Origin of the sequence: Streptomyces lunaelactis (genome assembly GCF_003054555.1) — a bacterium.
In the GTDB taxonomy this organism is placed as follows: Bacteria; Actinomycetota; Actinomycetes; order Streptomycetales; family Streptomycetaceae; genus Streptomyces; species Streptomyces lunaelactis.
This window is the reverse complement of the sequence record NZ_CP026304.1, coordinates 2,964,003-3,021,673: the sequence shown is the minus strand read 5'-3', so window position 1 is coordinate 3,021,673 and position 57,671 is coordinate 2,964,003. Positions and strand designations below refer to the sequence as shown.

43 protein-coding genes and 3 pseudogenes (2 of these 46 cut by a window edge) are annotated in these 57,671 nt (G+C 71.0%); 15 read left to right on the top strand and 31 right to left on the bottom strand.

Annotated elements, in window-relative coordinates:
- On the bottom strand, positions 1–2,073 hold the 5' portion of the coding sequence (locus SLUN_RS13650) for an FtsX-like permease family protein (protein WP_108148750.1). 1,254 nt of this gene lie to the left of the window's left edge; the window shows 2,073 of its 3,327 coding nt (coding positions 1–2,073); its start codon is at positions 2,071–2,073; its stop codon lies beyond the left edge, outside the window.
- Positions 2,074–2,252: 179 nt separating this feature from the next.
- Complete coding sequence (locus SLUN_RS13645; RefSeq protein ID WP_108148749.1) at positions 2,253–2,657, bottom strand: globin; 405 nt, start codon at positions 2,655–2,657, stop codon at positions 2,253–2,255.
- Positions 2,658–2,756: 99 nt separating this feature from the next.
- On the opposite strand from SLUN_RS13645, the gene SLUN_RS13640 reads away from it, so the two are divergent.
- Positions 2,757–3,764: a methyltransferase domain-containing protein gene (locus SLUN_RS13640; protein WP_108148748.1), complete on the top strand. Its 1,008-nt coding sequence runs from the start codon at positions 2,757–2,759 to the stop codon at positions 3,762–3,764.
- Here the strand turns inward: SLUN_RS13640 and SLUN_RS13635 are convergent.
- From SLUN_RS13635 to SLUN_RS13620, 4 genes are all read right to left on the bottom strand, one after another.
- A complete protein-coding gene (locus tag SLUN_RS13635) occupies positions 3,761–5,080 on the bottom strand; it encodes an FHA domain-containing protein (RefSeq protein ID WP_108148747.1) in 1,320 nt (439 codons plus the stop codon). The genes SLUN_RS13640 and SLUN_RS13635 overlap by 4 nt on opposite strands.
- Positions 5,081–5,142: 62 nt before the next feature.
- On the bottom strand, positions 5,143–6,501 hold the full coding sequence (locus SLUN_RS13630; RefSeq protein WP_108148746.1) for a vWA domain-containing protein: 1,359 nt from the start codon (positions 6,499–6,501) through the stop codon (positions 5,143–5,145).
- 95 nt (positions 6,502–6,596) lie between these two features.
- Positions 6,597–8,006, bottom strand: coding sequence for a PP2C family protein-serine/threonine phosphatase (locus tag SLUN_RS13625; RefSeq protein ID WP_179955290.1), 1,410 nt, complete (start codon positions 8,004–8,006; stop codon positions 6,597–6,599).
- 3 nt (positions 8,007–8,009) lie between these two features.
- The gene (locus SLUN_RS13620) at positions 8,010–10,421 is read right to left on the bottom strand and encodes a tetratricopeptide repeat protein (RefSeq protein WP_442759034.1); all 2,412 of its coding nucleotides are present in this window, start codon (positions 10,419–10,421) and stop codon (positions 8,010–8,012) included.
- 22 nt (positions 10,422–10,443) lie between these two features.
- Here SLUN_RS13620 and SLUN_RS42585 point away from each other — a divergent pair, with 22 nt between their 5' ends.
- The gene (locus SLUN_RS42585; RefSeq protein ID WP_442759033.1) at positions 10,444–10,665 is read left to right on the top strand and encodes a hypothetical protein; all 222 of its coding nucleotides are present in this window, start codon (positions 10,444–10,446) and stop codon (positions 10,663–10,665) included.
- 40 nt (positions 10,666–10,705) lie between these two features.
- On the opposite strand, the gene SLUN_RS13615 is transcribed toward SLUN_RS42585, so the two are convergent.
- The 9 genes from SLUN_RS13615 to SLUN_RS13575 form a co-directional block, all read right to left on the bottom strand.
- Positions 10,706–11,992: a hypothetical protein gene (locus tag SLUN_RS13615; protein WP_108148743.1), complete on the bottom strand. Its 1,287-nt coding sequence runs from the start codon at positions 11,990–11,992 to the stop codon at positions 10,706–10,708.
- Between the two features lie 124 nt (positions 11,993–12,116).
- Complete coding sequence (locus tag SLUN_RS13610) at positions 12,117–13,127, bottom strand: glutamate ABC transporter substrate-binding protein (RefSeq protein WP_108148742.1); 1,011 nt, start codon at positions 13,125–13,127, stop codon at positions 12,117–12,119.
- 11 nt (positions 13,128–13,138) lie between these two features.
- Positions 13,139–14,530: a GlnX family signal transduction membrane protein gene (locus SLUN_RS13605; protein ID WP_371413826.1), complete on the bottom strand. Its 1,392-nt coding sequence runs from the start codon at positions 14,528–14,530 to the stop codon at positions 13,139–13,141.
- A gap of 278 nt (positions 14,531–14,808) precedes the next feature.
- The gene (locus SLUN_RS13600) at positions 14,809–15,789 is read right to left on the bottom strand and encodes an N-acetylglucosamine kinase (protein ID WP_108154719.1); all 981 of its coding nucleotides are present in this window, start codon (positions 15,787–15,789) and stop codon (positions 14,809–14,811) included.
- Positions 15,786–17,051 carry a 6-phospho-beta-glucosidase gene (locus tag SLUN_RS13595; RefSeq protein WP_108148741.1) on the bottom strand — a complete coding sequence of 422 codons (1,266 nt, stop codon included), beginning with the start codon at positions 17,049–17,051 and terminating at the stop codon, positions 15,786–15,788. Before SLUN_RS13595 ends, SLUN_RS13600 begins: the two co-directional genes overlap by 4 nt.
- A gap of 7 nt (positions 17,052–17,058) precedes the next feature.
- On the bottom strand, positions 17,059–17,955 hold the full coding sequence (locus SLUN_RS13590) for a carbohydrate ABC transporter permease (protein WP_108148740.1): 897 nt from the start codon (positions 17,953–17,955) through the stop codon (positions 17,059–17,061).
- A 4-nt stretch (positions 17,956–17,959) separates the two neighbouring features.
- Positions 17,960–18,946, bottom strand: coding sequence for a carbohydrate ABC transporter permease (locus SLUN_RS13585; protein ID WP_108148739.1), 987 nt, complete (start codon positions 18,944–18,946; stop codon positions 17,960–17,962).
- Positions 18,947–18,953: 7 nt separating this feature from the next.
- Entirely contained in the window at positions 18,954–20,291 is a 1,338-nt protein-coding gene (locus SLUN_RS13580; protein WP_108148738.1) for an ABC transporter substrate-binding protein, read from the bottom strand.
- A gap of 64 nt (positions 20,292–20,355) precedes the next feature.
- Positions 20,356–21,516, bottom strand: a complete 1,161-nt coding sequence (locus tag SLUN_RS13575) for an ROK family transcriptional regulator (RefSeq protein WP_217502437.1) — start codon at positions 21,514–21,516, stop codon at positions 20,356–20,358.
- 694 nt (positions 21,517–22,210) lie between these two features.
- Here SLUN_RS13575 and SLUN_RS13570 point away from each other — a divergent pair.
- Positions 22,211–22,414: pseudogene (locus SLUN_RS13570) on the top strand (Uma2 family endonuclease); the annotation flags it as partial.
- Positions 22,415–22,457: 43 nt separating this feature from the next.
- Here SLUN_RS13570 and SLUN_RS13565 read toward each other — a convergent pair.
- Positions 22,458–23,522 (bottom strand): mechanosensitive ion channel family protein, encoded by a 1,065-nt coding sequence (locus SLUN_RS13565; RefSeq protein ID WP_108148736.1) that lies wholly within the window; start codon positions 23,520–23,522, stop codon positions 22,458–22,460.
- 239 nt (positions 23,523–23,761) lie between these two features.
- Here SLUN_RS13565 and SLUN_RS13560 point away from each other — a divergent pair, with 239 nt between their 5' ends.
- Positions 23,762–24,298: an HNH endonuclease gene (locus tag SLUN_RS13560; protein ID WP_108148735.1), complete on the top strand. Its 537-nt coding sequence runs from the start codon at positions 23,762–23,764 to the stop codon at positions 24,296–24,298.
- A gap of 60 nt (positions 24,299–24,358) precedes the next feature.
- Here SLUN_RS13560 and SLUN_RS13555 read toward each other — a convergent pair whose 3' ends face one another.
- Complete coding sequence (locus tag SLUN_RS13555) at positions 24,359–27,298, bottom strand: glycoside hydrolase family 84 protein (RefSeq protein WP_108154718.1); 2,940 nt, start codon at positions 27,296–27,298, stop codon at positions 24,359–24,361.
- 253 nt (positions 27,299–27,551) lie between these two features.
- Here SLUN_RS13555 and SLUN_RS13550 point away from each other — a divergent pair, with 253 nt between their 5' ends.
- From SLUN_RS13550 to SLUN_RS13520, 7 genes and pseudogenes are all read left to right on the top strand, one after another.
- Positions 27,552–27,746 (top strand): hypothetical protein, encoded by a 195-nt coding sequence (locus SLUN_RS13550; RefSeq protein ID WP_108148734.1) that lies wholly within the window; start codon positions 27,552–27,554, stop codon positions 27,744–27,746.
- On the top strand, positions 27,747–30,041 hold the full coding sequence (malQ, locus tag SLUN_RS13545; protein ID WP_108148733.1) for a 4-alpha-glucanotransferase: 2,295 nt from the start codon (positions 27,747–27,749) through the stop codon (positions 30,039–30,041).
- A 20-nt stretch (positions 30,042–30,061) separates the two neighbouring features.
- A complete protein-coding gene (locus SLUN_RS13540) occupies positions 30,062–30,292 on the top strand; it encodes a hypothetical protein (protein WP_108148732.1) in 231 nt (76 codons plus the stop codon).
- A 209-nt stretch (positions 30,293–30,501) separates the two neighbouring features.
- On the top strand, positions 30,502–31,518 hold the full coding sequence (locus SLUN_RS13535) for a DMT family transporter (protein ID WP_108148731.1): 1,017 nt from the start codon (positions 30,502–30,504) through the stop codon (positions 31,516–31,518).
- A 5-nt stretch (positions 31,519–31,523) separates the two neighbouring features.
- Positions 31,524–32,439 (top strand): annotated as a pseudogene (locus SLUN_RS13530) (LysR family transcriptional regulator).
- Positions 32,440–32,614: 175 nt separating this feature from the next.
- A complete protein-coding gene (locus SLUN_RS13525; protein WP_108148730.1) occupies positions 32,615–33,505 on the top strand; it encodes an SAM-dependent methyltransferase in 891 nt (296 codons plus the stop codon).
- Positions 33,506–33,508: 3 nt separating this feature from the next.
- Positions 33,509–34,612 carry a terpene synthase family protein gene (locus SLUN_RS13520; RefSeq protein ID WP_108148729.1) on the top strand — a complete coding sequence of 368 codons (1,104 nt, stop codon included), beginning with the start codon at positions 33,509–33,511 and terminating at the stop codon, positions 34,610–34,612.
- A gap of 2 nt (positions 34,613–34,614) precedes the next feature.
- Here SLUN_RS13520 and SLUN_RS13515 read toward each other — a convergent pair whose 3' ends face one another.
- From SLUN_RS13515 to pepN (SLUN_RS13490), 6 genes are all read right to left on the bottom strand, one after another.
- A complete protein-coding gene (locus SLUN_RS13515) occupies positions 34,615–35,958 on the bottom strand; it encodes a cytochrome P450 (protein WP_217504043.1) in 1,344 nt (447 codons plus the stop codon).
- 56 nt (positions 35,959–36,014) lie between these two features.
- Entirely contained in the window at positions 36,015–36,635 is a 621-nt protein-coding gene (locus tag SLUN_RS13510) for a GTP-binding protein (protein WP_108148727.1), read from the bottom strand.
- Complete coding sequence (locus SLUN_RS13505; protein ID WP_108148726.1) at positions 36,616–36,975, bottom strand: DUF742 domain-containing protein; 360 nt, start codon at positions 36,973–36,975, stop codon at positions 36,616–36,618. Before SLUN_RS13505 ends, SLUN_RS13510 begins: the two co-directional genes overlap by 20 nt.
- Entirely contained in the window at positions 36,972–37,397 is a 426-nt protein-coding gene (locus SLUN_RS13500; protein ID WP_108148725.1) for a roadblock/LC7 domain-containing protein, read from the bottom strand. The genes SLUN_RS13505 and SLUN_RS13500 overlap by 4 nt, the downstream gene beginning before the upstream one ends.
- The gene (locus SLUN_RS13495) at positions 37,394–38,818 is read right to left on the bottom strand and encodes a sensor histidine kinase (RefSeq protein ID WP_108148724.1); all 1,425 of its coding nucleotides are present in this window, start codon (positions 38,816–38,818) and stop codon (positions 37,394–37,396) included. Before SLUN_RS13495 ends, SLUN_RS13500 begins: the two co-directional genes overlap by 4 nt.
- Before the next feature lie 180 nt (positions 38,819–38,998).
- The gene (pepN, locus tag SLUN_RS13490) at positions 38,999–41,584 is read right to left on the bottom strand and encodes an aminopeptidase N (RefSeq protein ID WP_108148723.1); all 2,586 of its coding nucleotides are present in this window, start codon (positions 41,582–41,584) and stop codon (positions 38,999–39,001) included.
- A 203-nt stretch (positions 41,585–41,787) separates the two neighbouring features.
- On the opposite strand from pepN (SLUN_RS13490), the pseudogene SLUN_RS13485 reads away from it, so the two are divergent.
- Positions 41,788–42,292: pseudogene (locus tag SLUN_RS13485) on the top strand (DUF1203 domain-containing protein).
- A 52-nt stretch (positions 42,293–42,344) separates the two neighbouring features.
- Here SLUN_RS13485 and SLUN_RS13480 read toward each other — a convergent pair.
- Complete coding sequence (locus SLUN_RS13480; protein WP_108154716.1) at positions 42,345–43,373, bottom strand: aspartate-semialdehyde dehydrogenase; 1,029 nt, start codon at positions 43,371–43,373, stop codon at positions 42,345–42,347.
- A 215-nt stretch (positions 43,374–43,588) separates the two neighbouring features.
- Entirely contained in the window at positions 43,589–46,915 is a 3,327-nt protein-coding gene (locus tag SLUN_RS13475) for a S8 family serine peptidase (protein WP_108148722.1), read from the bottom strand.
- Positions 46,916–47,272: 357 nt separating this feature from the next.
- Between SLUN_RS13475 and SLUN_RS13470 the strand changes: the two genes are divergently transcribed.
- On the top strand, positions 47,273–48,424 hold the full coding sequence (locus SLUN_RS13470) for a serine hydrolase domain-containing protein (protein ID WP_108148721.1): 1,152 nt from the start codon (positions 47,273–47,275) through the stop codon (positions 48,422–48,424).
- A 59-nt stretch (positions 48,425–48,483) separates the two neighbouring features.
- Here the strand turns inward: SLUN_RS13470 and SLUN_RS13465 are convergent, their stop codons facing one another.
- Entirely contained in the window at positions 48,484–49,539 is a 1,056-nt protein-coding gene (locus SLUN_RS13465) for a hypothetical protein (protein ID WP_108148720.1), read from the bottom strand.
- Between the two features lie 137 nt (positions 49,540–49,676).
- Positions 49,677–52,280: an aminopeptidase N gene (pepN, locus tag SLUN_RS13460; protein ID WP_108148719.1), complete on the bottom strand. Its 2,604-nt coding sequence runs from the start codon at positions 52,278–52,280 to the stop codon at positions 49,677–49,679.
- A 133-nt stretch (positions 52,281–52,413) separates the two neighbouring features.
- Between pepN (SLUN_RS13460) and SLUN_RS13455 the strand changes: the two genes are divergently transcribed.
- Positions 52,414–53,058: a mycothiol-dependent nitroreductase Rv2466c family protein gene (locus SLUN_RS13455; RefSeq protein WP_108148718.1), complete on the top strand. Its 645-nt coding sequence runs from the start codon at positions 52,414–52,416 to the stop codon at positions 53,056–53,058.
- A 155-nt stretch (positions 53,059–53,213) separates the two neighbouring features.
- Here SLUN_RS13455 and SLUN_RS13450 read toward each other — a convergent pair whose 3' ends face one another.
- The 3 genes from SLUN_RS13450 to SLUN_RS13440 form a co-directional block, all read right to left on the bottom strand.
- Positions 53,214–53,855 (bottom strand): superoxide dismutase, encoded by a 642-nt coding sequence (locus SLUN_RS13450; RefSeq protein ID WP_108148717.1) that lies wholly within the window; start codon positions 53,853–53,855, stop codon positions 53,214–53,216.
- An 85-nt stretch (positions 53,856–53,940) separates the two neighbouring features.
- A complete protein-coding gene (locus tag SLUN_RS13445) occupies positions 53,941–55,017 on the bottom strand; it encodes a glycerophosphodiester phosphodiesterase family protein (protein WP_108148716.1) in 1,077 nt (358 codons plus the stop codon).
- Between the two features lie 130 nt (positions 55,018–55,147).
- Positions 55,148–56,542, bottom strand: coding sequence for an amino acid permease (locus tag SLUN_RS13440; RefSeq protein ID WP_108154715.1), 1,395 nt, complete (start codon positions 56,540–56,542; stop codon positions 55,148–55,150).
- Positions 56,543–56,949: 407 nt separating this feature from the next.
- Here SLUN_RS13440 and SLUN_RS13435 point away from each other — a divergent pair, with 407 nt between their 5' ends.
- On the top strand, positions 56,950–57,534 hold the full coding sequence (locus SLUN_RS13435; RefSeq protein ID WP_108148715.1) for a biotin transporter BioY: 585 nt from the start codon (positions 56,950–56,952) through the stop codon (positions 57,532–57,534).
- Positions 57,535–57,627: 93 nt separating this feature from the next.
- Here the strand turns inward: SLUN_RS13435 and SLUN_RS13430 are convergent, their stop codons facing one another.
- Positions 57,628–57,671 carry the end of a hypothetical protein gene (locus tag SLUN_RS13430; RefSeq protein ID WP_257153719.1) on the bottom strand. 631 nt of this gene lie beyond the right edge of the window, so the window shows 44 of its 675 coding nt (coding positions 632–675); the start codon falls outside the window, past its right edge — the gene reads right to left on this strand; its stop codon occupies positions 57,628–57,630.

The window sequence follows — 57,671 nt, the reverse complement described above, 5'->3', positions numbered from 1 at the left end:
GTCCTCCAGCACCGCCGTGACCTTGGGTGCCGTGCCCGACGGGGACGTGCTGTCCGCCGTACCCTCGGCCCGCAGCCGCAGATCGAGCCCCAGCCGTCGGGCGGAGTCGGGCAACAGCAGCCCCGGCCGACCGGTCTTCGGCGGCGTGATGGCCCCGAGCACCTTGCGCGTCGGCTCGTCGCTCAGATCGTCGCGCAGCAGCAGCCGTTCGCCGGCATGGGCGGTGTCCACCGCGAGTACGGTCGCCGTCCGCCCGCCGGACAGTTCCATCGTGCCGCGGTGGACCGGGGCCGCGTCGCGTACGCCCGGCAGCGCCGCGAAGACCCCCGCCCGGCCGGGCTCGCTGATGTCGGTGCCGATCATGCGGACCGCGGCCCCGGTCCTGAAGTCCGCCTGGTCGTCCTGCGACCGTTCCCAGGACGCGCTCTGCCCGATGGCCAGCATGCCCATCGCCACGGCGAGTACGAGCAGCAGCACCGGGCCCGCGCCGCGCAGCGGCCGGCGGCTGAACTGCCAGCCCGCGAGGGCGGCGGACAGCCCGCGCCCGCCCGCAGCACGCCGTTCGGCGAGCCGCGCCGCGGGCGGCAGCAGCCGCAGCGTCAGTACCGTCCCGGCGAGCAGCGCCAGCGCCGGCGCCGCCACCAGCAGCGGATCGATGCCCAGATCCCCTTCGCGGTCCCCGCTGAGCGCACCGGCGCCGGACGCCCTGGTCTGCCGGTCCAGCTGCCAGTACGCCACCGCGGCGACCACCAGCAGCCCGACGTCGGCGCCCGCGCGCACCGGCGCGGGCAGTGCCGCGGCCCGGCCCCGGCGGAAGCGTGGGGCACCGGCCGAGGCGAGCGCGGGCGCCACGACAGCGGCGGCACAGGCGAGCGCGACCGCGGCGCCCACCAGCCACACCGAGCCGGTGGGCGAGCCGCCGAGACCGACACCGATGTCACCGAGTGAACTCCGGTCCGCCAGCAGCCCGGTGAGCGGACCGGACAGCAGCGGCGCGCACACGGCGGCGGGCACGGCCAGCAGCAAAGCCTCGATCGCGGCGAGGGAAGCGATCCGCCGGCGTGAACCGCCTCGGGCGCGCAGCAGATCGGTCTCCCCGGCCCGTTCCGTACTGAGCAGCCGGGACACCAGCAGCAGCGCGTACGCGGCGAGCAGCACCAGCTGTACGGCGACGATCATCAGCGTCGAACGGGAGACCAGCAGCGCCCGTTCGGTCCGGTCGAGCACGACGGGCAGTGCGGTGGTGGCCCTCGCGTCGCCCGCGAACACCGGGTCGGCGGCGAGCGTCTTGGGGCCGCTGCTCGCGGCGGTGCGCAGCGTGTCGATCCTGTCGGTGCCGACGCCGTGGAAGTCGGCGGTGGCCAGCCACGAGGTCTGGGACGTGGGGATCCGGCCGGAGGAGAGGACCGCGGGGTCGCAGAGCAGCGGACCGTAGGTGGTGAAGACGACCTTGCGTACGCCGCGTCCGTTCAGCGAGTCCAACTGCCAGTACGGATCGGTGGGTTCGGCCGCCCGGTACAGACCGCTGACCGTGACGGTGAGCGGATCGTCGGTGAGCCGGTCGGTGAGAGCGAGCCGGGCACCGGGCTTCAGTTTCAGCTGCTGGGCGGCCGTTTCGGGCAGCGCGACCTGCAGCGGTCCCGCGCCCCCGGCGGCGGGCCAGGTGCCCTGGGTGAGCCGTATCCGGGAACGGTCCAGCACGGCGATGTGGGTGAGATCCGGATAGCCCGCGCGCGCGGCGGGCGGCTGGAGTGTCCGGGGGAGGGCGTACGGACCCGAGCTCTCCAGCTTCCGTACGGTCACCGGCAGTCCGTCGAAGGTCCGGCGCGCGCCGCGTTCGGCCGCCCGGTCCGCCGACTCCCGCTTGTCCGAGGGGACGTGACCGGTGGTGACGGTGAGCGCGACGGAGGCGGCGTCACGGGTGCGCAGGGTGTGGCGCAGCGCCGCGTCCCCGATGGAGCCGGAGAAGGCGGCGAGGGCGGACAGCACGGAGGCGGTCAGCAGGACGGCGAGAAGAGCGGCGGCGAGCAGCAGTCGATGCGCTCCGACCCGCAGAAGTACGAACCTCGTCACCCGTCCCCCAGCGGTCTGTGCGCGCCCCCCGACGCCGTGACCTGATGCTTTCAGAGTGCACCGGTCTGTGGAAACCGCTTGCGGGGCGACCTTGACCCGATCGTGACCGGTATCCGGGGCCGCGTGTTCAGTTCGCGGTGCTCACGCAGTGGCGCTCAGTACTCGGTGTTCGGCGGCGCTCAGTCGGCGGCGTTCAGCATGGAGGCCGCGGCGTAGGTGAGGTACTTCCACAGGGTCTGCTCGTGCTCCTCGGACAGGCCCAGCTCGTCGACGGCCGTACGCATGTGCTTCAGCCAGGCGTCGTGCGCGGCCCGGTCGACGGTGAACGGCGCGTGGCGCATCCGCAGCCGGGGGTGGCCGCGGTGGTCGCTGTAGGTGCGGGGGCCGCCCCAGTACTGGATCAGGAAGAGAACGAGCCGCTCCTCGGCCGGACCCAGATCCTCCTCCGGGTACATCGGCCGCAGCACCGGGTCCTCGGCGACGCCCTGGTAGAAGCGGTGGACGAGGCGCCGGAAGGTCTTCTCGCCGCCGACCTGCTCGTAGAAGGTCTGCTCCTGAAGGGTGCCGCGCGGAATCTCATTCACCCGTCCATCGTCTCAGACCCGGTGGCCGAGGACCTCAGGCCTAGGACCATCCCCGTTCGGGTGCTCGCCTACAGGGCGGCGGCGCAGGACAGTGGAGGCATGGGAGTGCACGTGGACCGGTTCGCCGAGCCCGCGGCCGTGGCGCGGCGGTCGCTGGTGCGGGAGATCGTGGCGGGCGGCGGGCTGGCCGACCCGGCCTGGCGGACGGCCTTCGAAGAGGTGCCCCGGCATCTGTTCGTGCCGTACTACTTCGCGAGCAGGACGGGTGCGTACGAGCGCCTGTGGTGCGAGGATCCCGACCCCGTGCGGCGGGCGCGCTGGCTGCGCGGGGCGTACGTGGACGGGCCGCTCGCCACCCGCGTGCGCGATGGCGAGCTGGTCTCCTCCAGCAGCCAGCCCTCGCTCATGGCCTCGATGCTCGAGGAGCTGGAGGTACGGGAGGGGAACGCGGTACTCGAGATCGGCGCGGGCACCGGCTACAACGCCGCGCTGCTCGCGCACCGGCTCGGCGACGACCTGGTGACGACCGTCGATCTGGACACGGAGATCACCGAGTCGGCGCGGACGCATCTGGCGGCCGCCGGGTACCACCCCACGGTGGTCACCGGCGACGGCGCGCGCGGCTGCCCGGAGCGCGCGCCCTTCGACCGCATCATCGCGACCTGCACGCTGCCGTCGGTGCCGTTCGACTGGCTGCCGCAGTGCAGGCCGGGGGCGCGGATCCTGGCCCCGCTCTCCACCGGGCTGATCGCGCTGGGGGTACGCGAAGACAGCCACGGCAGAAGCGCGGAGGGCCGCTTTCTGCGCACGTCCGCGTACTTCGTACCGCTGCGCGGCGGCGAGCTGCCCCGGGAGGGGCATATCGGCGGGCTGCCGAGGCGCGCGATCGAGAACGAACTCTTCCGCTTCCTGCTGACGCTGACCGCGGGCAGCCTGGACCCGCACGAGGCCCTCTCGCTGTGGGAGCGCGAGCGGCGCCCGCTGCGGGACCGGTTCGGGGTCACCGTGAGCGGGGGCCACCAGTGGGCCTGGCTGGACGACCCCGAGGGGCCGTACGCCTGGCCGCTCGGGCGCTCGAACGGCTGGGCGTCCGCCGTGGGCGGCTAGCCCCGCCGGATAGTGATCGTGGTCCAGGCGCCGACATGGACTCGGTCGCCGTCGTTCAGCGGGATGGGCACATAGGGCTGGATCGGGTCCTCGGCGCCGTTGAGCGTGGTGCCGTTGGTGGAGTTCTGGTCGACCACGGCCCACGAGCCGTCGGGCTGCTGCACCAGCACCGCGTGCTGGTGCGAGACGCCCGGGTCCTCCGGCGGTACGGACAGATCGATCTCGGGGGACTCGCCGGTGGACTGCCGGCGGCGGCCGATGGCGATCTGGTTCCCGGTGAGCGGGAGGTGCTGCTCGGGGGAGTACGCGGGCAGATTGAGGCCGGTGGCCTCAGGGCCGCTGCGATGCATCATCGCCAGGAAGTACTCGCGGTCGGGCGCGATGACCGCGGTCCAGCCGGCGGGAGTCTGGTACTGCGGCGGCTGCTGCTGCCCAGGGTGCTGACCCGGCTGCTGGCCGGGCTGTTGGCCCTGCGGCTGACCGGGCTGCTGGGTGTACTGCGGTGGCACCGCCTGCTGTTGAGCCTGCTGCTGGAACGGATCCTGCTGCCGGAAGGGCTCCTGCTGCTGGAACGGATCCGGCTGCTGGAAGGGATCCTGCTGCTGGAACTGGTCCGGCCGCTGCGGCGCCTGGGGAGCCGGCGGCGCCTGCGGTGCCTGGGCCTGCGAGGGCGGGGGCAGCATCCAGTCGTCGTCGCCCGTCTGCTGGGGCTGCTGCGGTGCGGGCGGACCCGGCTGCTGGTACGCGGGCGGCGCCGGCGGACCCGGCTGCTGCTGGTACGCGGGCGGCGCCGGCGGACCCGGCTGCTGCTGGAAGGCGGGCGGCATCGGCGGACCCGGCGGCTGCGGGAACCCCTGCGGGGGCTGCTGCTGGGCCGAGGGATCGTTCATCAGCGGCTCGGCGGGCCGGTTCATCTGCGAGGGCCGCGAGCCCTGGTACTCGTACGGATCACGCTGCTGCTGCTGCGCGGGCGGCGGCGGCGCGGGCTGGGACTGGAAGCCCGGCGGGAGATTCAGCCCGGGGGGCTGCTGGGCCGGGGCCACGGGGGTGTACGACGTCGCCGTGTTCGTCAGGAAGTTGTACCGGCACTCCTCGCAGAACGGGGCCATGGCCTCGCGCGGGGTGCGGCACTGCGGGCAGAGCTCGGCCTGGGCGGTGGCGTTGGGATCGCCGGGCCCCGGGTATCCGTAGGCCGGTGGCGGGGGAGGCGGCGGCGGTACGGCACCCGCGGGAGCGCCAGGACCGGCCATGCGGTGGCCGCAGACCTCGCACCAGTCGTCGGAACCCGACTGGTGTCCGTTCGGGCAGGTCGGCATGTCGGCGCTTCCCCCTCTCCTCGTCCGGCCCGAGGGCCGTTTCACTTCGGTGTTTCTGCCTGCTACTTCTTCACACGGACCGTCTTCGTGGAGCGCGTTTCGAGGGTCATCTCGTCGGCCTCCGCGACCTTCGCCTTCAGTCGCACAGTACCTGTCGCCGCATCGACGACGTCGACCACCTTCGAAAGGAGTTTCGCAGTATCCCTGTTCCCCGAATCGGCCGCGAGCTGTACCGCACGGCCGAGTTTGGCGGTCGCACCGTCGAAGTCGCCGGACTTGCGGGCATCAAGCCCCTGTTGGATGACTTGTGCCAGTTCGGCCTGACCTGTGTAGTGCGCGACCTGCGGGTTGATCGACGTGGAGGCGACCATGTCGTCCGTCCACACCGCCTTGACCAGACCCTGTGAAAGCACCTCCGGAGCGCCGCCGTCCGCCGCCGGAATGATCAGCGAGACCCGGGCCGCGAGCATCTCCTGGCCGATCCCGGCCTGCGGCACCTGTACGCACACGTGGTAGTCACGGGACTCGTCGCCCCAGGAGCCGGTGGGATAGTCCCCGGCCCGCGGTCCCGCCTCCGTCCGCCGTCCGGTCAACTCCTCGACCGTGGGCGCGACTTGCTTGACGAACTTGATCTCCACCCCGACGGGCGTCCACAGCCGCAGCGCCACGTCCGCGATCTCCTTGCCCATCGCGTTCTCCATCATGCTGGTGAAGTCGGCGGCAAGACCGGTCGGGTCGGCGACGATGTCGGCCGTGCCGAGCAGCGCGGACGCGATACCGGTGACCTCCTTGACCTCCCAGTCGGTGCCGACCCCGCGGGCGTCGCAGGTGAAGCGGCCGGCGTTGGCCTCGAGCGCGGTCCGCAGATCCTCCGGCGCCTCGTGCTCGTTACGGCCGTCGGTGAGCAGGATCCCGTGCCGGATGGGTACATCGGAGCCGGAAAGGAGCCGGTCGGCCAGCCGCAGCCAGGTGCCGATCGCGGTGCCGCCACCCGCGCTGAGCCGTCGCAGGGCCTCCTTGGCCTGAGCGCGGGTCTGCGCATCGGCGACCGCGAGCCGGCCGTCTCCCGGGTAGACCTCGCTCGCGACATGCGTACCGGCGACCACCGCGAAGGCGACACCGTCGCGCAGGGTGTCGATGGCGGCGGCCGTGGCATCACGGGCATTGCGCATCTTGGTCGGCGGATAGTCCATCGAACCGGAACAGTCGACCATGATCACCACGGCGGCACCCGGCGCCTGTCCAGGTATGTACGAGGGGGAGGGCGATGCTCCGAGGAGCGGCGCCCCGCCGCTGGTGCCGCCGCCCGTGGAGGTCACCGTGACGATCGCGTTGACCTCGCGGCCGCCCTCCGGCAGATATTCGTTCTGGTACACCTCGACGGAGAACTGCGGCACCTGGGATTTGGAGAAAACGGCCATCTGAATCGGCTCCTAGAGGCTCCACTTGGGCAGAGAAAAAAGACACAGGGTCCCGCGGGCACGACGTGTCGGACACTCGCCGGACATATGGGGGCTCAAGCCCTGTTGTAGGCCGATCCTGCCCCTTGCTCAGGCACGGCGAACGGCAGGACGGCCACTGTTACGTTGTCGTGGCCCCCGCCGTCGAGCGCATGGCCGACCAGCACCTGCGCGCTGTGCAGCGGCCGGCCGGCGGCATCGGCCGGGACGGCCCGGGCCATCTCCTCTGCGCCCTCCGCGTAGTTCCACAGGCCGTCCGTGCAGACCACGACCACTCCGGGCCGGTCCGGCTTGAAGGAAGCGGTGTGCGGCTCCAGTTCGTACGCGTCGGCTCCCAGCCAGCCCGTGATGGCGTGGGCGCGCTCGTCGGCGTACGCCTCCGCCTCGTTCATCAGGCCGGCCGCCACCATCTGGGCCGCCCAGGAGTCGTCCTCGGTGAGCCGGGCGGGCGGGCCGCTGCGGTCGTCGGGCACCCAGTACGCACGGCTGTCGCCGACCCAGCCGACGACGAGCAGTCCGGCTGCGGCCACCGCGCCGACGATCGTGCACGCGGGCGCGTTCTGATGGCGGTGCGGGTCGTGCTCCATGGCCTGGCCCTGATCGGGCACGATGGCAAGGGAGTTGACCGCCTCGGAGGCGGCGATGATCGCCTCGTGCATGGCCTGCTGGGGGTGTGTGCCGCGTGGCAGGGACTCCAGCAGCATTTCGTTGGCCGCGTTCGCTGCGGCCTCCGAGGCCTCGTCGGGGCGGGTCGCCGACGAGACGCCGTCGCAGACGATCGCGACGATCGCCGGTGTGCCGTCGGGCAGCGCCGTGGAGGAGACCGCGAACGAGTCCTCGTTGCGGTGGTGGCGCAGTCCCCGGTCGCTGACCGCGGCGACCGAGCCCAGCTCCTGTTCCATGTGGTCGCGTTCGCGGGGCTGGGCGTGGCCGCAGTTCTCGCAGTAGCCGTCGGTGTCGACATGGCCGGCGCGGCAGGCCACGCAGAGCTTGGTGCCGGCCGGGGGTGGTGTGACGGGGGCCCCGGCGCGCGGGTCGGGGGCGGCGGCGCTGCGCGCCTCGGGCGCGGGCAGCGTGAAGTCACCGCCCGCGGGGGAGCTCGCTCCGGCCGGCGCGGCGTGTCCCGGCGGGCTGTCGTACCGCACGGCTGATGCGGGCAGTTGACCGCCGGCCGAGGCTGACAGCGGATCGTCGGCCGAGGCCGACAGCGGACCGCCGCCCGAGTCCGTGCCCGGCAGATCGCCGGGCAGATGGGCCGGCGCGGGCGTGCCCGCCGTATCCGTCCCGGTGGCCGTAGGCCACTCGACAGCCGTGCCGATGGCGATGGTGGGGCGGTCGGCCGGCGTTGCGGGCGCGGCCGACAGGTCGTACCCGCACGCGCCGCAGAACAAGTCACCCGTCTCCAGGGGCTCCTCGCAACTGGGGCAGGTCGACCTGGCGGCCGGCTGGTGCATCTGCGACGACATCAATCACACCCACGTCCGGGGGCGGAAGCGGTTCGCCCGCTCCACCAGGTCCATCCGCTCCTCGCCGCGCTGGGCGAGCCGGGCGAGCACCCGGTAGGAGCGTTCCAGCCCGAAGCGCAGGCCGCGCTCGTCCAGTTCACTGCCGAGCAGCACGGTGGGTGCGCTCGGAATGGTCGGTGCGTTCGGTACGGACGGCCGGGCTCCGGGACTACCGGAGAGTACCCAGTCGAGGGCCGTCCCGAGTACTTCTGTGGACAACTGCTCGCGGCGCACCGCGTCCATACCGAAGTCCTTCAGGGCGTCCACCTGCGCGGCGGCCGCCGACAGGTCGTCGATCAGGGGGTCGTGCGCGGCGCGTCGCCGCAGCCTCGCCCGTACGGCCGCGACCCGCGCCGCCGTGTAGTGGATCGAAGCCTCAGGCACCGACTCCAGCGTCCGTACGGCTCCGGTCCGGTCGCCCGCCGCGATCTGCACCCGGGCCAGGCCGAACGCGGCACTGACATAGCTCGGGTCGGTCGTCCACACTAGGCGGTAGTACTCCGCGGCATTGTCCAGCTGGCCGAGTACCTCGGCGCAGACGCCGAGCGCCAGCTTGGGGGCGGGCTCGCCGGGGAACGCGTCGTAGATCGCGTCGAAGGAGAGCGCCGCGATCTCGTTCTCCCCGGTCACCAGCGAGGTGAGACCGCGATACCAGACGACCCGCCAGTCGTCCGGATGTTCGTTCTCCAGGGCCGCGAGCCCCCTGGTGGCGGAGTCCAGCTCGCGCATCTCCAGCCGGGCGCGCAGCTCGCGCAGCCGCGTCTCCGGGGAGCTCGCCGCCGTGGAGTGCAGCGCGGCGATCAGCTCGGCCGGCGCCGAGGCCAGGAGGCCGGCGAGGAAGCCGGCGTTGGGGTCGTCCGGGTCGACGCGCGGCACGGGCAGCGCGAGCGAGGTCGCCCGCGCGTCGAGCACCGCGATATGCGGGGCGAGTGCCGGCTGCGGCGGGGGCGTGGTGAGGGGGCTGCGGGGCGCCGGGACGACCGCCTGGGTGGCCGCGTACGGAACCGCTGCCGGGGCTCCGTTTCCGGTGCCGTACCCGGGGACGCCCGGGCGGGGCAGCCGGCCGGGGGCGCCGCCGTACGGGCCGGGGGCACCGGAGCCGTTCGCCGCGAGCGCACCGGTAGGGGCACTGTGCAACGCGACCGCGGGCTGCCGCCTGCGACCACGGCCCGAGGAGGCCACAGCCCGCCCGCCCAGCTGCGACACGTCCCCCGTCAGCTCCGCGAACAACTGCGTGTCCGGGACGCGCAGTTCCGGCCCGAACAGCGTCGACAGCGACGGCCGCGGACGGCCCGTCTGGATCGCAACGACCTCCCGCAGCACACCCGTCAGCTGCTCCGCCATCTCCTGCGCCGAGGCGAACCGCCGCGCCGGATCCGGGTCCGTCGCCCGCACCAGCAGCCGGTAGAACGACTCGTACGTATGGAAGACCTGGATGTTCTCCGGGTCCGGCAGGGAGTCCACGAACACATTCGTGTACCCCTGGAAGTCGAAGGTCAGCACGGCCAGCGTCCGCGCGACCGTGTACAGGTCGGAGGCCACCGACGGGCCGACCTCGGCGACCTCGGGGGCCTGGTAGCCGACCGTGCCGTAGATCGCGGACTCGTCGTCGTCCATCCTGCGGACCGCGCCCATGTCGATGAGCTTGAGCTGGTCCTGCTGCTGGATGGCGTTGTCGACCTTGAAGTCGCAGTACAGCAGGTTCCTGCTGTGCAGATGGCCGAGCGCCTCCAGCGCCTCGATGCCGTACGCGCACGCCTGCTCGACCGGCAGCGGGTCCCGCTTGCCGCCCTTGTCCCGGCGCTCGTTGGCGATCTCCTTCAGCGACTTGCCGCCGACGTACTCCATGACGATGTAGCCGTCGAGGGAGCCGGTGCGCTGGTCGAGGTGCTCGACGAAGTTGTAGATGCGGACGATGTTGGAGTGCTCGATCTCCGCGAGGAAGCGGCGCTCCGAGATCGCCGCGGCCATGGCGTCCTGGTCGCCCGTGTCCAGCAGACCCTTCAGGACGACCCAGCGGTCGGAGACCGCGCGGTCCACCGCGAGATAGACCCAGCCCAGGCCGCCGTGGGCGAGACAGCCCACGACCTCGTACTGCCCGTGCACGATGTCGCCATCGGCGAGCTTCGGCACGAAGGAGTACGGGTGGCCGCACTTGGTGCAGAAGCCTTCCGTACGGCCGGGGCGCTCACCGCGCGAACGCCCCACCTGTGCCCCGCAGTCGGAGCGCGAGCAGAACCGCTTGCGCTCGGGGACCTCGGGGTTCTCCATCACCGCCGCGCGCGGCTCGGGGCGCGGCACCTCCGGTACGGACACCAGGCCGGCGCCCAGGCGGTTGCGGCCCGACGCGCTCGTGCTGGCGCCGGAGCTGCGCACCGAGACCGACCGGGAGGAGGCGATGCCCGACAGCGAACGCGACAGCCGCCCGGAGACGGAACGGCGCGAGGTCGCCGAGCGCGACGAAGCCCGTGAGGAGCGCGAACTGCTCCGTGCGGAGCCGGAGTCGCGGCCGCCGCCGGTGATGCCGGTGGGCGGCGAGGACACCATGCCGTTCGACGCGACGACGGGGGCGAGCCCGCATGTGTCGCAGTACAGCTCGCCGCCGCCCATGTCCTCGTAGGAGCCCTCACAGCCGGGGCGATGGCATCTGTTGTTCCCGCTCACGAATCCCCCCTGCGGTCCTCGGGCCCGGACGGTCCTGCCTGTCGCGGGACCAGTACTTCTCTGGCGGCCTGCTGATAGCGCAGCACCGCCTGTTCGGCGACGCGCAGATCGCACGGCGCACTCCACAGCATCCGGCGGGCCGCGTCGTACCGCTCGATCAGCAGCGGATCCTCCGCCATCCCGTGCCGGGCGACCTTCGCCCTGTACGCGTCGAGGCGGCCGCGCAGCTCGGCGCGGACCGCGAGCGGCGCGGTGACGGCACCCAACGACTCGCGGGCGCGCAGCAGTTCGTCCTCGGCCTCGCGCTCCAGGGACTCCAGCAGCGGCGAGAGCCGGTGCCACTGGGAGTGCCTGCGGTACTCGGCGGCGGTGGCGAGCCGCTCCTGCAGTACCGTCGGCGGGCCGCTGACCGCGGGCACCTCGGAGGCCGCGATCTTCGCCAGCACCTCGCCGCGCGCCGAACGCGCCTCGGTCAGCGTCCGGTCGGCGCGCGAGAGCACATCGCGCAGCCGGAGCAGCCGCTCCTCCGAGTCCTGGCGGACCTGGAGCACCGCCTCGATCTCCCGGCGGATGTCCTCCAGGGCGCGCGCGGCCCGGTCGTAGCGGTCGGTGTCGGGCCGGCCGCCGCCCGGGGCCGAACTGCCGACGGCGGGCCGCCAGAAAGCCAGCGGGTCGGAGATCACCTGGGCGCGGAGTGTGGACAGCTCGTGCGTGATCGCTTCCAGCTCGTCGCCCGCGGGGTGCTCCCCGGGCCGTACGCCGACGGAGTGGGCCAGCGAGCGGGTGCGCTGCAGCTCGGCGGAGAGCAGATCTATCCGGGCGGGCAGCGCGGACCACACCGAGTCGGCCGTCACGACCATGTCCAGCGAGCCCGCGTACAGCTCGTTCATCCGGGAGACCAGCTCCTCGAGCGTGAACTGCTCGGAGAGCTTGGCGGGTCCGGTGATCGACGGCGCGGGGTGGGTGGCGGAGCTCGCGATGGTCACACTGCGGCCGCGCAGCCGGTCGGTCAGCTCCACCAGGTCCTCACGACTGGGCCAGCGCCGCCTGGCACGCAGCTCACGGGTGTCGTTCAGGGCGGCGCTGTACGCGTCGAAGTACCCCCACAGCAGCGAGATCGCCTGCTCCGTGGAGGCCCAGCGGTCCTTGGTGACGCCCGTCAGCCCGGCGCCTTCGAGGAGCCGGCGGCCCGCATGGTCCTGCAGAGCGAGGAGCGAGGTTTCGACCGCCTCGTGCTCCGCGCCGAGCCGCGCCAGCGCACGGTCCACCTCGTCCCGGTCCATGACCGGCCCTGGGGGTCCCGCGACGCCCATCGATCACCTCTCTGCTCTTCCTGCCAGGACTAGTTGTGCGCTCTGAAGTCTGTTCGCTCTCGGCCTGTGCCGTCCTCCTCGGCCCGTGCCGTACTCAGCCGGTGCGGAACTTCGGCGCCGGCGGCCCGGTGATCCCGGGCAGATCGGCCACCAGCCATTTGTCGTACGCCTGGGTCCAGGCGCCCTGACGGTAGGTGTCGAGCACCTTGTTCACCCGGCGCACCACATCGTCCTTGCCGAGCTTGGTGGCGACGCCGTAGTACTCGGTGGTGAAGGGCTTGCCGCCCTTGAGCTCGACAGCCGGGTCCTGGGCCGCCTGGCCCGCCGCGAGCGCGGCGTCCGTCACGACCGCGTCGACCAGGCCCAGCTGCAGCCGGACCAGACAGTCGAGCTGGTTGGGCACGGTGAACTGGTCCTCGTCCCCCGGCTGCCCGTCGTGCTTGTCCTTGAACGTGGCCCCGAAGGAGTTCTTCTCCAGCGCGTCGTACGCCGTCGAACCCTCCGCCGAGCAGACCTTCTTCCCGGCGAGGGACTTGTCGTACCCGGTGATGGACGAGCCCTTGGGCGCGAGGACCTGCTGGCCGGTCTGGAAGTACGCGGTGGAGAACGCGACCTGCTTGATCCGGGCGCAGTTGATCGTCATCGTACGGACGACGATGTCCACCGTGCCGTTGTTCAGGGCGGGTATGCGCTGGTTGGTGGGGATGGCGCGGAAGATGACCGCGTCCGGCTTGCCGAGGATGTCCTGGGCGATGGCGTGGGCGAGATCGATGTCGAAGCCCTCGAGACCGCCACTGGCCGGATTGCGGTAGCCCCAGCGGTAGCTGTTCTGGTCGACGCCGACGATCAGCTTGCCCCGCTCCCTGATCGCGTCGATGTTCGGACCGCCGGCCGCCGACGACGGCAGCGAGGCCTCCGGGTCCTTGCAGTCGTCCGCCTTCACGGGCACCGACGAGGCCGCGCTCTGTCCGGACGACCCCGCACCGAGGCCGTCGGCGCCGCCGTGGGACAGCGGCAGCAGCGTGACGGCGGCGGTCAGCGCGCACGCCGCGGCCATCCCCGCGACGCCGCCCCAGCCACGGAACCCGGTCCTCGTGCCCGTCATCGCTCCCCCTCTCACCGGTACTCCGAAAGCCTGCGGTTGATACCGAGGATGGCGCCGGCCGCGCCCAGCACGGCCAGGGCCGCGGCGCCGATCGGCAGTCCGGTCAGCGCTCCGCGCCCGTCCTCGGCCGCCTTGGTGAACTCGCGCTGCTCGTGCCCCAGCGCCTTCTCCAGCGCCGCGTCCACCTGGTCGAAGGACTCACCGGTGGAGGCCTTGGAGCCGATGATCTTCGCCAGCGCGCCGTCGTAGTCTCCGGCCTTGTCGGTCTTGCTGGCGCTGCTGTGCCGGTCCTTCCACTGGGACACGCCCTTGACCGCGTCGGCGACGGGATCGCGTCCCGCGCTGTCGTCGGCGAGCTTGTGCGCATCGCTCAGCTGGGCGCCGAGCCTGCCCATGCCCGTGGTGTAGTCCGTCTCGTACTTGTCGCTCTTGCCGTCGTCGGTGAGCACCGCGCCCCGGGCCACCAGCGTGAGGTTCTCATTGGCGCGCGCCTTCAGGGAGTTGATGCGCGCGTCGTTGAGGACCTTGAGGGACCTCTGGCCGTGGGCCGTGGCGTCGTTCAGATCGGCGCGGGCCACGGTGTGCCCCACGGCGAGCCACAGCAGTACGACGGTGGAGGCGGCGGTCGCGGCGAGCAGACCGTGGTTGAACACGCGGTTCGTACGCCGGTAGTTGCGCCGCTGGGCCCAGACAAGGCCGGTCAGCGCCACCACGCCCACCGCGAGCGAGAAGAGGGGCCAGAACCGGGCGTCCTCGTCGTCCTTGTCGAGCCGCGCCGTCTCCGCGTCGTACAGCTTCTGGGCGGCGGGCAGCAGGTCCTGCGTCATCCGCGCGTTCGCGTACCGCAGATAGGCGCCGCCGAGCGGCAGGCCCTGGCGGTTGTTGGCGCGGGCCGTCTCGATCAGGCCCGTGTATCGGGGGAGTTGCTCGTTGAGCGTGGCTATCTGGCGGCCCGACTCGCTCGAACTGTCCGTATTCGTGGCGGCCTTGATCAGCAGGCGGGACGCCAGCGCGACATCCTTCCGGTACCGCTCGTCCATCGCGCCGGACCCCGCCGCACCGGCCAGGAAGCTGCTGGAGGCCGCCGTGTCCGCGTCGGCCAGCGAGCGGTAGATGGACGCGGCGTCCGCACTCAGCGGCTGGCTGCGGCTCACCACATCGTCGGCCGCGGTCGCCCGGTCCGAGATCTCCAACGCCGTCACCGCGCCGAACGCCACCACCAGCGCGGCCAGTACGGCCCCGATGATCTGCAGCCGGCCCGGCTCGGTCGTCGCGGCCGTACGCAGCAGTTCCTTGCCGACGGACCACGCGCCGCGGTGGGCGGGCGGCTGGTCCGGCGGCTGCCCGGGCGCATGCGTCGGAGCCGATTGGGGCGCGGTGCGCACAGTCGGCGGGTATGTCACGTGACCTCCCCCTCGGTCGCTGACGTCGGCCCGCCTCCCGGCGGGTCGGGGGACGACTCCCGGCCAGCAGTATGCCGCAGTGACTGACATTCACAGCAGGATTGACTGGATCTTGTATCTATCGCAGCATTTTACGATCCTGCCAGGCCCTTCCCCCACCGTGTTCCCCATCATGAATACGCCCCAGCGCCTTGATCGGTTCCCGCCATCAAGCCCGTCCGGCGATTGAGGACAACCCGGTTGCCGGACGGGCCCGGTCAGCCTGTGCGGTCACCGCGCTACGCGTAGTGCGCTCGCAGCCGGGCGCGGGCCTCGGGCGAAGCCCCGATGTGGTCCAGGCCCAGCAGCGCCGCGCCGAGCACCGGCGGGGCCGTCACCACCTCGATCACCGCGTTGGGCGCCCTGGCCGCCAGCAGCTTGCCGATGTGCTCGTCCAGCTCCGGGTGCCGGGCCGCGAGCACACTGCCCCCCAGCAGCACCGGAACCTCCTCGTCGAGCAGATCGAGCCGGGCCAGCGCGACCGTGGACAGCGCGACGACCTCCCCGGCGAGCCGGTGCACCAGCGAGCGGGCCACCGGGTCGCCCTCCGCGCTGGTCGCGAAGAGGACCGGGGTCAGCTCGTGCTTGCGCACCGAGGGGATGTGCTCCAGATGCAGCGCCTCGATCAGGGCGTACATGGAGTCCAGCCCGAAGTGCGCGGGCAGCGTACGGGCCAGGGCCGTCGGCTCGCCGCGCCCGTCCTCCGCCCGCGCCGCGAACCACAGCGCCTCCTCCGCGAGCCCCGCGCCGCCGCCCCAGTCGCCGGAGATCCGGCCGATGGCGGGGAAGCGCGCGGTACGGCCGTCCGGCAGCATGCCCACGCAGTTGATGCCGGCGCCGCACACCACCGCCACGCCGCGCGGCGACTCGACCCCGGCCCGCAGGATCGCGAAGGTGTCGTTGCGCACCTCGGTCGTACGGCCCCAGCCGCGCGCCTGAACGGCCGCCGCCAACTCCCGCTCCTCCACGGGGAGGTCGGCATTGGCCAGGCAGGCCGAGACGTGCGCGACGAACGGCCCGGAGAGCGTGCTGACGCCGGCGGCGGCCGCGGCGGCCGCGACCGTACGGCCAAGAGCTTCGACGGCCGCCTCGATGCCGACCGCGGGCGGCTGGAAACCGCCGCCGCGGGCCTTGCCGAGTACGGTCCCGTCGGCGGCGACCACCGCGACGTCGGTCTTGCTGTTGCCGGCGTCGATGGCCAGGACGCCTCGTGCGGTCATGCCCACGCGAGGTGCTCCCGGTTGTGCGCGATCAGCTTGTCGGTGAGCGCTTCGGCGTACTCGTACTGGCCGATCAGCGGATGCGACAGCATGGCCTTGAAGACACGGTCGCGGCCGCCGCGCAGGGCGGCCTCCAGCGCCAGGTCCTCGTACGCCGTCACGTGGGCGATCAACCCCGTGTACAGCGGGTCGGGTTCGGGCACCGGAAGCGGTGTCGGGCCCTGCCCGCCGACGGCGGCCTGCACCTCGATCACGGCGTCGTCGGGGAGGAACGGCAGCGTGCCCCTGTTGACGGTGTTCACCACCTGGTACGGGCTGCCGCCCCCGCCCAGCAGCGAGGCGGCGAGGTCCACGGCGGCCTCCGAGTAGAAGGCGCCGCCGCGCTTGGCGAGCAGCTCCGGCTTCTCGTCGAGCGCCGGGTCGCCGTACATCTCGAGCAGCTGCTTCTCCATCTCCGCGACCTCGGCGGCCCGCGACGGCTTGGTCCTCAGCTCGCGTACGACCTCGTCGTGCGCGTAGAAGTAGCGCAGGTAGTACGAGGGGACCACGCCGAGCCGGTCCAGCACCTGGCGCGGCAGATGCAGATCGTCCGCGATCGCGTCCCCGTGCTCGGCCAGCAGCTTGGGCAGCAGGTCCGCGCCCTCCGGGCCGCCGAGGCGCACACCGGTCTCCCACGTCAGATGGTTGAGACCCACATGGTTCAGGTGGACGTCGGCCGGGGCGACGCCCAGCAGCCCCGCGAACGTGCGCTGGAAGCCGATGGCGACATTGCACAGACCGACGGCCTTGTGTCCGGCCTGCAGCAGCGCCCGGGTCACGATGCCCACCGGATTGGTGAAGTCGATGATCCAGGCGTTGGGGTTGGTGCGGCGCACCCGCTCGGCGATGTCGAGGACGACCGGGACCGTACGCAGCGCCTTGGCGAGGCCGCCCGCTCCGGTGGTCTCCTGTCCGACGCAGCCGCACTCCAGCGGCCAGGTCTCGTCGTTGTTCCGCGCGGCCTGCCCGCCCACGCGCAGCTGCAGCAGCACCGCGTCGGCGTCGGCGACGCCCGCGTCCACGTCGGAGGTGGTGACGATCTTCCCGTCGTGGCCCTGCTTGGCGAAGATCCGCCGCGCCAGGCCGCCGACCAGCTCGAGCCGGTCGGCCGCCGGGTCGATGAGGACGAGTTCACTGATCGGGAGGGTGTCCCTCAGCCGGGCGAAGCCGTCGATCAACTCAGGGGTATAGGTGGATCCGCCACCCACGACTGCGAGCTTCATCTGTGCATCAGCCCTTCACTCCGGTCAGTGTGACGCCCTCGACGAATGCCTTCTGGGCAAAGAAGAAGACGAGGATCACGGGGGCCATGACCAGTACGGTCGCGGCCATGGTCAGATTCCAGTCGGTGTGGTGAGCGCCCTTGAACGACTCCAGGCCGTAGCTCAGGGTCCACGCGGCCGGGTTCTCCGAGGCGTAGATCTGGGGGCCGAAGTAGTCGTTCCAGGCGTAGAAGAACTGGAAGAGCGCGACGGCGGCGATGCCCGGCCTGGCCATCGGCAGCACCACCTTGATCAGCGTGCGGAACTCACCGCAGCCGTCGACCTTCGCCGAGTCCAGATACTCGTTCGGGATGGTCAGCAGGAACTGCCGCAGCAGGAAGATGGAGAACGCGTCGCCGAAGGCCATCGGGATGATCAGCGGCCAGAGCGTCCCGGAGAAGTCGAACTGCTTGGCCCAGAAAAGATACATCGGGATGATCGTCACCTGCTGCGGCAGCATCATCATCGAGATGACCAGCATCAGCGACAGACTGCGGCCGCGGAAGCGGAACTTGGCCAGCGCGTACGCCACCGGGACGGACGAGACGACCGTGAGGACCGTGCCGAGTCCCGCGTACAGCAGGGTGTTCTTCCACCAGGTCAGAAAGCCCGGGGTGTTCCAGACGTCCGCGTAGTTGCTCCACTCCCAGTCCTTCGGCCACAGCTCGCGGGTCAGCGCCTGCTGGTCGCTCATCACCGAGGTCAGGAAGAGGAAGAGGAACGGCAGCACGAAGAAGAGCGCGGCAGCGATCCCCAGCGAGTGCACGGCGATCCAGTGCAGCAGCGCCTTGCGGCGTGCGGTGCGCTCGGCGCCGGAGAGGGTTTGCGCCGGCGGCGCGACGGGCTTGTCCAGGAGCTGGGTCATGACGTCATTCACCTGCCTGCAGTAGGCCGCCACGGCGGCGCATCAGCAGCGCGGTGAAGGCCATGGCGAGAGCGAAGAGCACAAGCGCGATCACACAGGCCGAGCCGTAGTCGAAGCGCTGGAAGCCGAGGTCGTAGACGAGCTGGGGGAGGGTCAGCGTGGACTTGTCGGGGTAGCCGGGCTCGAACTGCTGGCCAGAGCCGCCGATGACGCCGGAGGCGACCTTCCCCGCGACGAGCGGCTGTGTGTAGTACTGCATGGTCTGGATCACGCCGGTGACAACGGCGAACATCACGATGGGCATGATGTTCGGCAGGGTCACGAAGCGGAACCGCGCCCAGGGCCCCGCCCCGTCCAGTTCCGCCGCCTCGTACTGCTCCTTGGGTACGTCGAGCAGCGCGGCCATGAAGATCACCATCAGGTCGCCGATGCCCCAGAGGGCGAGCGCGGTGAGGGCGGGCTTGGACCAGGTGGGGTCGGTGAACCAGCCGGGGGTCGGCAGCCCGATCGACTCCAGGACCGAATTGACGGGTCCCGTACCCGGGTTGAGCAGGAAGACGAAGGCGAGCGTCGCGGCGACCGGCGGGGCCAGGTACGGCAGATAGAACAGCGTCCTGAAGACCCCGGCACCGGTCTTGATCTTCGTGATCAGCAGTCCGATGCCGAGTCCGAACACGACCCGGCAGCTGACCATGACCACGACCAGCCAGAGGGTGTTCTGCATGGCGGGCCAGAACAGCCGGTAGTCGCTGAAGACGTAACTCCAGTTGTCCAGGCCGTTGAACGTGGGCGGCCGGATGCCGTCGTACTTCGTGAAGGAGAAGTACACGGTGGAGAGCAGCGGATAGGCGAAGAAGACGCTGAAGCCGATCAGCCACGGCGACATGAAGGCTGCCGTCCGCAGTGCTCGTCTTCTGCGCTTCGCCGCAAGGCCGGACCTGCGGCGCTTCGAACGCAGGGTGTGCGTGCGCGTGCTGGCGCTGGTGCTCATGGGCGGACTACTTCGCCTTCGCGATGTCCGTGTCGATCTGCTGGGCGGTCTTCTCCAGACCGGCCTTGAGATCCTTCACGGAGCCCTTCTCGACCTGGTAGCCGAAGTCCTGGAACGTCACCTGGTACGCGCCGCCGTCGGCCTGCGCCGGGGTGGTGTTCGACTTCGGGTGCTGCGCGATCTCGATGAAGGTCTCGAAGCCGGGCTCGATCTTCAGCTTCGGCGACTTGAGCGCCTCCAGCGTGGAGGGCACGTTGTGGATCGCGTTGGAGAAGGCGACGACCGCGTCGGTGTCCGTGGTCATGTACTTCAGCAGCTCCCACGCGGCGTTCTGCTTCTGGCTGGTGGCCGCGATGCCCATGATCGTGCCGGACAGGTAGCCCTTGCCGTACTCGGCGGCCTGGTCGTCGGCGACGGGCATCGGCGCGGTGCCGATCTCGAACGTGGCACCGGCCTCCTTGGCCATCCCGAGCCGCCACTCACCGTCGAGCTGCATGGCGACCTGGCCGGTGTGGAAGGGGTGCTTGGCGCCCCACTCGTCGCCGAAGGTGTTGCGGTACTTCTCGAGCTTCTTGAAGCCGCCGAGCTTGTCGATCAGGCCCTTCTGGAAGGTGAGCATGTTCGAGAAGGCGGGGTCCTTGGCGACGTTGGACTTGCCGGCGGCGTCGAAGTACGTCGGCCCCCACTGGGAGGCGTAGTGCATCGGGGTCGTCTCGTAGCCGTGGTAGGTCGGCATGAAGCCGAGCTGCGAGTAGCTGTCGCCCTTGGGCTTGGTCAGCTTCTCGGCGGCCTTCTCGAACTCGCTCCATGTCTTCGGCGGGGCCGTGATCCCGGCGGCCTTGAAGGCGTCCTTGTTGTAGTAGAGCCCGTACGCGTCGTTCAGCAGCGGCAGCGTGCACTGGTTGCCGTTGAACTGCGTGTAGTCGAGCAGTGTCTTCGGGAAGACCTTCGCCGGGTCGATCTTCGACTTGTCCAGGAACGGCTTGAGGTCGACGAACGAGCCGGAGGTGCAGAACTTGCCGACGCTGTCGGTGGTGAACGACGACACCACGTCGGGAGCCTTGGAGCCGCCGGCCCGCAGCGCCTGCTGGATCTTGGCGTCGGTGATGTTGGCGGTGACCTTCACCTTGATGTTCGGGTGCGCCTTCTCGAAGCGGGCGACGTTGTCCTGGATCGCCTTCACCTCGCTGGGGGCGCTCCAGCCGTGCCAGAAGTTGATCGTGACGTCCTTGTTGGGGTCGTCGTTGGCGGCGGTTTCGTTCGACCCCGTACAGGCCGGGGCGAACAGGGATATCGCGGCGGTCGCGGCGAGCGCGGCGGCCGTCTTCCGGGTGCGTGTGGACATGACGGAGTCTCCCTGTGACGGGTCGAGGGGCCTGGGTCGAACGGGGGAAGTTCGGTCGTGCCGATCAGCGTGAGGTGTCGAAGACTTCGTCCCGCGTGGTGGCCAGGGCGCTCTCCAACGCCCCGCGCAGGACCGGGTGTTCCCGTACGGAACCGAGTACGAGACGGGGCCGGGAAGCGGCCAGTTCGGTGAGCTCCGCCTGTACGCGTTCGCGCAGCGGCTCCCCGCCGGCGGCGATCACCTCGCCGGACAGGACGACGAGTTCGGGATCGAGGACGGCGACCATGGAGGCGAGACCGGTCGCGAGGCCGGTGGCGTACGCGTCGAGCAGTTGGCGGTACGGCCCCGAGTCGGCGCCGGCCGCCCGGGAGACGAGAGCGGCGGCGACCTCGACGTGCGGACCGTGCCCGACGCCCTCGATGCCGAGCTCCCGCGCCAGCCGGGGCAGTGCCTGCGCACCGGCCAGTTCCTGGAAGCCGCCGCTGTTGGCCTTGGTGACCTGGCGCACCAGCGGAGTGCCGGGCACCGGCAGGAAACCGACCTCACCGGCACCGCCGGTGGACCCGCGGTGCAGCCGGCCACCGATGACGAGGGCGGCGCCGAGGCCCTCCTCGTTCCAGAGCAGCACGAAGTTCTGATGCCCGTGCGCGGCGCCCAGTCGCTGCTCGGCGACGGCGGCCAGGTTGACGTCGTTCTCGTACTCGACGGGCATCGGCAGCACGGCGGCCAACTCGTCGAGCAGCGTGGGGGAGTGCCAGCCGGGCAGATGGGACGCGTACCGCAGCCGCCCGGTGGAGGGATCGAAGGCACCGGGCGTACCGATGACGAGCCGGTGCACATCGGAGCGGGTGATCCCGGCGGCCTTCACGGCCCCGTCGAGCGCCTCGGTGACCTGCCGTACGACACTCTCGGCGCGCCGCCCGGGCGTCGGCAGCTCGAACTCGCCGACGGTGGCGCCGGTGATGTCGGCGACGGCGGCGCGGATGCGCTGCGGAGTCACATCGAGCCCGGCGGCGAAGGCGGCCCGCGCGTTGACGGCGTACAACTGGGCGTTGGGCCCGGGCCGCCCCTCGGTGGTCCCGGTGGCGACGACCAGCCCGGCGGACTCCAGCCGCGCGAGCAGCTGCGAGGCGGTGGGCTTGGAGAGGCCGGTCAGCTTCCCTATCTTGGTGCGGGACAGGGGCCCGAGCTCGAGCAACAGGTCGAGCGCGGCCCGGTCGTTCATGGCGCGCAGTACGCGCGGTGTACCGGGTGTGGTTCCGGGTGTGGTTCCGGCCACGACGGATGCACCTGCCCTTCGGCTGCCCACTTCCCCACCTGTACTGTTAGGAAAGTTTCCTATTCGATGAGAGGAAAGTAAGCCGCGCGTCAGGCGGGCGTCAATGGCCTGCGCGTTCTAGGCAACCAAAGTGTTACCTCGGCCGAGTTCGGCCTGGGGCTGGGTGGCCTGAGCAGTGCAAGTCCGAGACCGAGCACACCACCTCGGGCGACAGGACCACCTACTACGCCTACGGGACACCCCAAAGCCAGCCCCACCCGCTGGCCGCGACTGCAGGTGCCAAGGCCGCGACCTACGTCTACGAGGACGCAGCCGACACCACCAGCCGCCCCGGCGCCCAGGCCCTGCAGACCCTGACCGGGACAGCAGACGCGGGCAGGGCACACCCTGCCCCGTCGCCGGGCGAGCGTATGGGCCCCACGACCGGCCCCACACCGGACACGACCCCGACCCAATGTCCCCCAACCCCCGCGTGGGTATCTGACGAGCCGTGGCCGGTGCCGAAAGGGGGGCGGGAGAAGTCCCTCCGACCAGCGGGCTACGGCCGTATCGTGAGTCGCAGCAGGCAGTGACGGGCGTCAGCGGCGAGGTTCGCACCATGAGCGCAGCAGAGACCGAGCATCCGATCTATCCGCCGATCCGGCCGCGGCTCGCCTACGCCGAGACGGGGATCCCTGTGTACCTGCTGATCGACCGCGATTCCTGCGAGATCAAGGTCCACAGTGAGCCGGACGGTGTCCGTTACGAGCACGTTCTGACGGTGCCGTTCGGCAAGGTGTTCACGTTGCCCGACCCCATCGGGATCACCCTGGATACGGAGCCGCTCAAGAGCTGGGTTCGCTGACTCGCACGGCCGACAGCCGGTACGTACGGAATGGGCGCCCTCGCTACTTCGCCAGGTTCGCCGGCGGCGCGATCGGCGTCGCCGCCAACGACTGCGGCGACGTCGCCGACGCGTACGCCGAAGGCGCCGCCATCCCCGCCGTCGGGTCCCCCGCAGCGGCTTCTTCGGCCACCGGCGGGAGGCCGCCCACGATGCGGATGCCCGCCGCGTCGAACGCCTGCTTGATGCGCCAGCGGAGCTCCCGCTCCACGCCCAGCGCCTTGCCCGGCATCGTCTTCGCCGTGACCCGTACCGTCATCGAGTCCAGCAGCACCTCGTTCAGCCCCAGTACCTCCACCGGGCCCCACAGCCGCTCGTTCCACGGCTCGGACTTCGCCAGGTCGTCCGCGACCTCGTTGATCACCGAGCGGACGTGGTCCAGGTCCTCCGAGGAGCGGACCATGACGTCGACCATCGCGGTCGCCCAGCCCTGGCTGAGGTTGCCGATCCGCTTGATCTCGCCGTTGCGGACGTACCAGATCTCGCCGTTGTCGCCGCGCAGCTTGGTCACGCGCAGGCCGACCTCGATCACCTCGCCGGAGGCGACCCCCGCGTCCACGCTGTCGCCCACCCCGTACTGGTCCTCCATGATCATGAAGACGCCGGAGAGGAAGTCGGTGACGAGGTTGCGCGCGCCGAAGCCGATCGCGACGCCCGCGACACCCGCGGAGGCCAGCAACGGCGCCAGGTCGATCTTGAAGGCGCCGAGGATCATCAGGCCCGCCGTGCCAAGAATCACAAAGGACGACACCGAGCGGAGCACCGATCCCATGGCCTCCGAGCGCTGACGGCGGCGCTCGGCGTTGACCAGCAGGCCGCCGAGCGCGGTGCCCTCGACCGCCTGGGCGGAGCGGTTCATCCGGTCGATCAGCTTGGTCAGGGCGCGGCGCAGCAGCATGCGCAGCACCAGCGCCACGATCAGGATCAGCGCGATACGCAGGCCGGTGTTCAGCCAGGTGGACCAGTTCTCCTCCACCCAGCCCGCGGCGTCTCCTGCCTGCTTGGCGGCCTCGTCGAGCGAGACGGGCTCGGGTGACGGATCGGCGGCCAGTAGGACGGACCAGGACACGAGGTGAACCTCCAGGCATAGCGGTGGCAGACCAACCACCCTAACGGGGCAGCCGGTGTGCTCCGTTGCGGTGTTCGAGGGAGAGACGAGGCTCACCCGGGGATGAAAGTGGTGTGGTCGAAAACACCTCGAGCCCGTTACCAACACGTGGTGGCGCTTGGACCTGGCATGAGGAGACACTGAGAGCAGATCGTCCCGGCGCGAGCCACGCGCCGCCGGCGTACAAGGAGGCATCCACCGTGCCGCACGTCCTGGTACTCAATGCGTCGTACGAGCCCCTCGGCGTCGTACCGCTTCGCCGCGCGCTCATCCTCGTCCTGGAGAACAAGGCTCTCTGCCTCGAGGAATCCGGCGCCTTCATGCACAGCGCGACCCGCGTCATCGCCGCCCCCAGCGTCGTACGGCTGAAGCGGTTCGTGCGGGTCCCCTACCGGGGGCCCGTTCCTCTCACCCGCAAAGCGCTCTTCGCCCGTGACGGCGGACGCTGCATGTACTGCGGTGGCGTCGCAACCAGCGTCGACCATGTCATTCCGCGCAGCCGCGGCGGACAGCACGTCTGGGACAACGTGGTGGCGGCCTGCCGCCGCTGCAACCATGTCAAGGCGGACAGGCATCTGCGGGAGCTGGGGTGGCGCCTGCGCCATCATCCCGCCCCGCCGAGCGGGCTGGCGTGGCGCATCATCGGGACCGGGCATAGGGATCCGCGCTGGCTGCCCTACCTGCAGCCGTACGGCGCGGACGACGCGATGGCCCGGATCGACGGCATCTCTGCCTGAGAACGGGTCCTTTTTGTGGCTCGGCTCACCTCCGGGGCGCTGGAGCGTCTGTCGACGGTCTCACTCCGCGACCGCGTACGCCTCCACCGACCACAGCGAGTAGCCGTACTGCGTCGCCCGCGCCTCGCCCTGGACCCGGATGAAGCGGGTGTCCCGGCTGTCCATGCGGACCGCCTCGCGGCCGCCCCTGCCGTCGGCCACCCTCGCGGCGTTGCGCCACGTGCGGCCGTCCGCCGAGACCTGGATGCGGTACTTCGTCGCGTACGCGTCCTGCCAGTGCAGCACCACCTGGCCGACCCGGGTCCGCTGCTTCAGGTCCAGCTGCCACCAGGCGCCGTCCTCGGCCCGTGAGGACCAGCGGGTCTTCGGGTCGCTGTCGATCGCCGCCGCTGCGGGGAAGGCGGCCGTCTCGTCGCCCGACGAGGACGCGGACGCACCGGTGGCGCGTGCGAGGTCGGGGCCCGCCGTGCGCGGATAGGCGCGCACCGTCAGCGTGCGCTCCTGGCCCGCGAAGGACAGCGGCACCGGGTAGTCCCCGGCCGGTGTGCCCTCCGGGACGGTGACCTCGACCGGCACGGTCGTACCCCCTCCCCGCGGCACCGTCGTCTGCTTCGGCACCGTCACCCTGATGCCCGCCGGGGCCTTCGCGGTGAGCTCGCCGCGTACCTCGCCGGGGCGCTGCGCCGTCAGCCGGACGCCTGCGCGCTGCGGGCCGCCGCCGATCTCCGCGTCCGCCTCGCCGCGTACGAGATCGAGGCCGGCCGCCGGGCCGTCCGCGAACCAGGGCACCACGGACCGTACGGCGACGGGCTCGTCCCCGTCCGACGCGATCCGTACGGCGTCCACCCGCAGGCCCTTCGCGTCGGTCTCGGTCCAGCCGCTCCCGGAGAGGGGGCCCAGCGTGCGCCAGCCCTCACCGGGGACATGCGCCTCCACGCGCCCGCCGGAGGCAGTGGCGGCCGCCGTCGGCTCGGTCATCGTGTTCACCGAGGCGACGGCGCGGGGCCGGTCCAGCCATACGGTGTCCTCGCCGGCCGTGTCCCGGGTGCGGTCCGCGCCCGTCCACATCGCCGACTCCTTAGCGGCCCGGTCGAGGAAGGCGTTCAGTACGCCCTTGCCGACCGTGGCCCGGCTCGCCTTCAGGGCCGTACGCAGCGGCTCCAGGTCCAGCGAGTCCCGCCAGGCCCTCTCGCCTTCGCCGCGCGCCTGCGCCTGCAGCATGTCGACGGAGAGCTCGCCCGCCCGGCCGTACCGCGCCAACTGCTCAAGCCACGGCCGTACTTCGTCGTCCAGCAGCCCACCGGCGGGCTTCTTCAGGCGCTGCGGTGCCTCGCGCATCACGGTGAACGCGGCGCGCAGCCCGTCCGCGGCCCGGTCCCTGGCCGCCGCGTCCGTCGTCGCACGGGAGCGCCAGAAGTCGTCGAGGAGCGGCTTCAGATAGCCGGACTCGGCGGGGCTGAGTATTGAGGACGCGTGGTTGCCGGCCAGTGCGCGCACTGCCTCAAGGGTCTTCGCGTCGCCGCCCGCGAGGTCCTCCATGGCGGCCTGCCAGGACTCCTGGGGGCGGTAGCCCCTCGGGTTCCAGGCGTAGTCGGCGGCGGTGAACAGGGGGATACGGGAGGCGGACGCCTGCTCCATGGCGTTGGCGAGCAGGGCGGCCGAACCGGTCGCGACGGCAGGCTCGCGGCCCGTGTAGGGGCCGAGGAACATCCGGTCCTGCGCATAGTCGTTGACCGGGTAGTTGTCCATGGTGACCAGCGGATGCCCGAACGCGTCCCGGGCTCCGGCCAGTTCGCGTCCGGTGATGGTGCGCGGCACCACCCCGACACCCGTCCACGCCACCTGGACCCGGCCGTCCAGCTCGCTCGCGAGCGCCCGCCGGTAGTCGGTGGCGCCGTCCTGGTAGAACTCCGTCGGCATCAGGGACAGCGGCCCGGCCTCCGGGTGCCGGTCCGCCAGATGCCCGGCCACCTTGCCCGCCACGCGCGCCTGAGCCCTGGCCGCGGCCTCGGGGCCCGAGCCGAAGGTGTCGGCGTCCTTGTCGCAGTGCCACTCGCTGTAGCTGACGTCCTGGAACTGCAGCTGGAAGGCGCGTACACCCAGCGCCCACATCGCGTCGATCTTGCGCGTCAGCGCCTTGACGTCGTCGTCCTTGGCCAGACACATCGACTGCGCGGGCGCCACGGCCCAGGCGAGCGTGACGTGGTTCTGCCGTGCGCGCTCGGCGAGTTCACGGAACTGCGTGCGCTGGGCGGCGGGGTAGGGCTCGCGCCAGCGGGCCTGCCGGAAGGGATCGTCGCCGGGCGCGTACAGATAGCGGTTCTGCTTGGTGCGCCCCATGAAGTCCAGCTGCGCCAGCCGCTGTTGCCGGCTCCACGGCTGTCCGTAGAAGCCTTCCGTCAGGCCGCGTACGGCCGTCCCCGGCCAGTCGCGTACGAGTACTCCCGCGATGGCCTTCCGCACGGCTCCCGCGACCGTCTGCCGGACGACCAGCTGCCGCAGGGTCTGGACGCCGTGGAAGAGACCGTCCGTGCCGACTCCGTCCAGGGCGACGGTGTCACGGCCCCGGACCTGGCCGACGGCGATCCGGTAGCCGCCGGAGGGGAGGTCGGCGCGTTCGGGTGCGCGCAGGGCGCGCAGCGCGTCGTGCGCGCCGGTGCCGCCGATGCGCAGGACGGGCCCGCGGCCGGGCAGCGTGGTGTGCACGGTCCGTACGCCGGACGCGTGCAGCAGTTCCTTCAGCCGCTCGACGGCGTACGGATCGGCGTCGCGGTCGGCGGCGACGGTCACCTCTTCGCCGAGTACGACGGCCGGTCCGGCCGCCCGGATCTTCTGCGGCCGCGGCCAGACTGAGGGCACCGCGGTCTCGCCCTCGGGGTCCTGTGCGGTGCCGGCGGGGGAGCCCGGGTCGCCGGGGGCCGCGACCGCGCCGTGCGCGCCGCCGAGCAGGCTGCCGATGACAGCGACGGCGACGGCTGTCGCGGTACGTCTCCTGCGCATGAGCCGCACGCCCGTCTCCCCTCGGTCTCCCCCGGTGTTCCAGTTGGTTTCGAGCCCACCACCACCACACTGAGGGTGTCAATGCGAGTGGCCGTTGTGCCCCCTTTTGCCTGATGGGATGGGCGTTTTGATGCAACTGCCGCACCGGGAACGGAATGTGACCCGGAACACGTTGACTGATCGTGTACGTCTGCGGTCGTGCCCGCTGGGTAGGGCTGCTGTGTCCCACTACCGTCTGCTTGGAGTGCCCACCGTGGCCGCATCCGCACACCTTCTGCTCTCTGCCCTGTCCAAACAGGTCCCGGGCCCCGGCCCGCTGACCAGCGAACCCCCGCTCGCCGACGCCGCCCCACTGACCAGCGAACCGCCGCTCGCCGACACCGCACCCCTCACCAGCGAGCCGACCGCCCCCGGCACGGCCGGCGGCACGGAGTCCCCAGGAGTCTGAATGGGCCTTGCCCGGCTCGCCGCGCTGCACGGAGTCGCCACCTTCTACGAGCCCTCCGAGGGCGTCACCGTCGCCGTTCCCGACGCCACGGTCGTCGCGGTGCTCGCCGCGCTCGGCGTGGACGCGTCCGGCCCGGCGGCGGTCCGCGACGCCCTGGACCGCGCGGAGGCCGCGGCGACGGGGCGGCTGCTGCCGCCGACGGTGGTGCTGTGGCCCGATGGCGATGTCCCGGCGCCCCTGACCGGGCTCCCCGCGGGTACGACCCTGCGGGTCGAGCCGGAGGCGGGCGGGACGCTGGAGTGGCTGATCCCTGGGGCGGAGGGCGTGGGCAGGCTTGAACGGGCTTCGGCCGGGCCCCGTTTCGCGGCCGACGCGGCGGACGGCGCGGCTGACGGCGAAGCCGCGGCGCCTGCGGCCTCCGGTGGGCCCGAGCCGGGCTCCGGCCGACCCGCTGTCGCGGCCGAGGCCGGCCCGGTCCGGTGGCGACTTCCGTACGGCGTGCACCAGTTGTACGCCGAGGCGCCCGACGGGCGGACTGCCCGCGCCACCCTTGTCGTCGCCCCCGCGCGGGTGCCGCAGCCCGACGGACGCTCGCACGGCCTGCTCGTACAGCTCTACTCCCTGCTCTCCGCCCGCTCCTGGGGCATGGGCGACCTCGGCGACCTGGCCGAGCTCGCGACCTGGTCGGGGCGGTCGCTCGGGGCCTCCTTCGTACAGGTGAACCCGCTGCACGCGGCCGTACCGGGCACACCCACCGACCCCTCCCCGTACCGGCCTTCGTCGCGCCGCTTCCCCGACCCCGTCCATCTGCGCGTCGAGGACATCCCCGAGTACGCGGGCGCGCGGGACCGGCAGCGGCTGGACGAGCTCCGGGACAAGGGCGCGGGGCTGCGCGAATCCGTGCTGCAGAAGGGCGCGTTGATCGACCGGGACGCCGTCTGGGCGCTGAAGCGCGAGGCCCTGGAGATCGTGCACCGCATCCCGCTCGGGCCCGGCCGCCGTGCCGCCTACTGCGATTTCCTCGCCGAGCAGGGCCAGGCCCTGGAGGACCACGCCACCTGGTGCGCGCTCGCCGAGGTGTACGGCCCCGAGTGGCACAGCTGGCCCGCCGCGCTGCGGGACCCGGGCTCGGCCGGGACCGCGCGCGCGAGACGCGAGCTGATGGACCGGGTCGACTTCCACAGCAGGCTCGTCTGGCTGGCCGACCGGCAGCTGGCCGCCGCCGGGCAGGCGGCGCGCGACGCGGGCATGGGCGTCGGCATCGTCCACGACCTGGCCGTCGGCGTGCACCCGGGCGGCGCGGACGCCTGGGCGCAGCGGGAGGCCTTCGCCGCCGGGATGTCGGTCGGCGCCCCGCCGGACGCTTTCAACGCGCGCGGCCAGGACTGGGGCCTGCCCCCATGGCGCCCGGACGTGCTGGCCGCGTCCGGGTACGCCCCGTACCGCGGACTGCTCCGCGGCCTCCTGCGCAATGCCGGCGCGCTGCGGATCGACCATGTCATGGGCCTGTTCCGCCTCTGGTGGGTCCCGGAGGGCAGCCCGCCCACCGACGGTACGTACGTCCGCTACGACGCCGATGCGATGCTCGCGGTCCTCGCCCTGGAGGCCCATCGCGCGGGGGCCGTCGTCGTAGGGGAGGACCTCGGCACGGTCGAGCCGGGGGTGCGCGAGGCCCTGTCGAGCCGCGGCGTGCTCGGCACCTCGGTGCTCTGGTTCGAGCGCGACTGGGCCGGTACGGGCCGCCCGCTGCGGCCCGAGGAGTGGCGCGAGGGCTGCGTGGCCACGGCCACCACCCACGATCTGCCGTCCACAGCGGCCCGGCTGACCGGCGGCCATGTGGCGCTGCGCCATCGGCTCGGCCTGCTCACCCGGCCGCTGGAGCAGGAGCGTACGCAGGACGCGGCGGACGTCGCCGAGTGGCTCGGCGTGCTCAGCGGCCTCGGCCTGCTGCCGGAGGGCACGGGCGACGAGGAGGGCCGGATCCGCGCGGTCTACCGCTTTCTGCTGCGTACGCCGGCTCGCATGGTCGGCGTCTGGCTGCCCGACGCGGTGGGGGACCGCCGCCCGCAGAATCTGCCGGGCACCTGGGACCAGTACCCCAACTGGCGGCTGCCCGTCGCGGACGCCGCAGGACATCCGGTCACCCTGGAGGAGCTGGCCGCGTCGCCCCGGCTGCACGCGCTGATGGATGTCTTCGCGGAGGCCGCCGCGGACGCCGCCCGCGCCCGGCCCTGTGCTCCGCCCGGTGCCCTGCCGGGTGCTCGTACGGCACCCCCGGACGCGCGCCCGCGATAGCCGTTCGCTACGTTGGCACCGTGGACAAGAAGAACGCTTTGCGCGCCGGCGCCGTCGCGGCCGGTACGACGCTGATGATGCTGCTCCTGTCGTCGCCCGCGCTGGCCGTGACCGCGGACGACGGCGACGACCCGGGCCCCGGCCTGAGCGTGATCGAGACGCTCGGCCTGTTTGTGGCGGCGCCGATCGTCCTCTTCCTGGTGATCGCGGGCCTCGTGATGATCGGCGACAAGTCCAAGAAGCCGGTCTGACGGACTCGTAGCTCAACCGCTTTCAAGGGCGCCTCGGGGGTGTGTACGCACCCGGGGCGCCCTTGCCATGTCCCGGGCCGCGGCGAACGTTCAGTTCTGCTTCACATAACCATCGAAAGTATTCGATGGACCTAAGTGATCAGCCGGTGCGACGGTGGCTCTCGTAACCGAGAGATCCCCCGGTGGGGGAGAGAGGCGAGGGGTATCCGATGGCAGTCCTGGACCGCGTCCGCGGCAGTGAGGCGACCACAGCGAGGACAGCGAGGCAGGTGCGGCAGGCCTCCGGCCTCGGGCTCCTGCTCGCCGCGGTCGCGACGGTCGTCTGGTCCGGGAGCTTCGTCGCCTCTCGTGCGCTCCATGACTCGGTCCCGCCCGTACAGGCCGCGTTCTGGCGCTGGATCGTCGCGATCATCGCCGTCGCACCCTTCGCGATACGGGAGACCTGGCGTCAACGGCGCCTGATCCGGCGCCACTTGGGCTACATCGCCCTCGCCTCGCTGCTCGGGGTCACCGTCTACAACACCCTCGTCAATCAGGCGGGCCTCACCGTCTCCGCCGGCAGCATGGGCATGATCATGGCCGCGTCGCCCGTCCTGATGGCGGTGTACGAGCGTCTCGGCGGCCGGCGCCTCGGGGCGCGTCGCATCGTCGGAATGGCGGTCGCCTGTACGGGAGTCCTGCTGCTGGTCGGCAGGGGATCCCTGTCGCCGGCCTTCGCGGCGGGCGACCTGTGGATGTTCGCGGCCGCGCTCAGCTTCGCCTCGTACAGCGCACTGCTGCGCCGCCGTCCCACCGAGATCGGCGGACTCGTCTTCCTCTTCACCACGTTCGTGCTCGGTGCGCTGATGCTGGCCCCGGCGTTCGGCGTCAGCCTGGCCCTTCAGGGTGGCTTCGAGCCGACGACTGGGACGGCCGGACCGCTGGTGTACGTCGGCGTCCTCTCCTCCGCCGTTGCCTTCCTCTCCTGGAACAAGGCGATCGCGTTGATCGGCGCGGCACGCGCCGGGGTCATCTACTATCTGCAGCCCGTCTGCGTCGCCGTGCTCTCCTTCGTGCTCCTGGACGAGGTGACGGGCCCGGCGCAGATCCTGTGCATGGCCCTGATCCTCGGCGGAGTGATGCTCGGCTCGGGCGTCCGGGTGCGTGGCTCGGGCGTCCGCGTACGGGGCTCGGACGTCCGCGTACGGGGCTCGCGGCGGACACGTCCGGATAGGTTGCGGGCATGACGGGCCTGACCGATTGGGACATCAAGAAGCTCCGGATCCTGCGCACGCTGAATGAGCGGGGGACGGTGACGGCGACGGCCGAGGCGCTGCTGATGACCCCCTCGGCCGTGTCCCAGCAGCTCTCCAACCTGGCCAAGCAGCTCGGCGTACCGCTGCTGGAGGCGCAGGGGCGGCGGGTGCGGCTCACCGACGCGGCGCATCTGGTGCTGCGTCACGCGGACGCGGTCTTCGCCCAACTGGAGCGGGCGGAGGCGGAGTTGAGCGGCTATCTGCGGGGCGAGGCGGGGCTGGTGCGGGTGGGGGCGTTCTCTACGGCCGTGCCCGCGCTGGTGGTACCGGCGGTGCGGCAGCTGCGTACGCTCCACCCCGCGCTGGAGGTACGGGTGCGGGAGGCGGAGGCGGCCGAGGCGTACGAGCTGCTGTCGAACGGGGACGTGGACCTGGCGCTGTCCCTGGCCGCGCACGCGCCGACGGCGCGCGACCCGCGATTCAGCCGGGTGCCGCTGCTGGCCGACCCGCTGGACGTGGCTTTGCCGGCCGGGCACCCGCTGGCGCGGGCGGCGGGGCTGCGGCTGGCCGGCCTCTCCGGCGAACCGTGGATCTTCGGGGGCAGCGGGCCGTGGTCGGAGATCACGCTCGCCGCGTGCGAGGCGGCGGGATTTGTGCCGGAGCAGGCGCACTCGGCGGCGGGCTGGACCGCGATCCTGGCGATGGTGGAGGCCGGGATGGGCGTCGCGCTGGTGCCGCGGATGGCGACGGGGCCGGAGCGGGCCGGCCGGCCCGGCGTGGTGATGCGGGTCCTGAGCGCGGACCAGCCACGACGGCACGTGGTGGCGGCGGTCCGCCGGGGCGCCGAGGAGGGGGGGAGTGGGCCGGGTGCTGGGGGCGCTGCGGGACGCGGCGGCATCGCGGGCGGGGTGAGCCGGGCCCGCGCGGACGCGGGCGCACGGCGACCCATCGAGCGGGGAGCGACTGAACTGCATCGGTATGACACGAGATTGACGGTGTGACACCTGAGGCGGGGGTGACGGGAACGATCATTTTCGGGCAGAGTTGGTCCGCCTCGTTACCCCCACTCAGGACGCACGGAGACCCGATGGAGAAGAGCCTCGTCGCATTCGACGAGACCCAAGTGCCGATCTACTACTCGCGCAAGACGGCTGACATCCTGCACAAGTACGGTCCCGGTCCCCGTATCCACTTCCACATGGGCCTGTTCGACGCCGGCGCCACACCCAACACCACCGTGTCGCAACGGGCCTTGAAACAGCGCATCGTCGCCTCCCAGGAGGCGATCGTCGATCATGCGGCCCGCAGCTGGGGCGCGTACACCGCCCCACCGGGCCGCCTCCTCGACATAGGCTGCGGCGTCGGAGGCGGCTCCATCTACTGGGCGCAGGAGCACGGCGCCAAGGTCACCGGACTCACCGTCGCCGGTGAACACGTTCCGGTCATCAAGGACCTCGCCCGGCAGGCCGGCGTCGCCGACCGCGTCAGCCCGCTCCTCGGGGACGTACACGACTTCACGGCGGGGAAGAAGAAGTACGACGCCGCGTACGCCAACGAGAGCTCCGGCTACATGGACCGGGAACGGCTCTTCAAGGTCGTGGCCAAGTCGCTCAGACCGGGCGGCTGGTTCGGCATCCAGGAGCACTTCATCTGCCGACCCGAGTGGACCGACTTCATCGACGGCTACTACAAGACCCGCCTCGGCACTCTCAGCGAGTACATATACGCCGCCGAGGCGGCGGGCTTCGAGCTGGAGCAGGACGAGGACGTCACCGACCGGGTCGCCGAGTTCTGGGTGCAGTCCATGGCCTGGAACACCGCCGAGCTGGACCGGGCCGAGCGCGGCGGCGAGCGGGACGCCTGGTCCCGCGAGCGGCTGATCGAGTCGACGGTCACGCACGGCAAGCTCTTCCGCATCTGGCGCGACCACGCGATGGAGACCCGGCTGCTGCTCTTCCGGCTGGGCGGGGGCGGGTGACCGATGCCGCCCGTGTACGCGCAGAAGGGCGCGCCCTCCCGGATCGGCTGGCAACTGCCGCCGTTCTACTGCCCGTTCAACGAGAACCTGATCCACCCCAAGGCGGCGGAGCTCGAAGAGCGGGCCATCGCCTGGATCGACGCCCTCGGCATCTATCCGGACGCCACCGAGCGGGCCTGGGGACTCGCCACCCACAGCGCCGACTTCACCAGCCGGATCATTCCGTACGGCGATGTGGAGACCATGCTGTTGTTCACCCAGTGGAACTACTGGGCCTTCGCCACCGACGACGGTCAGGCCTCCGGGTCTGCCAGCACGGCGGATCTCGTCGATCACAGCGCCCGGCTGATCCGTGCTGTCGAGGCACCGGGCTCCGGCCTGCTGCCACCGGGCCCGCACGCCGCGGCGCTCGAGGACCTGGCGGCCCGCACCCGGGCCACACTCACGCCGTTCCAATTGCGGCGCTTCACCGAAGGCATCCGGGATTGGCTGTTCGGAGAGAGCTGGCAGACCTCCAACGCCGAGCGCGGAGTCATGCCGCAGCTCAACGAATTCGCCGCGATGCGGATGTCGGTCAATGGCACCCGCTTCACCCTTACCTGGTGCGACGCGGCGAACGGCATCGACGTCCCGGCAGATGTCCTGTACTCGGCGCCGGTACAGGCCCTGACCGACGCTGCCGGATTCATTGTGAGCTGCGACAACGACGTGTTCTCGTACAACAAGGACGACGACCTGGAACCCTGGGAGCCGAACCTGATCAACGTCCTCGCCCAGCAGAACGGCTGTACGCCGGGAGAGGCGCTGCCCACCGCAACGGCCCTGCGGGACCGCGTGGTGACTCTCTTCGTCCGGTTGCGCGAGCTGCTCGCGCGGGACGCCGACGAGCAGCTCGCTCGCTATCTGCGCTCACTGGAGCACTGGATCGCGGGTGACATCGAGTACCACAACCGAGCGCCGCGCTACGCCAGTCCGCGCAACTGCAACGAACTCCCCGTCCAGGGTGCTTCGTACGACATCACCTGGCGGGACGCTCCCAGTGACGCGAGCGTCGAGCCGCTGCCGATCCCGGCGATCGCCTGGTGGTGGCAGCAGCTCGACGCCTGAACTCAGCGACGCAGCAGCCGTGCCCACCACGAGGCGCGCGGCGCCGCCCGCCCCCCGCCGGCTGGTGCGGGGGCGGGCGGCAGCGCTGCCGGGGGCAGCGGCTCCGCCTTGGCGGCCGGCAGCGGAGAGCTCGAGGTGGTCGCGCTGCCGCGCGGCGTGAACGTCACCGGCAGCGACACCAGACGTCGCGACATCAGGGAAGCGCTCCAGCTCAACTCACCTTCCTGTACACCGAGTTCGAGGTCGGGAAGCCGAGTCATGAGGGTGTCGATACCGGTGTCCGCGATGGCCCGGCCGATGTCCTGCCCCGGGCACTCGTGCGGGCCGCTGCTGAAAGCCAGATGCGAGCGGTTGCCGTGCACCGGCAGCGACAGGTCGGGCCGGATCTGGGGATCGACATTGCCGCCCGCCAGGCCCAGCAGCAGCATGTCGCCCGCCTGGATCTGCCGGTCGCCCAGCACGGTGTCGCCGGTCGCCCAGCGGCCCAGGATCGTGGTCAGCGGCGGTTCGTCCCAGAGGACTTGCTCCAGGGCGTCCGGCAGCGTCATGTGCCCGCCGGAGAGATTCGCGCGGAAGCGGCGGTCGGTGAGAACCATCCGCAGGGTGCTCGCGATGAGGTTCGCGGTCGTCTCGAAGGCCGCGATCAGCACGAGCCGCAGATGCTCCACGATCTCCTCGTCGGTGAGCGACGTGGAGTCCTCCAGCAGCCAGGAAGTGAAATCCCGCCCGGGTGCGGCGTGTTTGCGCTCCACGAGCTCCTGCAGCGCGAGCGTGACGTACTCGTTGCTGGCGACGGCCGTCGCCGTGCCCCGGGTCATGTCGCGTGCGGCCTCGACGAGACGTGGGCCGTACGAGTCCGGGGCGCCGACCAGCTGGGTCATCACCAGCATCGGCAGCGGCTCGGCGAAATCCGTGACCAGATCTCCCTTGCCCGAGTCGGCGAACGCATCGATCAGCTGGTCGGCGAAGCGCTTCACATAGCGGCGCACACCGCGCCGGTCGAAGCGCGCCAGCGACGCGGTGACCGCTCCGCGCAGCCGCTCGTGGTCGGCGCCGTCGACGAAGTGGCACACCGGCTGCCACGCCGTCATCGGAGTCAGCGGATGGTCCGCCGGGACGTTGCCCTCCTGCATGTCGCGCCAGCGCCGCGGATCACGCGAGAAGCGCGAGGGCGTACGGGCCACATCCAGGTTCTCGCGGTGCCCGAGCACCAGCCAGGCCGGCAGGTCGCCCTGCACCAGCACCGGGGCGACCGCGCCGTGCTCGGCGCGCAGCTTCTCGTACAGGCCCGTCGGATCGGCCTCGGCCTCGGGGCCGTACAGGCGGTGCAGGGTCTCGGCGCCCATGCCATGCGCAGGGCAGCCCGGCGGGGGAGTGGATCCCGGCGGGGGAGTGGGGGTGCTCACGATGCCTCCGTCGTCAGGGCGAGGGTCTGCAGATACCGCATCAGCGTCATCAGTACGTCACGGGCGGAGCCGCGCAGGCGCGCGTCACAGTCGACGATCGGTACGCCCGGCGCCAGGTCCAGCGCGCCCCGCACCTCCTCCAGGGGGTAACCGGGCGCGTCGGGGAAGGAGTTGACGGCGACGACGAACGGCACGCCGCGCTCCTCCAGCCGGCCGATGACGTCGAAGCTGACCTCGAGCCGGCGGGTGTCGACCAGCACAACCGCGCCCAGCGCGCCCTCGAACAGGCCGCGCCACAGGAACCAGAAGCGCTCCTGGCCAGGGGTGCCGAAGAGATACAGCACCAGTTCCTCGTTGATGCTGATCCGGCCGAAGTCCATGGCCACCGTCGTCGAGGTCTTGCGCTCCACGCCGTTGGTGTCGTCGACGCCGACCCCGGCCTGGGTCATCGTCTCCTCGGTGGTCAGCGGCCTGATCTCGCTCACCGAGCCGACCAGGGTCGTCTTGCCGACGCCGAAGCCGCCCACGATGACCACCTTGACGGCGGCCGTCGCCGTCTCCGGCAGTACGTCCTCGCTCCGCGGCCCCACGGCCCGCTCAGAGCTTTCGAAGTCCATCGATCACTGCCTCAATCAAAGCGCGGTCCGGGAGTTGGGCGGCCTGGACCGGTGCGCGGGCCAGCACCCGGTCCTCGGCCAGCAAATCGCTGAGCAGCACGGTGACAACGCTCACCGGGAGGCTCAGATAGGCGGAGACCTCGGCCACCGAGAGCGGCGCCCGGCAGAGCCGGACGATCTCGGCCTGTTCCGGCTGCATGCCGGGCCGGGGGCCCGACTTGGCCACGATCAGTGTGACCAGGTCGAGCGTGGTGGGCGCGGAGGAGCCGCTGCGGCCGCCCGTGATGACGTAGAGCCGCTCGGGACTGCTCTCCTCCCAGCCCCCGCCCGCGTCGCTCACGTGGCCTGCCCCGCCTGCCCCGCCTGGCGCGGCGGCGTGCTCAGGTGCTCTCCGATCCGCAGCACCAGGTCCCGCATGCGCTGGCCCATCAGCCCGGCGTCGACTCCGTCGCCGGCCAGCACGGCGAGAAACGCGCCCGCGCCGGCGGCCATCAGATAGAAGAAGCCGCCGTTCATCTCGATGACGACCAGGCGCATCTGCCCGTCGCTGTGCGGGAGTTCGGAGGCGACGGCGCCCGCCAGGCTCTGCAGCCCGGCGCAGGCCGCCGCCAGCCGGTCGGCGGTGTCGGTGTCCGCGCCGTACTGGGCCATGCGCAGACCGTCCGCGGACAGCACGACCACATTCCTGGTCTGCGGTACGCCCTCGGCCAGGTCCTTGAGCATCCAGTCCATGTTGGTCTGGTTGGACTGCTGCTGAATCATGGCTGCGTGTTCCCCTTGCTTGTCTGGTCGGCCTCACCGGACAGGCCGTTCTGGAAGGCGGCCAGCCACATGCCGGGCTGGACCGCGGGTGCGGACTCCTCCGGCTCGGGCATGGCAGCCGCGGCCGACGCCGTGACAGGGGCCTTGCGGCGCCGCTGCGGCAGACCGGTGGGAGTCCGCTCGGTCACGATCGGGACCTCGTCGTCCGCCGTCATGGGCCCCGTGACCGCGCGGGACTGCTGCTCCTCGGGAACCGAACCCGTCGGGCGGGGGCCGGAGGAAGCGCCGATGCCGTGGGCGAGACCGGTCGCCGAGGCGGCCGTGGTGATCAGCGCCTGCGGCACCACGAGAACGGCGCGTACACCGCCGTACGCCGACGAGCGCAGCGAGACCTGGAATCCGTACGCCTGCGCCAGCCGGCCGACCACGGCGAGGCCGAGGCGCGGTGTCTCGCCCAGGTCGTTGACGTCGATGCCCTGCTGGGCCTGGCGGAGCATGCGCTCGGCCCGCTTGCGGGCCTCCTCGCTCATGCTGACGCCGCCGTCCTCGATCTCGACGGCGATGCCCGACTGCACATCGACGGCGGTCAGATGGACCTTGGTCTGCGGCGGCGAGTAGCGGGTGGCATTGTCGAGCAGCTCGGCGAGCGCGTGGATCAGCGGCTCGACGGCGGTGCCGACCACCGCGACCTCGGAGACCGAGTGCAGCTCGACCCGCTGGTAGTCGATGATGCGGGACATGGCGCCGCGCATCACGCTGTAGAGCGGCACGGCCCTGCTCCACTGGCGGCCCGGCCGCGCACCGCCGAGCACGGCGATGGAGTCGGCGAGCCGGCCGATCAGCGCGGTCCCGTGGTCGATCCGGAGCAGATCGCCGAAGACTTCCGGGGTGCGGCCGTGCCGGTCCTCCATCTCCCGCAGTTCCTGGGCCTGTTGGTGGACGATGGCCTGAACCCGGCGGGCGATGTTCACGAAGGCACGCTGCGCGGACTCGCGCAGATCCTCCTCGGCGACGACGGCGTCGAGCACCGAGCGCAGCACCGCCTGGTGCTCGGCAGGCGCGTCGAGCGAGTCGAGTACGTCCTCGGGGAACTCACCCTTGCGCAGCCGCTCCACCACCTGGGGCAGCAGTTCGTCGGCGAGGCGCGCGGTCTCGGACTGCTGCCGCGACAGCACCGCCTCCCGTTGCGCGAGCCTGTGGCTCAGCTCCGCCAGCCGCCGGCCCCGGCGCGCGGTCTCGGCGCAGGCGACGGCGACCGCGAGGACGGCGGCGACACCGGTCCAGATCACGGGGGTACGCGCGGACGCGGAGACCAGGGAAGCGGCAGTCGCCGCGGCCGCCGCGACTGCGACGACAGGCAGCAGCCACCCGAAGGAGACCGCGCGCCGCGGACTTCCGGTCGACGTTTCTTGTCGGACCATCAGCACCCTCAAAACCATCGAACCGGAAAGATCATATGACGACGGTCGGGAAGCATATCGGGCTCTGGTGACGGGAAATGACGCCAGGTCAGTAAATCCGGGGGAATTGGCGCGATGCATACGCTCGCGAAACACAAGAGCGCCCCGGGCCGAATGACCCGGGGCGCCCCTGAGGTGCGGTTACGCGGCAGCGGCGTCCGCCGCCTGCGCCTTCAGCGCCCGCTCGACACCCGCGCGGGACTCCGAAATCAGCCGCCGCAGTGCCGCGTTCGGCTCCGCCGACGCCAGCCACGCGTCCGTCGCGTCCAGTGTGGTCTGCGAGACCTGGAGCGAGGGGTAGAGCCCGACCGCGATCTGCTGCGCGATCTCATGGGTGCGGGTCTCCCACACGCCCTTGACAGCCGCGAAGAACTTCTCCGCGTACGGCGCCAGCAGCTCGCGCTGGTCGGTCTGCACGAAGCCCGCGATGACGGACTCCTGCACGGCGTTGGGCAGCTTGTCGGACTCGACGACCGACGCCCAGGCCTCCGCCTTCGCCTCCGCCGTCGGCCGCGCCGCGCGCGCCGTCATCGCGTGCCGCTCGCCGGCCGCCGTCTTGTCGCGCTCGGACTCCGCCGCGATCTCGTCCGTCCCGAGCCGGCCGACCGCCGCGAGACGCTCCACGAACGTCCACCGCAGCTCGGTGTCCACCGCGAGGCCCTCGATCGACTCGGTGCCGTCGAGCAGCGCCTGCAGCAGGTCCAGCTGCTGCGGCGTACGGGCGGTCGCGGCGAACGCGCGGGCCCACGCCAGCTGGTGGTCACTGCCCGGCTCGGCCGCGCGCAGATGCGCCAGCGTCGCGTCCGTCCACCGTGAGAGCCCCGCCTCGCGCCACCCCGGCGCCGCGTACAGGTCGATCGCCAGCTTTACCTGGCGGTGCAGCGACTGCACGACGCCGATGTCCGATTCCTTGCCGATGCCGGAGAGGACCAGCGAAAGATAGTCCCGCGCCGCCAGCTCGCCGTCGCGCGTCATGTCCCAGGCGGAGGCCCAGCACAGGGCACGCGGCAGCGACTCGGTGAAGTCGCCGAGGTGCTCGGTCACGACGCGCAGCGACTCCTCGTCGAGGCGGACCTTCGCGTACGAGAGGTCGTCGTCGTTGAGCAGGATGACCGCGGGACGGCGGGTGTTCTGCGGGAACGGCACGTCCGTGTGCTCGCCGTCCACATCCAGCTCGATCCGGCTCGTACGGACCAGTTTGCCCCTCTCGTCGAGGTCGTAGCAGCCGATCGCGATCCGGTGCGGACGCAGCGTCGGCTCACCCTTGGCACCGGCGGGCAGGGCCGGGGCCTCCTGCCGTACGGAGAAGGAGGTGACATACCCCTCTTCGGAGATCTCGAGCTCCGGGCGCAGGACGTTGATGCCGGCGGTCTGGAGCCACTTCTGCGACCAGGTACTCAGATCACGGCCGGAGGTCTCCTCCAGCGCGCCGAGCAGGTCCGACAGCCGGGTGTTCCCGTACGCGTGCGCCTTGAAGTACGCCTGCACACCGCGGAAGAACTCGTCCATCCCGACGTACGCGACGAGCTGCTTGAGCACCGAGGCGCCCTTGGCGTAGGTGATGCCGTCGAAGTTCACGAGAACGTCGTCGAGGTCGCGGATCTCGGCCATGATCGGGTGCGTGGACGGCAGTTGGTCCTGCCGGTAGGCCCAGGTCTTCGTGGAGTTCGCGAAGGTGGTCCAGGAGTGCGGCCACTTCGAGTCCGGGTGGTAGGCCTGGCAGGCGATCGAGGTGTAGGTGGCGAACGACTCGTTCAGCCACAGATCGTTCCACCACTCCATGGTGACCAGGTCACCGAACCACATGTGGGCCAGCTCGTGCAGGATCGTCTCCGCGCGCACCGCGTACGCCGCGTCCGTCACCTTCGAGCGGAAGAGGTACTGGTCACGGATGGTCACCGCGCCCGCGTTCTCCATCGCGCCCGCGTTGAACTCCGGCACGAAGAGCTGGTCGTACTTGGCGAAGGGGTAGTCGTAGTCGAACTTCTCCTGGAACCAGTCGAAGCCCTGCCGCGTGACCTCGAAGATCGCGTCGGAGTCCAGGAACTCGGCGAGCGAGGGCCGGCAGTAGATGCCGAGCGGGACGGACTGGCCGTCCTTCTCGTAGCTGCTGTGGACCGAGTGGTACGGACCGACGATCAGCGCGGTGATGTACGTGGAGATGCGGGGCGTCGGCTCGAAGTGCCAGACGTTGTCCTTGGGCTCTGCCCCTTCCGAATATTGCAGTACGGAGTTCGAGACGACCGTCCAGCCCTCGGGGGCCGTCACGGTGAACTGGAACGTCGCCTTCAGGTCCGGCTGCTCGAAGGAGGCGAAGACGCGGCGGGCGTCCGGCACCTCGAACTGCGTGTAGAGATACGCCTGCTGGTCCACCGGGTCGACGAAGCGGTGCAGGCCCTCGCCGGTGTTGGTGTACGAGCAGTCCGCGACGACCTTCAGCTCGTTCGGGCCGGCGTGCAGATGCGGCAGCGCGATCCGCGAGTCCCGGAAGACGGCGCCAATGTCCAGCGCCTTGCCGTTCAGCACGACCTGGTGCACGGCGGGGGCGACCAGGTCGATGAAGCTCTCCGCACCGTCCTCGGCGGACGCGAAGCGCACGGTGGTCACGGACCGGTAGGTGCCGCCCTCCTGCGCGCCGCTCAGGTCGAGCTCGATCTCGTACGAGTCGACGCTCAGCAGGCGGGCCCGCTGTTGCGCCTCTTCGCGGGTCAGATTCGTGCCAGGCACGCGGTCATCTCCTCGGTTCGTGACGTTTGCGGCCATCCTTCCATGGGGCGCGGGGGCGCCGCCTGCCCTGTCCGGGGGCGGGGGTGCGGGGCCTGTCCGGTGCGTGTTCCAGGGGCCCGGGACGTCGGCCCTGACGCGGCGTAGCCGAACTCCCTGTCCGTTTTCCGCCGGAACCAGGCGCCGGATCGCGGCACGCTGAATCCATGACCGACACACTCTGGGCCGCGCGCCCCATCGAGCCCGCCGTCGCCGGGCAACTCCGCGACACCGACGACGCGGGCCGCGCCTGCGTCCCGTTCACCGACACGGAGGGCGGAGCACCGCTGCGGTGCTGTCTGCGCCCGAGCGAGACCGGCGAGCGGATCGCGCTGGTCTCGTACGCGCCGCTGCGCCGGTGGGCGGCCCAGACGTGGGCGAAGCCGGGGGCGTACGACGAGCAGGGCCCTGTCTTCATCCACGCGGAGGAGTGCGGGGCCGGGGCGGGGTCGGGGAGGGTATCCGTTCGCGCGTCCGGGAGCGCTGCGGACGCTGCGAAGCTATGACGCGGAGGGCCGTATCGCGGGTGGCCGCCTGCTGGAGATCCCGGAGACGGCGACGGAGGCGTTCGACGCTGCGCTGACGGAGGCGTTCGGGGATCCGGGGGTGGTGCTGGTGCATGTGAGGGCGGTGGAGTACGGGTGCTTCCAGTTCGAGGTCCGGAGAGCGTAGGCCCGAGCTGGGGCGCTGCCCCGGACCCCGTACGGGGTCCGGGGGCCTCGCCCTAACCCTTCAGCTCCTCCGCCACCAGCTCCGCGATCTGCACCGCGTTCAGCGCCGCACCCTTGCGCAGGTTGTCGTTGGAGAGGAACAGTGCGAGGCCGTTCTCCACGGTCTCGTCGTTGCGGATCCGGCCCACGTACGAGGCGTCCTTGCCGGCCGCCTGCAGCGGGGTCGGGATCTCGGAGAGCTCGACGCCGGGGGCGTCCCCCAGCAGCTCGTACGCGCGCTCCACGCTGACCGGGCGCTCGAAGCGCGCGTTGACCTGCAGCGAGTGGCCGGAGAAGACCGGGACCCGCACACACGTGCCGGAGACCTTGAGCTCCGGGATCTCCAGGATCTTGCGGGACTCGTTGCGGAGCTTCTGCTCCTCGTCCGTCTCGAAGGAGCCGTCGTCGACCAGGTTGCCCGCGAGCGGCAGCACATTGAAGGCGATGGGGCGCTTGTAGACGCCGGGCTCGGGGAAGCTGACGGCCTCGCCGTCGTGGGTCAGCTCGGCCGCGTGGTCCACGACCTTCTTGACCTGGCCGTCGAGCTCGGCGACACCGGCCACGCCCGAGCCGGACACGGCCTGGTAGGTCGTGGCGACCAGCGCGGTGAGGCCGGCCTCGTCGTGCAGCGGGCGCAGCACCGGCATCGCGGCCATCGTCGTGCAGTTCGGGTTGGCGATGATGCCCTTGGGTCGGTTCTTGATCGCGTGCGGGTTGACCTCGGAGACGACCAGCGGCACCTCGGGGTCGCGGCGCCAGGCCGAGGAGTTGTCGATCACGACGGCGCCCTGCGCGGCGACCTTCTCGGCGAGCGCCTTGGATGTCGCGCCACCGGCGGAGAAGAGCACGATGTCCAGGCCGGAGTAGTCCGCGGTGGCGGCGTCCTCGATGGTGATCTCCTGGCCCTGCCATACGAGGGTGTTCCCGGCGGAGCGGGCGGAGGCGAACAGCCGGAGCTCGTCGATCGGGAACTTCCGCTCGGCGAGGATCTTGCGCATGACTCCGCCGACCTGACCGGTGGCTCCGACGATTCCGACCCTCACGGTGACTCCTTCTGTCTGTGCGTACATGTCTGCGTATGACGCGGGCAGCCCGCCCATCATGCGTATGACCCCGGTCTGCTTGTCCAATCCATTGTCCGCGTACCGGGACGTGTGAGGCAGGACATACGAAGAGCCAGGACGTACGAAGAGGCAGGACATACGAAAGGGGCGGGCGCCCAGCATGGACGCCCGCCCCCTCCAGATCACTCGACGAGCTACGGAGTGACCTTCTCGATCACGACGCTGCCCGCGCCCGCGGCCGTGCCGCGCCCGTTCAGCAGCTGCACCTCGCCGAAGAACTGACGCCCCTCGGGAGCCGCCCCGCCCACCAGAACTTCGGCGCTGACCTGCGCCGACGCCCCGTTGGCGAGCTGGACCGGCTTCGTCGAGTCGACCTTGACCGAGCCGAGCGAAGCGGAGAAGAACACATCGCGGTAGTTGTACTCGGTGGTCCCGGCCGGGACGGAGTAGCCGTCGACCACGATGGTGTAGGTGCCGGCGGCCGGCTTGAGCAGGCTCACCGCCTCCTCCGAGTCGCCGTCCGCCGCCTGGCCGACCAGTACGTCGCCCAGGAAGACCGACAGGTCCAGGTCCGCGCCGTTGTCGGAGACTCCGCCGATGGCGACGTCGAGACGGTCGACGCCCTCACCGATGGTGACCGTCGACTCCTGCGACTCGTGGTGCGCGATGGACGGACGGGCGACCTTCGCCGAGCCCAGCGGACCGCCCGCAAGCTTGCCGTTGATCGCTCCGAAGCCGTTGGTGACCTTCCACTCGACGGGGGCCGGCGTGCCGACCTTCGCCTCGGGGATCGTCTTGACGGCCGGGTCGAAGGTGGCGCCCAGCAGGGTGACGTCCAGCTTGTACGGGTTGTCGAGCAGCGGCGACGTACGCCGCGACTCGACCTCGATCTCCCAGACGCCCGGGGTCGGCTCGGCGTACGAGCGCAAGTCCGGACGGCAGGTGTTCGCCGGATTGTTGTAGTTCGGGTAGCAGAAGATCGTCGAGCTGTCGTCGACCCCCACGCCGTACGGGTGGATGCCGATGAACCGGGTCTGGCTGTCCTTGCCCAGAGAGCCGAGCGCGACCTCGAGGTTCTTCGCGCCCTCGGGCACCGTGACGAAGTACGACGTGTGGCTGTTGCGCTGCACCGAGCCGGACGCCGAGAAGCTGTACTCGGGCTTCGCCAGCTCCTTGGAGACGACCACGGTGGCGAGGATCTGCTTGTCGATGCCCTCGGTGCGCTCGTCGTCCAGCTCGAGGATCGCGCTGTGCACGCCTGCCGAGCGGGGCTTGGCCTCGACCTTGACGGTCACCGGCTTGTTGAGCTCCAGCGTGACCGCGCCGGAGCCCGGCAGGTCGAAGGTGCCGTCGTTGTACTTCCAGTCCAGCTCGTGCCGCACGGGGCGGTCCGGGCCGGTCGTACGGGTGATGGTGACGTCGTACGACTTCTTCTGGCCGGCCTTCAGACCGCCCTCGCGGTCGTAGAGACCGGTGCCGAAGCCCGGGGTCTTCAGCGCGAAGTCGATCGCGGTGTCGACCGGAGCCTTGACGGCGTACTCGTGGGCGGTGGCACCGTCCTCGATGGACTCCCAGGCGTCGACGACATTGATCAGGCCGGAGCCCTGCTCATGCGCCTGCACTCCGGCGATACGGTGCGCCGTGCTGGTCAGCGCGGTGCGCAGCTTCGCCGGGGTCAGCGCGATGTTCCGCTGCTTGGCGGCCGACAGGAGCAGCGCGCTCGCGCCCGCGGCCTGCGGCGAGGACATCGAGGTGCCCTGCAGCATCGAGTAGCCGGCCGGGAGCTTGTAGCCCGCCTCGGCGACCGGGCCGCCGGGGGCCCACGTCTGGGTGGTGTTGATGGAGGCGCCGGGCGCGGTGATGGTCGGCGTGAAGCCGCCGTCCTCACGCGGGCCGCGGGACGAGAACGGCAGCAGGTTGTACTTCTTCTCCACGCCCGAGCCGTAGTTGGCGGCCCAGGTCTCCTTGGAGATGGACGCGGCGACCGAGATCACCTTGTCTGCGACGGCAGGGTCGCCGAGGGTGTTGGTGCCGGGACCCTCGTTGCCGGCCGAGATGACCAGCTGGACGCCGTAGGTGTCGATGAGGCGGGTGTAGAGCTCGGCGCGGGCGTTGTTGCCGTCGTTCAGCGCGGGCAGACCGCCGATGGACATGTTGACGATGTCCACGCCGCGGTTGATGACCAGGTCGGCCATGCCCTCGGTGAGCGCGATGTTGGTGCAGCCGCCGCTCCAGGTGCAGGCGCGCGAGGAGACCAGCTTGGCGCCGGGCGCCGCGCCGTTCATCCTGCCGCCGAAGAGGCTGTTGGCGGCGGTGATGCCGGCGACGTGCGTGCCGTGCGAGCCCTCGATGACGCCGATGTTGACGTAGTCGGCCTTGGCGCCCGCGGCGTTGTAGACGACGTCCTTGCGGACCTCGATGACGAACGGGATACGCTCGACGACCTCGGTGGCCGGGTTGTCGGTGCCGAAGTAGCCGATCTGGAAGCCGTTCTTGTACGGCTTCATCACGGTGTCGTTGGAGAAGTCCGCGTCATTGTTGAGGTCGACGCGGGCGGTCCGGGTGCCCGCGTCGTACAGCACGCCCCAGACGTCGGTCGTGTCGCCGTCCCGGTTGAGGTCACCGGCCATGTCGCCGCCCTTGGTGGCGGCCTCGGCGAAGAGGTTGAACTTGTACGCGCCCGCCGGGGCGGAGTACGTACGGCCGTTGACGGTGAACGTCGGGCCGCTCACATCGAGCGACATCCGGCGCCAGGTGCCGTCGCCGTCCGCCACCGGGTCGGTCGCGGTGACCCAGTCGACGATCTTGCGCTCGCCGGTGGTGGTCTTCTGCAGCGCCGGGTGGCCGACGTCGACGCCCGAGTCGAGGATGCCGATCGTCACACCGCGGCCGTCGGCCCTGGGGTGCTCCTTGACGAAGTCCACCGCGCCCGTCTCGAAGGACGGGTTGTACGGGTTCTTCGCCGGGGTGTTCGTGCCGGGCGCAGGGTACTGCGTGGCCTGCGCGCCCGCGGTGCCCCCGCCCTTGGCGGTGTCCCCCGCCGGGGTCGGGTCGTCCAGCTCGACCTCGTGCTTGAGGTCGATGCCGTGAACGCTGGAGAGCTTGGCGGCCGCCTTCAGCGCGGCCTCCGCCTTGGCGGTGGGCAGGGTGGCCCGTACATAGCCGAGCCGGTCGAACGTCCTGCCGACCGTGGCGCCATCGACCGCGTCCAGCTGCTCGGCGACCTGCTCGGTCGCGCCCGGTGCGGTGGCGACCATCACGGTGACGGTCTTGTCGCCCTTGGCCTCGGCCTGGGCGAGCAGTTCGGCGTCGGCCGATCCGAGCTTGTCGGAGGACTTGGCCGCCTTGATGCCCGAGGTGCCTGCCGGATCGTCGGCGGATCCTGCGGAGAAGGCCGGGGCGGAGCCCGTGGCGACCAGCGCGGCCACCAGCGACGCGGCGGCCGCGATACGGGCCACGCGTCTGTGACCTGGTACGGAGCGCCCTGATATGGGCCTCTGGGATTCGGGGGTCATCAGCATCCCTGTTTGGTGAAAGAGAGGGTCCGGAATTCGGTGCCGGATGACCGGTCAGCCTTTCGTAAGTGACAGGGGTTTGTGGAGAGTTGGCGGAGGCGGGATACGGTCATGGCGCACATCCGCCACTGCGGAGCATGCGCCATCGGGGATATAGGGGTGGTTTCCCGGCTTATGCCTTCCGTGGCCCTCCCGGTTTCAACCTTCCGGGTTCAGCCTTCCGGTTCAACCGTCGCTGCGGCCCGCGTAGTGCCGGGAACGGCCGATAGCAGCTCAACCCTTCCGCGCCGGGCAACGCCGCACTCCCTGCCCGAGTCCTGTCCGCCGACCGCAGTCGTAGAGCAGTCGAGAGAGAGGACTGACATGTCAGTACGTACGGGCCGGACGGCGTTGATCGCAGTGGTGATGGCGTCCGTGGGCGTGACCGCCTTCGTGACCCCCGCCGCGGCGGACGGGACGACCGGCGGCCACCACCGCCACCGCGGCACCCAGCAGGCAATCGAGGCCGCCGTCCGCGATGGTGTGCCCGGAGTCGTCGCCCAGGCGCGGGACCGCGACGGCACCTGGAACGGCACGGCGGGTGTGGCGAACCTGCGGACCGGGCGTGAGCGCCTGCCCCAGGACCGCTACCGCGTCGGGTCCATCACCAAGACCTTCGTCGCCACGGTCGTGCTCCAGCTCGAGGCCGAAGGCAGACTCGGCATCGACGACACCGTCGAACAGTGGCTCCCCGGCGTGGTGCGCGGCCACGGCCACGACGGGCGCCGGATCACCCTGAGGCAACTCCTCAACCACACCAGCGGGATCTACAACTACACCGACGACCCGGGCTTCCAGAAGAAGGTCTTCGGCGGTTTCCTCCAGCACCGCTACGACACCTGGACGCCGCGACAGCTGGTGGGGCTCGCGATGGAGCACGAGCCCGACTTCGCGCCCGGCGCGAGCTGGCACTACTCCAACACCAACTTCATCCTCGCCGGGATGGTCGTCGAAAAGGTGACGGGACGGTCGTACGGATCCGAGATCGAGCGCCGGATCCTGCGCCCGCTCTCCCTGCGCGCCACCTCCGTGCCAGGGACCGACGCCCGGATGCCGCGCCCCAGCGGCCGGGCCTACTCGAAACTGTCCGAGGACCCGAAGGCGAGGATCCATGACGTGACCGAACTGAACCCGTCGGCCGCCTGGGCGGCCGGCGAGATGGTCTCCGACTCCGCCGACCTGCAGCGCTTCTACCGGGCGCTGCTGAAGGGGAGGTTGCTGCCGCGGCAGCAGCTCCGGGAGATGACCACCACGGTCGAGGTGGACCCGCAGCGGCCGGGCAACGGCTACGGTCTGGGCCTGATGCGGCTGAAGACGAGCTGCGGCAAGGACGTCTGGGGCCACGGGGGCGGCATCCACGGTTCCTCGTCCGAGGCGCTGATGACGCGGGACACGAGCCACTCGCTCGCGCTGAACTTCAACGGCGACTGGTCCGGGGACGCGTGGGCGGTCGTGGAGGCGGAGTTCTGCGGCTGACGTCAGGCCGGGCGCGCGCCGGGCGGCCGCTGGTTCGTGGGCTGCCGCCCGGTCGTTGCTCAGCGAGGCAGCACCACCACATAGGCGGCCGGGTCGCGGTCGGCCGACGCCATCATGGCCGTGCGGACCACGGTCGCCTGCTGCTCCGGCGACTCCCGCAGCTTCCCGGGCGTGAGGTGGACGACGGTGATGCCGAGCCGCTCCAGATGCTCGCGTTTACGGGCGTACTCCGACCACAGCGCGTCCTCGCCGTGGCGCGGTGCGCGGGTGTCCAGCCCGACCGCGACGGCCTGCTCGGGCCAGTAGGCGTCCACACCGCCGAGGTGGGGGCCGCCGGGCAGCCGCAGGTCCACGTTCCAGACGGGGTCGGGGAGCCCGTACGTCCGCACCAGGTCGTACAGCCGGTCCTCCGCGAGCGCGCGGCCCTCGGCGAGGAGTGAGTCGACGGCGTCCATGACGTGGGGCCGGGAGAGCAGCCGCGCGCGGTTCAGCTCCTTGACGACGGCGGTGGGTTCGCAGTGCCCGCCGCGTACGGCCTCGGTGAGGAGGCGGCGTACGGCATTGATGTCGGCGAGCTGCGCGACGGCGTCGGCGAGGGCGCGGGGCACGGGGGCGACGGGCACGCCGGTGATCTCCTGCGGTCTGGGCAGCGCGTGCGCGCGTACGACGCGGGCGCACCCGGTCGACCGCAGGCGCCGGGTGCGGGGCACGAGGACGTCGATCCGGTCGAGGGAGAGCAGCGGCGGGGCGGAGGAGAACCGGTGCAGGGCGAGGGCGGCGAGCCCGGTGATCATGGCCTCGCCGTACAGGGGGGTGTCCTCGTCGCCCTTCCCTTCCCTCCCCGCACTCCCCTCCTGGCTGCTCTGCGCGGGCACGGTGGGCCGCCCGGCGAAGAGGAGCGTGCCGTGCAGCAGCTCGTCGCTGGTCGGCGGACCGGGGTGCAGAACGTACACACCGGGCAACAGCAACTGCCAGGGTCCACCGGGCCGGCACTGCGTGGAGGTGCGGGCGGCGGAGACACCGTGCGCGCGCAGCTGCGCGACGGAGAGGACGCGCCGCTGAACGTCGGAGAGGTGACTGAGGGGGAGGGGGGAGAGCGGGGTGTTGTGTTTCATGCCGGGGGGATGCCCGCGGGTGGGGCGCGGGCTAACCGCTGTTACAGGCTCGTCGACAATTCAGGACAACCCCGTCCTAAAGTACGGGCGTTCGACTGCCGAAAAGGCCTGTTTCGCGTCCGGGGGGTGGGTCCCCCTCAGGCACCCGCGCCCGCACCCGCACCCGCACCCGTGTCGCACGCCTGTGCCCGCAACCCCCTCGCCAAGTCGTCCCGCGCCTCCAGCACCAGCCGCCGCAGTGCCGGCGGCGCGTCCGGGTGCGAGGACAGCCACGCGTCCGTCGCCGCCAGCGTTCCCGCGTTGTCCTGCAGGCCCGGGAACAGGCCCTTCACCACGTCCATCGCGATCTGGATCGACCGCTCCGCCCACACCCGCTCGATCGCGTCGAAGTACTTCGACGCGTACGGCGCCAGCAGCTCCCGCTGCCCCGCCTGCGCGAAGCCCGAAATCGTCGCCTCCACCAGCGCGTTGGAGAGCGCGTCCGACTCCACCACCGCCGCCCACGCCTGGTCCTTCACCGCCGCCGACGGCCGGGCCGCCAGGCAGCGCACCTGGTGGCGCTTGCCCGACGCCGTGTCGTCGCGGGACAGTTCCCCCGCGATCGCGGACTCGTCCGCCACCCCGTGCGAGGCCAGCGGCTCCAGGAACGCCCAGCGCAGCTCCTGGTCCACATCCAGACCGTCGATCTTCGCCGTATCCTCCAACAGGCCCTGCAACAGCTGCAGATCCGCCGCCGACGTCGCCGTCGTCGCGAAGAAACGCGCCCACGTCAGCTGGTGCTGGCTCCCCGGCTCGGCCAGCCGCAGCTCCCGCAGCGCGCCCTCAGCCAGCAGCCGCCCGCCCTCCTCGCGCCACTGGGGCGCGGCATAGTGGACGAGTGCGGAACGAGCCCACGCGTGCAGCATCTGCAGCACGCCGATTTCAGACTCGCGCCCCGCGAACCGCAGCACCATCGCGATGAAGTCCCGCGCCGGCATCAGCCCGTCCCGCGTCAGATTCCACAGCGCCGACCAGCACAGCGCCCGCGCCAGCGGGTCGGTGATGTCATCCAGATGCGCCCGCAGCGTCGCCAGCGAGCCCTCGTCGAAGCGGATCTTGCAGTACGTCAGATCCTCGTCGTTGACCAGGATCAGCTCCGGCTTCTCCGCCCCGGTCAGCCCCTCCACGACCGTCCGCGGCCCGGCGACATCGGCCTCGGCCCGCGCGTACCGCAGCAACTCCCCGGCCGGAGTGCGCCGGTACAGGCCCACCGCCACCCGGTGCGGCCGCAGCTCCGGGTGCGATTCGGCCGCCTCCTGGACCACCGCGAGCTGCGTGATCCGGTCCCCCGCGTCATAAGTGACCACAGGAGTCAGGGAGTTGACCCCGGCCGTCTGCAGCCAGGACTGCGACCACGTCGCCATGTCCCGCCCGGACGTCTCCTCCAGCACCGACAGCAGATCCCCGAGCCGCGTGTTCCCGTACTCGTGCCGCTTGAAGTAGCGCCGCGCGCCCTCCATGAACGCGTCCCGCCCCACGTACGCGACCAGCTGCTTCAGCACGGACGCGCCCTTCGCGTACGTGATCCCGTCGAAGTTCAGCTTCGCGTCCTGAAGGTCACGGATGTCGGCCGTGATCGGATGCGTGGACGGCAGCTGATCGGCGCGGTACGCCCACGACTTCCGGTTGTTGGCGAAGGTCACCCAGCCGTTGGTGAACCGGGTCGCCTCCACCAGCGAGAACGAGCCCATGAAGTCCGCGAACGACTCCTTCAGCCACAGGTCGTCCCACCACTGCATGGTGACCAGATCGCCGAACCACATGTGCGCCATCTCGTGCAGGATGACGTTCGCCCGGCGCTCGTACGCCGCCTGCGTCACCTTCCCGCGGAAGACGAACTCCTCGCGGAAGGTCACACACCCCGGGTTCTCCATCGCGCCGATGTTGTACTCGGGCACGAACGCCTGGTCGTACTTCCCGAAGGGGTACGGATAGTCGAAGTGGTCGTGGAAGAAGTCCAGACCCTGCTTCGTCACCAGGAAGATGTCGTCCGCGTCGAAGTGCCGCGCGAGCCCCTTGCGGCACATCGCACCGAGCGGGATCTCCAGCGTCGTGCCGTCGTCGAAGGTCCGGCTGTAGCGGTCGGTCCTGTAGTGGTACGGACCGGCGACGACCGCCGTGATGTACGTCGAGATCGGCTTCGTCTCCGCGAAGCGCCAGGTCTCCCCGTCCCGCGACTCCTCCGCCCCGTTGCTCCAGACGGTCCAGCCCTCGGGCGCGGTCACCTCCAGGCGGAACGGCGCCTTCAGGTCCGGCTGTTCGAACGTGGCGAAGACACGGCGCGCGTCGGCGGGCTCGTACTGCGTGTAGAGATAGACCTCGCCGTCCTCCGGATCGACGAAGCGGTGCAGCCCCTCGCCCGTCCGGCTGTACGCACACTGCGCGTCCACGACCAGCACATTCTCCGCGGCCAGCCTGTCCAGCGTGATCCGTGACCCGTCGAAGACGGCGGCGGTGTCCAGCTTCTCGCCGTTCAGTGTCACGGCCGTGACGGCGGGCGCCAGCAGATCGGCGAAGGTCCTCATCCCCGGCCGGGTGGCCCTGAAGCGGATCGTCGTCACCGAACGGAAGGTGCGCGGCCCGGAGCCCTCCGGAACCTCCCCGACCGCCGAACGCAGGTCGAGGGCCACCTCGTACCCGTCGACGGACAGCAGCTCGGCCCGCTGACGGGCCTCGTCGCGGGACAGATTCTCACCGGGCACGGGCACTCCTTTGTGTCTCGTTCGAACAGCACCGATCCTGCCATGTGCACCTGGCACGCGGTATCCGGGAATCCGGCGGTGAGCGGTGGCGTTGCCCGTTCGAGGCGTTCACAACGTCATAACGAGGAGAGACATGTCCCAGAACGGCAAGCGCGGCAAGACCCCCGTGGACTTCTGGTTCGACCCCCTGTGCCCCTGGGCCTGGATGACCAGCCGCTGGATGCTCGAGGTGGAGAAGGTCCGCGACGTCGAGGTCCGCTGGCATGTGATGAGCCTCGCCGTGCTGAACGAGGACAAGCTCGACGAGCTCCCGGAGCAGTACCGCGAGGGCCTGAAGCAGGCGTGGGGCCCGGTCCGGGTGGTCATAGCCGCGCAGCAGAAGCACGGCGACGAGATACTCGGCGACCTCTATACGGCGCTCGGCACCCGCTTCCACAACCGCGGCGAGGGCAACACCCGCGAGGGCATCGTGGCCGCGCTGGAGGAGGTCGGCCTGCCGGCGGAGCTGATCGAGTACGCCGACTCCGACACGTACGACACCGAGCTGCGCGCCTCCCACAAGGAGGGCATCGACAAGGTCGGCCAGGAGGTCGGCACCCCTGTCATCGCGGTCCCGGGCGCGGACGGCGAGCAGATCGCCTTCTTCGGCCCGGTCGTCACCCCGGCGCCGAAGGGCGAGGAGGCGGCGAAGCTGTGGGACGGCACGCTGATGGTCGCGTCCATCCCGGGCTTCTACGAGATCAAGCGCACGCGGACCCAGGGCCCGATCTTCGACTGACCGGTCGGCCGTGCACGGAAGAGCCCCGCGCATGGAAGAGCCCCGCGCATGGAAGAACCCCCGCGAGTCATGTCCTCGCGGGGGTTCTTCGTTACTCCGCCCGCACGTGAAGGTTGAGAAGACGATCACGAGCAGGACGCTTTTGAGGTCCGGTACTACGGAGCCAGCAGCAGGTTGTTCGCGCGCTGCTTCGCGGAGGTGTAACGCTTCGCCACGTCCTGCCAGTTGACGACCTTCCACATCGCCTCGATGAAGTCCACCTTCTGGTTCTTGTACTGAAGGTAGAAGGCGTGCTCCCAGGCGTCGAAGACCAGGATCGGGACCGAGCCCTGGCCGACGTTGCCCTGGTGGTCGTAGATCTGCTCGACGATCAGACGGCCGCTGACCGGCTCATGGGCGAGGACGCCCCAGCCCGAGCCCTGGGTGGTCGCGGAGGCCTTGGTCAGCTGGGCCCTGAAGCCGGCGAAGGAACCGAAGGACTCGGCGATCGCGTCCGCGAGTTCGCCGACGCCGTCCGTCTCCAGCGGCTCGCCGCCGCCGTCGCCGGTCATGTTGTGCCAGTAGATCGAGTGCAGGATGTGGCCGGAGAGATGGAACGCGAGGTTCTTCTCCAGGCCGTTGATCGTCCCCCAGGCCTCCTTGTCGCGCGCCTCCTCGAGCTGCTCGAGGGTGTCGTTGGCGCCCTTGACGTAGGCGGCGTGGTGCTTGTCGTGGTGGAGCTCGATGATCTGCGGGTTGATGACCGGTTCGAGCGCCGCGTAGTCATAAGGAAGTTCAGGAAGCGTGTAAATGGCCATGTCCGGTCCCTCCGGCTGCTTATTGCACATCTTATGCAAGTGCACGCTAGCAGCAGGAGGGCCGGGGGGTGATCAGGCGATGGTCCTAGGCCGTGAGGCCGTTCCTGGCGATCACCGCGAGGTCCGGGAAGTCGGTGACGACGGCGTCCACGCCGAGCCCGTAGTGCAGGGCGTACTCGGCGAACGCGTCACCGAAATCGCTGGGGTTGGTGCCTCGGCGCAGGGCTGCCGGAAGGAACTGGTTCTCCGCGCGGAAGGTGTACGCGCCGACCTTCAGGCCCGCCGCGTGCGCGTCCGCCAGCAGTGATGACGGCGCGACCACCGAGGACTTGTCCGGGCCGATCCAGTCCGCGTACTCCGCGATCTCGCGCAGCCCGGCCGGGGTCATCATCTGCGCGTACGTCTTCGGGTGGCCGTACGGCCCGCCGGTGGTGCCGAGCGCCTGCCACAGCGGAAGGCGCAGGCGAGCTTCGGCGATGCGCAGCAGGCTGGACGGCTCGAAGGACTGCACGACGCACTCGCGCGCGTCGAGCCGGTTGCGCCGGATGACGCGTATGAGCTCCGGCTCCAGCGGCAGGCCGATGGAGCGGAAGTATGTCGGGTGTTTGGTCTCCGGGAAGACCGCGATCCGGCGGCCGTGCTGCCGGGACAGGGTGCGGGCGAGGTCGACGACCTCCTGGAAGGTCATGATCTGCTCGCGGCCGCCGAAGACGGTGTTGCGGTTGCGGACGAGCGGCAGCCGCTCGACCGCCCGCAGGGTCTTCAGCTCGGCGAGCGTGAAGTCCTCCGTGAACCAGCCGGTCACGGCCCGGCCGTCGACCGTCTTGGCCGTACGCCGGTCCGCGAACTCGGGATGCGCCGCGATGTCCGTGGTCTGTGAGATCTCGTTCTCGTGGCGGACGACGAGGACGTGGTCCTTGGTAGGGACGAGATCCGGCTCGATCCAGTCGGCCCCTGAGTGGGCGCCGAAGGTGTAGGCGGCGGCGGTGTGCTCGGGGCGCCAGCCGGCGGCGCCGCGGTGTCCGATGACGAGGGGGCCGTTCGTGAACCGCCTGTTGTCCGCGGCGGCTTGCGTGGCGGGCAGCGTGGCGGGCAGCGCGGCGGCGGCGGTCACGGCGCCGGCGGCGAGCAGGAACGAGCGACGCTGGGTGAGTGCGGGCATGTGGGTCTGTTCCCCCACCCCGCCCGTTCCCGAAACTGGGGCTCCGCCCCAGGACCCCGCGCCTCAATCGCCGGCGGGGCTTGAGGTTGCCGTACGGGGTCCGGGGCTTGCCCCGGTTACGAGGGAATGCTCACCCCTTGCGCGACGCCGCGACCTGCCGCACGTACCCCGCCAGCGCCAGCGCCAGTGTCAACCCGCCTGTGTAGTACAGCTGCGTCCGCGTGTCCGGCTCGCGCGCCATCAGGACGAACACCGCCGCCATCCCCACCAGCGCGGCCCACGTCAGCCCGGGGTACAGCCACATCTTCACGACCAGCTTCTCCGGGGACTCCCGCTCCAGTTGCCGGCGCAGCAGCAACTGCGAGACGGCGATGAAGAACCAGACGACCAGGATCACGGCGCCGATCATGTTGAGCAGCCACATGAAGACGTCGTTCGGGCGCCAGTAGCTGAGCAGCACACACAGGAAGCCGAAGACGGAGGAGACCAGTACCGCCGTGCGCGGCACGCCGCCGAAGACCTTGCCCAGCGCCTTCGGGCCCTGGCCGCGGGCGACCAGCGAGCAGGCCATGCGCGACGCGCCGTAGACGTTCGCGTTCATCGCGGAGAGCAGCGCCACCAGCACGACCATGTTCATGATCTGGCCCGCGCCGGGGATGCCCAGGTGGTCGAGGGTCGCGACGTACGGGCCCTTCTCGACGACCTTCGGGTCGCCCCACGGCACGAGGGTGACGATGACCGCCATCGAGCCGATGTAGAAGAGCGCGATGCGCCACATCGCCGTACGCACGGCCTTCGCGACGCCCTGGACCGGGTGTTCGGACTCCGCCGCCGCGATGGTGACCGTCTCCAGACCGCCGTACGCGAAGACCGAGGCGAGCAGACCGACGACGAGTCCCTCCGAGCCGTTCGGCATGAAGCCGCCCTCGCCGGTGAGGTTGGCGGTGCCGGGCGCGTCGGTGCCCGGGAGGATGCCGAGGATCGCCAGCACGCCGATGCCGAGGAAGAGCGCGATCGCGCCGACCTTCAGCGCCGCGAACCAGAACTCGAACTCGCCGAAGTTCTTCACGGCCGCCAGGTTCGTGCCGCAGAACACCAGCATGAAGAGGGCGACCCAGGCCCACTCGGGTGTGCCCGGCAGCCAGCCCGTCATGATCTTGGCGGCGCCGATGCCTTCGAGGCCGACGGCCACACAGAGCAGGAACCAGAACGCCCAGCCCGCGGTGAAGCCCGCCCACGGTCCGATCGCCCGCTCGGCGTGCACCGAGAAGGAGCCGGACGCCGGGTTCGCGGCCGACATCTCGCCGAGCATGCGCATCACGAGCATGACGAGCAGGCCCGATATCGCGTACGCGACGACGATGGAAGGACCGGCCGCGGCGATGCCGGCGCCGGAGCCGACGAAGAGGCCGGCGCCGATCACACCGCCCAGGGCGATCATCGACAGATGGCGTTGCTTGAGTCCGTGCGAGAGCGAAGCGCCGACCTGCTGGTCGACGGGCGCGGGCGCGGAAGTCCGAGACATGGGCATGCCCTGTTCAGTTGCTGAGACGGGAGAGCGACGCACAGTCTGGGCGCGAGCCCCGTTTACAGGGAGCGCATGTCCGCTATACGGGCACGATGCTCACCCAAGGTGAACACGCACGCACGTCGCGCCCGTACCTCAACTCTGGAACAGTTGCGTGGATCGGTTATGGGGAACCTACAGTCTGGCCGAGCCGCGGCCCTTCCCGCACAACAGCTCCCCGGGCCCCGGACCTCAGTGATGAGCGTCACGTGCTCCCGCGATTCAGGTCGATTGAGACCCATCCTTTGTGCGAACTCCACCAAGCCGCCAACCGCCGCTTTGTGGACGGCTGATGGTGATCGACCGATTCCGGGTGGGCTACCGTCGGCCTGTCCCCACCTGCCCTCACCTTTCGCGGAGTCCCGATGAGCACTGCTTCCGTCACCGCACGCCCGGGAGCGGTCCTCGCCGACCTGTTGCCCGCCTCCCGTACGAAGGACATCGCGCTCGTACTCGGCGGCGCCGTGCTCACCGGCATAGCGGCCCAGATCGCCGTCCCGGTCCCCGGCTCCCCGGTCCCGGTCTCCGGCCAGACCTTCGCCGCGCTCCTCGTCGGCACCGCGCTCGGCGCCCGCCGCGGCTTCCTCTCCCTCGCGCTCTACGCGGTGGTGGGCATGGCGGGCATGCCGTGGTTCGCGGAGGGCGCTTCCGGCTACGCGATGCCGTCCTTCGGCTACATCCTCGGCATGCTGCTCGCGGCCACGGTCGTCGGCGCCCTCGCCCGCCGCGGCGCGGACCGCTCGGTCCTGCGCACCGCGGGCGCGATGGTGGCCGGCTCCGTGATCATCTACGCGGTCGGTGTCCCGTACCTCTCCCTGGCCACCGGGATGTCGTTCAGCGCCGCGATCGCCGCGGGCCTGGTGCCCTTCCTCATCGGTGACGCGCTGAAGGCGGCCCTGGCGATGGGCGCGCTGCCCACCACCTGGAAGCTCATCGGCCGCCAGGGCTGATCGCTCCGGTCGGCTCCGACGCGGAAGGGCCCGCGGCCGCCGGCGGCCGCGGGCCCTTCTGTGCCGTCCCGGGGTTCCCGGGCGTCGGATCTCTCAGGGGCGCCCGGCCCTGCGGGTCGTCCACCAGATGCCCGTAC

Excerpts from the sequence above, each read along its gene's own strand:
- SLUN_RS13640 (WP_108148748.1), top strand. The coding sequence starts at position 2,757 with ATGGGAGTGCACGTGGACCGGTTCGCCGAGCCCGCGGCCGTGGCGCGG.
- SLUN_RS42585 (WP_442759033.1), top strand. The coding sequence starts at position 10,444 with ATGCCCGACAGCGAACGCGACAGCCGCCCGGAGACGGAACGGCGCGAG.
- SLUN_RS13610 (WP_108148742.1), bottom strand. The coding sequence starts at position 13,127 with ATGACGGGCACGAGGACCGGGTTCCGTGGCTGGGGCGGCGTCGCGGGG.
- SLUN_RS13590 (WP_108148740.1), bottom strand. The coding sequence starts at position 17,955 with ATGACCCAGCTCCTGGACAAGCCCGTCGCGCCGCCGGCGCAAACCCTC.
- SLUN_RS13595 (WP_108148741.1), bottom strand. The coding sequence starts at position 17,051 with ATGAAGCTCGCAGTCGTGGGTGGCGGATCCACCTATACCCCTGAGTTG.
- malQ (WP_108148733.1), top strand. The coding sequence starts at position 27,747 with ATGGGCCTTGCCCGGCTCGCCGCGCTGCACGGAGTCGCCACCTTCTAC.
- SLUN_RS13445 (WP_108148716.1), bottom strand. The coding sequence starts at position 55,017 with ATGCCCGCACTCACCCAGCGTCGCTCGTTCCTGCTCGCCGCCGGCGCC.
- SLUN_RS13615 (WP_108148743.1), bottom strand. The coding sequence starts at position 11,992 with ATGGACCGGGACGAGGTGGACCGTGCGCTGGCGCGGCTCGGCGCGGAG.
- SLUN_RS13500 (WP_108148725.1), bottom strand. The coding sequence starts at position 37,397 with ATGATTCAGCAGCAGTCCAACCAGACCAACATGGACTGGATGCTCAAG.
- SLUN_RS13470 (WP_108148721.1), top strand. The coding sequence starts at position 47,273 with ATGTCAGTACGTACGGGCCGGACGGCGTTGATCGCAGTGGTGATGGCG.
- SLUN_RS13555 (WP_108154718.1), bottom strand. The coding sequence starts at position 27,298 with ATGCGCAGGAGACGTACCGCGACAGCCGTCGCCGTCGCTGTCATCGGC.
- SLUN_RS13625 (WP_179955290.1), bottom strand. The coding sequence starts at position 8,006 with ATGTCGTCGCAGATGCACCAGCCGGCCGCCAGGTCGACCTGCCCCAGT.
- SLUN_RS13450 (WP_108148717.1), bottom strand. The coding sequence starts at position 53,855 with ATGGCCATTTACACGCTTCCTGAACTTCCTTATGACTACGCGGCGCTC.
- SLUN_RS13495 (WP_108148724.1), bottom strand. The coding sequence starts at position 38,818 with ATGGTCCGACAAGAAACGTCGACCGGAAGTCCGCGGCGCGCGGTCTCC.
- SLUN_RS13510 (WP_108148727.1), bottom strand. The coding sequence starts at position 36,635 with ATGGACTTCGAAAGCTCTGAGCGGGCCGTGGGGCCGCGGAGCGAGGAC.
- SLUN_RS13435 (WP_108148715.1), top strand. The coding sequence starts at position 56,950 with ATGAGCACTGCTTCCGTCACCGCACGCCCGGGAGCGGTCCTCGCCGAC.
- SLUN_RS13465 (WP_108148720.1), bottom strand. The coding sequence starts at position 49,539 with ATGAAACACAACACCCCGCTCTCCCCCCTCCCCCTCAGTCACCTCTCC.
- SLUN_RS13585 (WP_108148739.1), bottom strand. The coding sequence starts at position 18,946 with ATGAGCACCAGCGCCAGCACGCGCACGCACACCCTGCGTTCGAAGCGC.
- SLUN_RS13575 (WP_217502437.1), bottom strand. The coding sequence starts at position 21,516 with ATGAACGACCGGGCCGCGCTCGACCTGTTGCTCGAGCTCGGGCCCCTG.
- SLUN_RS13475 (WP_108148722.1), bottom strand. The coding sequence starts at position 46,915 with ATGCTGATGACCCCCGAATCCCAGAGGCCCATATCAGGGCGCTCCGTA.
- SLUN_RS13600 (WP_108154719.1), bottom strand. The coding sequence starts at position 15,789 with ATGACCGCACGAGGCGTCCTGGCCATCGACGCCGGCAACAGCAAGACC.
- SLUN_RS13525 (WP_108148730.1), top strand. The coding sequence starts at position 32,615 with ATGGAGAAGAGCCTCGTCGCATTCGACGAGACCCAAGTGCCGATCTAC.
- SLUN_RS13630 (WP_108148746.1), bottom strand. The coding sequence starts at position 6,501 with ATGGCCGTTTTCTCCAAATCCCAGGTGCCGCAGTTCTCCGTCGAGGTG.
- SLUN_RS13635 (WP_108148747.1), bottom strand. The coding sequence starts at position 5,080 with ATGCCGACCTGCCCGAACGGACACCAGTCGGGTTCCGACGACTGGTGC.
- SLUN_RS13455 (WP_108148718.1), top strand. The coding sequence starts at position 52,414 with ATGTCCCAGAACGGCAAGCGCGGCAAGACCCCCGTGGACTTCTGGTTC.
- SLUN_RS13515 (WP_217504043.1), bottom strand. The coding sequence starts at position 35,958 with ATGGGCGCCGAGACCCTGCACCGCCTGTACGGCCCCGAGGCCGAGGCC.
- SLUN_RS13440 (WP_108154715.1), bottom strand. The coding sequence starts at position 56,542 with ATGTCTCGGACTTCCGCGCCCGCGCCCGTCGACCAGCAGGTCGGCGCT.
- SLUN_RS13520 (WP_108148729.1), top strand. The coding sequence starts at position 33,509 with ATGCCGCCCGTGTACGCGCAGAAGGGCGCGCCCTCCCGGATCGGCTGG.
- SLUN_RS13535 (WP_108148731.1), top strand. The coding sequence starts at position 30,502 with ATGGCAGTCCTGGACCGCGTCCGCGGCAGTGAGGCGACCACAGCGAGG.
- SLUN_RS13580 (WP_108148738.1), bottom strand. The coding sequence starts at position 20,291 with ATGTCCACACGCACCCGGAAGACGGCCGCCGCGCTCGCCGCGACCGCC.